61 protein-coding genes are annotated in these 50,019 nt (G+C 35.6%); 57 read left to right on the forward strand and 4 right to left on the reverse strand.

The window, feature by feature from the left end; translation table 11 throughout:
• From JZO69_RS14090 to JZO69_RS14180, 19 genes are all read left to right on the forward strand, one after another.
• On the forward strand, window positions 1–1,196 hold a 1,196-nt coding region (locus JZO69_RS14090), incomplete at its 5' end, for a relaxase/mobilization nuclease domain-containing protein (protein WP_207113472.1).
• A 19-nt stretch (window positions 1,197–1,215) separates the two neighbouring features.
• Window positions 1,216–1,950, forward strand: coding sequence for a DNA/RNA non-specific endonuclease (locus tag JZO69_RS14095; RefSeq protein WP_207113473.1), 735 nt, complete (start codon window positions 1,216–1,218; stop codon window positions 1,948–1,950).
• A gap of 15 nt (window positions 1,951–1,965) precedes the next feature.
• Window positions 1,966–2,997, forward strand: a complete 1,032-nt coding sequence (locus JZO69_RS14100; protein WP_207113474.1) for a hypothetical protein — start codon at window positions 1,966–1,968, stop codon at window positions 2,995–2,997.
• A 26-nt stretch (window positions 2,998–3,023) separates the two neighbouring features.
• Window positions 3,024–3,320, forward strand: a complete 297-nt coding sequence (locus tag JZO69_RS14105; protein ID WP_242586868.1) for a hypothetical protein — start codon at window positions 3,024–3,026, stop codon at window positions 3,318–3,320.
• A gap of 39 nt (window positions 3,321–3,359) precedes the next feature.
• Window positions 3,360–3,815: a DNA N-6-adenine-methyltransferase gene (locus JZO69_RS14110; RefSeq protein ID WP_207113475.1), complete on the forward strand. Its 456-nt coding sequence runs from the start codon at window positions 3,360–3,362 to the stop codon at window positions 3,813–3,815.
• A gap of 85 nt (window positions 3,816–3,900) precedes the next feature.
• Complete coding sequence (locus tag JZO69_RS14115; protein ID WP_242586869.1) at window positions 3,901–4,833, forward strand: DNA-methyltransferase; 933 nt, start codon at window positions 3,901–3,903, stop codon at window positions 4,831–4,833.
• 219 nt (window positions 4,834–5,052) lie between these two features.
• Complete coding sequence (locus JZO69_RS14120; RefSeq protein ID WP_207113476.1) at window positions 5,053–5,283, forward strand: hypothetical protein; 231 nt, start codon at window positions 5,053–5,055, stop codon at window positions 5,281–5,283.
• A 15-nt stretch (window positions 5,284–5,298) separates the two neighbouring features.
• Window positions 5,299–5,874 carry a helix-turn-helix domain-containing protein gene (locus tag JZO69_RS14125; RefSeq protein ID WP_207113477.1) on the forward strand — a complete coding sequence of 192 codons (576 nt, stop codon included), beginning with the start codon at window positions 5,299–5,301 and terminating at the stop codon, window positions 5,872–5,874.
• Window positions 5,875–5,890: 16 nt separating this feature from the next.
• Entirely contained in the window at window positions 5,891–6,148 is a 258-nt protein-coding gene (locus tag JZO69_RS14130; RefSeq protein WP_207113478.1) for a helix-turn-helix transcriptional regulator, read from the forward strand.
• A gap of 240 nt (window positions 6,149–6,388) precedes the next feature.
• Window positions 6,389–6,556: a hypothetical protein gene (locus JZO69_RS14135; RefSeq protein ID WP_207113479.1), complete on the forward strand. Its 168-nt coding sequence runs from the start codon at window positions 6,389–6,391 to the stop codon at window positions 6,554–6,556.
• 30 nt (window positions 6,557–6,586) lie between these two features.
• Window positions 6,587–6,835 carry a hypothetical protein gene (locus JZO69_RS14140; protein WP_207113480.1) on the forward strand — a complete coding sequence of 83 codons (249 nt, stop codon included), beginning with the start codon at window positions 6,587–6,589 and terminating at the stop codon, window positions 6,833–6,835.
• Between the two features lie 173 nt (window positions 6,836–7,008).
• A complete protein-coding gene (locus JZO69_RS14145; protein ID WP_207113481.1) occupies window positions 7,009–7,572 on the forward strand; it encodes a recombinase family protein in 564 nt (187 codons plus the stop codon).
• A gap of 312 nt (window positions 7,573–7,884) precedes the next feature.
• A complete protein-coding gene (locus JZO69_RS14150) occupies window positions 7,885–8,517 on the forward strand; it encodes a hypothetical protein (protein WP_207113482.1) in 633 nt (210 codons plus the stop codon).
• A 2-nt stretch (window positions 8,518–8,519) separates the two neighbouring features.
• Entirely contained in the window at window positions 8,520–8,738 is a 219-nt protein-coding gene (locus JZO69_RS14155; RefSeq protein WP_207113483.1) for a hypothetical protein, read from the forward strand.
• Window positions 8,739–8,749: 11 nt separating this feature from the next.
• On the forward strand, window positions 8,750–9,040 hold the full coding sequence (locus tag JZO69_RS14160; RefSeq protein ID WP_086347135.1) for a hypothetical protein: 291 nt from the start codon (window positions 8,750–8,752) through the stop codon (window positions 9,038–9,040).
• 160 nt (window positions 9,041–9,200) lie between these two features.
• Window positions 9,201–9,665, forward strand: a complete 465-nt coding sequence (locus JZO69_RS14165) for a hypothetical protein (RefSeq protein ID WP_207113484.1) — start codon at window positions 9,201–9,203, stop codon at window positions 9,663–9,665.
• Window positions 9,666–9,847: 182 nt separating this feature from the next.
• Window positions 9,848–10,285 (forward strand): helix-turn-helix domain-containing protein, encoded by a 438-nt coding sequence (locus JZO69_RS14170; protein WP_207113485.1) that lies wholly within the window; start codon window positions 9,848–9,850, stop codon window positions 10,283–10,285.
• A gap of 33 nt (window positions 10,286–10,318) precedes the next feature.
• Complete coding sequence (locus JZO69_RS14175; RefSeq protein ID WP_207113486.1) at window positions 10,319–10,579, forward strand: hypothetical protein; 261 nt, start codon at window positions 10,319–10,321, stop codon at window positions 10,577–10,579.
• Window positions 10,580–10,612: 33 nt separating this feature from the next.
• Window positions 10,613–10,789, forward strand: coding sequence for a hypothetical protein (locus tag JZO69_RS14180; RefSeq protein WP_207113487.1), 177 nt, complete (start codon window positions 10,613–10,615; stop codon window positions 10,787–10,789).
• Between the two features lie 192 nt (window positions 10,790–10,981).
• Here JZO69_RS14180 and JZO69_RS16890 read toward each other — a convergent pair whose 3' ends face one another.
• The gene (locus JZO69_RS16890) at window positions 10,982–11,077 is read right to left on the reverse strand and encodes a type I toxin-antitoxin system Fst family toxin (RefSeq protein WP_207113488.1); all 96 of its coding nucleotides are present in this window, start codon (window positions 11,075–11,077) and stop codon (window positions 10,982–10,984) included.
• Window positions 11,078–11,291: 214 nt separating this feature from the next.
• Between JZO69_RS16890 and JZO69_RS14190 the strand changes: the two genes are divergently transcribed.
• The 3 genes from JZO69_RS14190 (at window position 11,292) to JZO69_RS14200 (ending at window position 13,804) form a co-directional block, all read left to right on the forward strand.
• Window positions 11,292–11,855 carry an SOS response-associated peptidase gene (locus JZO69_RS14190; protein WP_207113489.1) on the forward strand — a complete coding sequence of 188 codons (564 nt, stop codon included), beginning with the start codon at window positions 11,292–11,294 and terminating at the stop codon, window positions 11,853–11,855.
• A 126-nt stretch (window positions 11,856–11,981) separates the two neighbouring features.
• Entirely contained in the window at window positions 11,982–13,298 is a 1,317-nt protein-coding gene (locus JZO69_RS14195) for a Y-family DNA polymerase (protein ID WP_207113490.1), read from the forward strand.
• Window positions 13,295–13,804, forward strand: a complete 510-nt coding sequence (locus JZO69_RS14200) for a hypothetical protein (RefSeq protein WP_207113491.1) — start codon at window positions 13,295–13,297, stop codon at window positions 13,802–13,804. The genes JZO69_RS14195 and JZO69_RS14200 overlap by 4 nt, the downstream gene beginning before the upstream one ends.
• A 302-nt stretch (window positions 13,805–14,106) precedes the next feature.
• Here the strand turns inward: JZO69_RS14200 and JZO69_RS14205 are convergent, their stop codons facing one another.
• Both JZO69_RS14205 and JZO69_RS14210 read right to left on the reverse strand, forming a co-directional pair.
• Window positions 14,107–14,388 (reverse strand): hypothetical protein, encoded by a 282-nt coding sequence (locus tag JZO69_RS14205; RefSeq protein WP_207113492.1) that lies wholly within the window; start codon window positions 14,386–14,388, stop codon window positions 14,107–14,109.
• Entirely contained in the window at window positions 14,372–15,340 is a 969-nt protein-coding gene (locus JZO69_RS14210) for an AAA family ATPase (protein WP_207113493.1), read from the reverse strand. Before JZO69_RS14210 ends, JZO69_RS14205 begins: the two co-directional genes overlap by 17 nt.
• An 880-nt stretch (window positions 15,341–16,220) precedes the next feature.
• On the opposite strand from JZO69_RS14210, the gene JZO69_RS14215 reads away from it, so the two are divergent.
• Window positions 16,221–17,726 carry a primase C-terminal domain-containing protein gene (locus JZO69_RS14215; RefSeq protein ID WP_207113494.1) on the forward strand — a complete coding sequence of 502 codons (1,506 nt, stop codon included), beginning with the start codon at window positions 16,221–16,223 and terminating at the stop codon, window positions 17,724–17,726.
• 504 nt (window positions 17,727–18,230) lie between these two features.
• Window positions 18,231–18,488 (forward strand): helix-turn-helix transcriptional regulator, encoded by a 258-nt coding sequence (locus JZO69_RS14220; protein ID WP_207113495.1) that lies wholly within the window; start codon window positions 18,231–18,233, stop codon window positions 18,486–18,488.
• 49 nt (window positions 18,489–18,537) lie between these two features.
• Here the strand turns inward: JZO69_RS14220 and JZO69_RS14225 are convergent, their stop codons facing one another.
• A complete protein-coding gene (locus JZO69_RS14225) occupies window positions 18,538–19,332 on the reverse strand; it encodes a helix-turn-helix domain-containing protein (protein WP_207113496.1) in 795 nt (264 codons plus the stop codon).
• A gap of 248 nt (window positions 19,333–19,580) precedes the next feature.
• On the opposite strand from JZO69_RS14225, the gene JZO69_RS14230 reads away from it, so the two are divergent.
• The 33 genes from JZO69_RS14230 to JZO69_RS14385 all read left to right on the forward strand — a co-directional run.
• Window positions 19,581–19,805: a hypothetical protein gene (locus JZO69_RS14230; RefSeq protein WP_207113497.1), complete on the forward strand. Its 225-nt coding sequence runs from the start codon at window positions 19,581–19,583 to the stop codon at window positions 19,803–19,805.
• Between the two features lie 499 nt (window positions 19,806–20,304).
• Window positions 20,305–20,439, forward strand: a complete 135-nt coding sequence (locus JZO69_RS16785; protein ID WP_277989639.1) for a hypothetical protein — start codon at window positions 20,305–20,307, stop codon at window positions 20,437–20,439.
• 34 nt (window positions 20,440–20,473) lie between these two features.
• Window positions 20,474–20,986: a hypothetical protein gene (locus tag JZO69_RS14235; RefSeq protein ID WP_207113498.1), complete on the forward strand. Its 513-nt coding sequence runs from the start codon at window positions 20,474–20,476 to the stop codon at window positions 20,984–20,986.
• A gap of 28 nt (window positions 20,987–21,014) precedes the next feature.
• Entirely contained in the window at window positions 21,015–21,476 is a 462-nt protein-coding gene (locus JZO69_RS14240) for a hypothetical protein (protein WP_207113499.1), read from the forward strand.
• A 558-nt stretch (window positions 21,477–22,034) separates the two neighbouring features.
• A complete protein-coding gene (locus JZO69_RS14245; protein WP_207113500.1) occupies window positions 22,035–22,217 on the forward strand; it encodes a hypothetical protein in 183 nt (60 codons plus the stop codon).
• 10 nt (window positions 22,218–22,227) lie between these two features.
• Entirely contained in the window at window positions 22,228–22,872 is a 645-nt protein-coding gene (locus JZO69_RS14250; protein ID WP_207113501.1) for a hypothetical protein, read from the forward strand.
• A gap of 26 nt (window positions 22,873–22,898) precedes the next feature.
• Entirely contained in the window at window positions 22,899–23,405 is a 507-nt protein-coding gene (locus tag JZO69_RS14255; RefSeq protein WP_207113502.1) for a hypothetical protein, read from the forward strand.
• Window positions 23,406–23,411: 6 nt separating this feature from the next.
• Window positions 23,412–23,654 carry a helix-turn-helix transcriptional regulator gene (locus JZO69_RS14260; protein WP_207113503.1) on the forward strand — a complete coding sequence of 81 codons (243 nt, stop codon included), beginning with the start codon at window positions 23,412–23,414 and terminating at the stop codon, window positions 23,652–23,654.
• On the forward strand, window positions 23,647–24,279 hold the full coding sequence (locus JZO69_RS14265) for a hypothetical protein (RefSeq protein WP_207113504.1): 633 nt from the start codon (window positions 23,647–23,649) through the stop codon (window positions 24,277–24,279). Before JZO69_RS14260 ends, JZO69_RS14265 begins: the two co-directional genes overlap by 8 nt.
• Window positions 24,269–24,568 carry a hypothetical protein gene (locus tag JZO69_RS14270; protein ID WP_207113505.1) on the forward strand — a complete coding sequence of 100 codons (300 nt, stop codon included), beginning with the start codon at window positions 24,269–24,271 and terminating at the stop codon, window positions 24,566–24,568. Before JZO69_RS14265 ends, JZO69_RS14270 begins: the two co-directional genes overlap by 11 nt.
• Before the next feature lie 84 nt (window positions 24,569–24,652).
• Complete coding sequence (locus JZO69_RS14275; protein WP_207113506.1) at window positions 24,653–24,964, forward strand: hypothetical protein; 312 nt, start codon at window positions 24,653–24,655, stop codon at window positions 24,962–24,964.
• Window positions 24,961–26,079, forward strand: coding sequence for a hypothetical protein (locus tag JZO69_RS14280; RefSeq protein ID WP_207113507.1), 1,119 nt, complete (start codon window positions 24,961–24,963; stop codon window positions 26,077–26,079). Before JZO69_RS14275 ends, JZO69_RS14280 begins: the two co-directional genes overlap by 4 nt.
• Before the next feature lie 158 nt (window positions 26,080–26,237).
• Window positions 26,238–30,089, forward strand: a complete 3,852-nt coding sequence (locus JZO69_RS14285; RefSeq protein ID WP_207113508.1) for an LPXTG cell wall anchor domain-containing protein — start codon at window positions 26,238–26,240, stop codon at window positions 30,087–30,089.
• Between the two features lie 35 nt (window positions 30,090–30,124).
• On the forward strand, window positions 30,125–30,463 hold the full coding sequence (locus JZO69_RS14290) for a hypothetical protein (protein WP_207113509.1): 339 nt from the start codon (window positions 30,125–30,127) through the stop codon (window positions 30,461–30,463).
• A 20-nt stretch (window positions 30,464–30,483) separates the two neighbouring features.
• On the forward strand, window positions 30,484–31,116 hold the full coding sequence (locus JZO69_RS14295) for a hypothetical protein (protein ID WP_207113510.1): 633 nt from the start codon (window positions 30,484–30,486) through the stop codon (window positions 31,114–31,116).
• 70 nt (window positions 31,117–31,186) lie between these two features.
• Window positions 31,187–31,510 (forward strand): YdbC family protein, encoded by a 324-nt coding sequence (locus tag JZO69_RS14300; protein WP_207113511.1) that lies wholly within the window; start codon window positions 31,187–31,189, stop codon window positions 31,508–31,510.
• 20 nt (window positions 31,511–31,530) lie between these two features.
• Window positions 31,531–32,247 carry a hypothetical protein gene (locus JZO69_RS14305; RefSeq protein WP_207113512.1) on the forward strand — a complete coding sequence of 239 codons (717 nt, stop codon included), beginning with the start codon at window positions 31,531–31,533 and terminating at the stop codon, window positions 32,245–32,247.
• Complete coding sequence (locus JZO69_RS14310; RefSeq protein WP_207113513.1) at window positions 32,244–34,019, forward strand: VirD4-like conjugal transfer protein, CD1115 family; 1,776 nt, start codon at window positions 32,244–32,246, stop codon at window positions 34,017–34,019. The genes JZO69_RS14305 and JZO69_RS14310 overlap by 4 nt, the downstream gene beginning before the upstream one ends.
• 43 nt (window positions 34,020–34,062) lie before the next feature.
• Window positions 34,063–34,353, forward strand: coding sequence for a hypothetical protein (locus JZO69_RS14315; protein WP_207113514.1), 291 nt, complete (start codon window positions 34,063–34,065; stop codon window positions 34,351–34,353).
• Window positions 34,354–34,385: 32 nt separating this feature from the next.
• Entirely contained in the window at window positions 34,386–35,213 is an 828-nt protein-coding gene (locus JZO69_RS14320) for a hypothetical protein (RefSeq protein ID WP_207113515.1), read from the forward strand.
• A 4-nt stretch (window positions 35,214–35,217) separates the two neighbouring features.
• The gene (locus JZO69_RS14325; protein WP_207113516.1) at window positions 35,218–35,604 is read left to right on the forward strand and encodes a PrgI family protein; all 387 of its coding nucleotides are present in this window, start codon (window positions 35,218–35,220) and stop codon (window positions 35,602–35,604) included.
• Window positions 35,528–37,909 (forward strand): VirB4-like conjugal transfer ATPase, CD1110 family, encoded by a 2,382-nt coding sequence (locus tag JZO69_RS14330; RefSeq protein ID WP_207113517.1) that lies wholly within the window; start codon window positions 35,528–35,530, stop codon window positions 37,907–37,909. The genes JZO69_RS14325 and JZO69_RS14330 overlap by 77 nt, the downstream gene beginning before the upstream one ends.
• On the forward strand, window positions 37,875–39,704 hold the full coding sequence (locus JZO69_RS14335; protein ID WP_207113518.1) for a CHAP domain-containing protein: 1,830 nt from the start codon (window positions 37,875–37,877) through the stop codon (window positions 39,702–39,704). Before JZO69_RS14330 ends, JZO69_RS14335 begins: the two co-directional genes overlap by 35 nt.
• A gap of 18 nt (window positions 39,705–39,722) precedes the next feature.
• On the forward strand, window positions 39,723–40,358 hold the full coding sequence (locus tag JZO69_RS14340; RefSeq protein WP_207113519.1) for a hypothetical protein: 636 nt from the start codon (window positions 39,723–39,725) through the stop codon (window positions 40,356–40,358).
• On the forward strand, window positions 40,333–40,638 hold the full coding sequence (locus JZO69_RS14345) for a hypothetical protein (protein WP_207113520.1): 306 nt from the start codon (window positions 40,333–40,335) through the stop codon (window positions 40,636–40,638). The genes JZO69_RS14340 and JZO69_RS14345 overlap by 26 nt, the downstream gene beginning before the upstream one ends.
• Window positions 40,625–41,941: a hypothetical protein gene (locus tag JZO69_RS14350; RefSeq protein ID WP_207113521.1), complete on the forward strand. Its 1,317-nt coding sequence runs from the start codon at window positions 40,625–40,627 to the stop codon at window positions 41,939–41,941. The genes JZO69_RS14345 and JZO69_RS14350 overlap by 14 nt, the downstream gene beginning before the upstream one ends.
• A 74-nt stretch (window positions 41,942–42,015) precedes the next feature.
• Window positions 42,016–43,218: a toprim domain-containing protein gene (locus tag JZO69_RS14355; protein WP_207113522.1), complete on the forward strand. Its 1,203-nt coding sequence runs from the start codon at window positions 42,016–42,018 to the stop codon at window positions 43,216–43,218.
• Between the two features lie 15 nt (window positions 43,219–43,233).
• Window positions 43,234–43,458: a hypothetical protein gene (locus tag JZO69_RS14360; RefSeq protein ID WP_207113523.1), complete on the forward strand. Its 225-nt coding sequence runs from the start codon at window positions 43,234–43,236 to the stop codon at window positions 43,456–43,458.
• A gap of 18 nt (window positions 43,459–43,476) precedes the next feature.
• Window positions 43,477–47,115: an LPD1 domain-containing protein gene (locus tag JZO69_RS14365; RefSeq protein ID WP_207113524.1), complete on the forward strand. Its 3,639-nt coding sequence runs from the start codon at window positions 43,477–43,479 to the stop codon at window positions 47,113–47,115.
• A 17-nt stretch (window positions 47,116–47,132) separates the two neighbouring features.
• Window positions 47,133–48,821, forward strand: coding sequence for a hypothetical protein (locus JZO69_RS14370; RefSeq protein WP_207113525.1), 1,689 nt, complete (start codon window positions 47,133–47,135; stop codon window positions 48,819–48,821).
• A complete protein-coding gene (locus JZO69_RS14375) occupies window positions 48,790–49,149 on the forward strand; it encodes a hypothetical protein (RefSeq protein WP_207113526.1) in 360 nt (119 codons plus the stop codon). Before JZO69_RS14370 ends, JZO69_RS14375 begins: the two co-directional genes overlap by 32 nt.
• Before the next feature lie 172 nt (window positions 49,150–49,321).
• A complete protein-coding gene (locus JZO69_RS14380) occupies window positions 49,322–49,711 on the forward strand; it encodes a plasmid mobilization protein (protein ID WP_207113527.1) in 390 nt (129 codons plus the stop codon).
• A gap of 1 nt (window position 49,712) precedes the next feature.
• A partial coding sequence (locus tag JZO69_RS14385; protein ID WP_207113528.1) for a relaxase/mobilization nuclease domain-containing protein occupies window positions 49,713–50,019 on the forward strand: 307 nt, incomplete at its 3' end.

Raw genomic sequence — 50,019 nt, forward strand, 5'->3', positions numbered from 1 at the left:
TAGGCGGCGATTATGAATTTGTGATTGCCACACATGTAGATAAAGATCACCTGCATAACCACATTATCTTCAATACCACGTCAAGTGTTGACTTAAAAAAATTCCGATGGCAAAGAGGAACAGCTGCACACTTAAGAAATTATTCCGATAAAGTGGCCGACTATCATGGGGCAATGATCCTGGAATCAGCAAAGCAAAACTCGCATACAAAATATCAAGAGTATCGAAGAAAGTACGCTTTTCGTTTTGAATTAAAAGAACGTCTGAACTTTTTATTGAAGCACAGTACAAGTTGGGACGACTTCTTGCTAAAAGCAAAAGCATTGAGTATTGAGGTGGATCCAAACCATAAATCAAAAGAATATGGTCAAGTGATTAATTATAAATTATTGGATATGCCACAACAACGTCCCGCTCGTGATTATACATTGAACAAAAAACACCGAATCTATAATGAAGAAAATATTCTGGAACGTACAGGGAAAAATGATCCTGATGCCGTTTTTCATGTCGGAGAAATTGCTCAAAGGTATGCGGAACAAAAAGCAGAAAAAGAAGAATTGCCGGATCTCACATTTATCATTGAACCGTGGCAAATTCAAAAAGATACAGTGACAGGAATTTATGTAGAGATTGCTTATGGCCGTTTTGAGCAAGGTGTAGTGAAGATTCCTGACTACAAATTGGATCAGCGTGAAGATGGTCGCTATGAAGCACACTTCAATTATAAAGATACCTTTTATTTTTGGAGTGAAGAGCCAGGCAAAAATAATAAATTTGTAAAAGGTGCTTCGTTGGCAAATTACTTATCCGGTGAAAGTGGTTTGATGCCTAAAAGAAAGAATTCAGCTATTCAGCAGGTTAGGGAAATGGTTACGGCATTGAATATCCTCACTGCCCGACAAGTAAGCAGTCAAAATGCACCCAAAGTATTGGGCCAAGATTTCCATGACAACTTTGAAGCAGTACAAGAAGCAAGAGCAGCGTTAAAAGACAAGCTGCTTAAAGCAAACGAAAAATTAAAATTTGATCCGAAAAATACAGAGCTGTTAGCAAAAGTTCAATCACTGCGAGAAGAAAAAAATGAGCTAGAAAAGCAAGTTAAAGTATTTGAGAAACAACTGAAAACATATGATGCTGCAATGGGCATTTTAACAAATAAAGGAATGAGCGAACCAGGTGACTTTGAAAAATAAAAACTGAAGGAGTGGAAAAATGAAGAAAACAAAAGCGAAATGGTGCTTACTATTTTTATTGTGGCCTCTTTTGATTGTTGGGGCATGTGATCAAGTGTCACATAATCCACAGTCAATAACTGAAGCTATAAATATACGGAATGAAGGAACGGAACAATCCACTACGCAAGCAGCTGCTATAGATATGCCGATAAAATATGATGGTGTGAATCAAGAAGTTGTCCTCAATGATAATCGTCCAACGTTTACTGAAGCTGATTTAAATTTGTCAAAAGGTGTGTGGCAATCCTTTTCAGATTTAGATCAGTTGAATCGTGTAGGGATCGCAAATGCACTGATAGGAAAAGAATCATTTCCAACTGAAGCAAGAGAGCCGTTAACTGTTAAGCCTACAGGCTGGAGACAAAAGAAACTTTCAGACGGTCAATGGCTCTACAATAGATGCCACCTGATTGGCTTTCAGCTTACCGGAGAAAACGACAATATGAAAAATCTTATGACAGGTACCAGGCAATTCAATACTCCGCACATGTTGAACTATGAAAATCAGATCATGGATTATATCCGTTTAACAGGAAATCATGTTCGTTATCGAGTAACGCCTCATTTTATTGGCGATGAATTGGTGGCTCATGGTGTACAAATGGAAGCAGCCAGTGTTGAAACAGATGAATTTGCCTACAACGTTTATATTTTCAACGTTCAAGACGGCTATCAGATCAATTATGCGACAGGAGCTGCAACTAAAGAATAATGGAGGGAAATATAAATGACGAAACTAATTTACTTAACAGATACGTTTGAAGGAGACTATGGCTATTGCCTGGATAAAGAAAAAAATGTGATGGCTGAAAAGAATCGTAAAGGCCTTCATTATTATGATCAAAAAATTGCTTGTTCACAAAAGGATCAACACTTTACAGAAAGTGGGCATTACTTGTTTGATTATGTCCCGATGGTTTTTTCAAGGGAAGATTGGTTTGACGATGACGTAGAAAAGAAAAATGGTACTTGCGATGTCGTGATCACAGATATGATTTCCAAAAAGAAGCTAAAGCATTCTTTACAGCTGGCGACAATGTTTCCAAACAAAAGATATCTTCACGGGATACTAAGAAATGGAAATAAACGATATGGTGGCCTAACATTTTTAGTGGACAACTGTCTACATTCTTATTCTGAATTAGAGGCAACGGCTATTCTGGATCATAAGGAATTAAAAGCAAATCATTGTACGTCTTTACCTGTGGTTGACGTGGAGTTGACTTCCCTCCAGGCAAAAAGAAAAATGAACGAATCCTTTTTCCAATCAGGATCCATTTCAGATTGGTTAACGGAAGTTGATCAACTGGAGGAGCGCCTAAATAGTCAAAATAAATATGTCTATGGTGTCTTAAAAATTGATGAATACTGGCTTATTCCATTGGCAAATGGTGGAATAAACGAACTGTATACGTCTAAGTATGTGATTGTTCAAGCCTTCTCAGAGACCTGGTTAGTTGAAAATGGACTTCCAATTAATACACCGATTTTAGCTCAATCTGGAGACAGTAAAAGTGATCGAGAGGATATGTCGTCTGGCCATTATCGAATGGGTGGACAAGTTGTAATCTCTGATGAAGAGGCGACACTTCTTGCAGCAATCGATCGAGAGCGAGACGGTTATTTCATTATTCCTAAAGGAAAGGAATGCGGAGGAAGAATATATGAATTCAACAAAAAGCCAAAATGGGGAAAGAATAATCCAAGATCGATTTGTTGTGTGAGTGGTTTTCCATTGTTTTCGAGTGATTTTAGTTGATTAAATTAAAGAGAGGATGAATAAGATTGAAAGAAACAAAAGACTTAATTTTATTCTTTGTTTATGAAGATGAGGAAGGATATTTTGAGAATAAAATTTATGAGAATATTACAGGCTTAAAGGAAATCAGAGATATTATAACTGAAGAGGAAACACTTGTTTATATTTTAGCGGATGGATCCAGCGATGAAATTAGCCTGGACGATGTTGAGTGTTATCGATATGTATCGCATAATTCACATTTATCAAATTATGTACGCTCAAATGCTAGGGCTGATTGTGAATGGGACCAAGAAGGAAATTTGATTTCTGAAAGTAAATAAGTTTCCAAAAAATATCGTTTTCAGGAGAGGTGAAATTATTTGAACACAGAGATACTTTTTAGTAGTAAAAAACAAGATTGGGAAACCCCACAATATTTATACGAACAATTAGATAGTCAATACCATTTTGATCTAGATGCAGCAGCTAGTCATAGTAATGCTAAAGCACCAAAATATTTTACAGAAGAAGATGACGCTTTACAACAAGACTGGGGACTATATAATAGTATTTTTTGTAATCCACCATACTCAACAAAAATGCAAAATGAGTTTGTAAAAAAAGCGTATGAGACATATAAAAAACACAATAATACAATTGTTTTATTAATACCAGCAAGAACAGGGACTTGGCGATGGCACAAATACATTTTTGGAAAAGCAAGAATTGATTTTTTAGAAGGACGATTACACTTTGAGACAAATGGAAATAGGCACAAGATTAATGCTCCATTTGATTCTGCTATTGTTGTATATGGCGACTTAAATAATAAATGACGGTTTTGGTGATAGATTTATTTTATAAAATCTATCCTTTAAATCGGAAATGTAGTGTCAAAAAAATGGAGGTTGTAGTGTCAAAATGTTTTTGAAAAGAAGGAAAGTAAATAATACTCTATATTGGAGTTTAGCGGAGAACTATAGAGAAGGAACCAAAGTCAAACAACGTGTGATTCTCAATTTAGGAACTACAGATCAAGCAATTCAAAAATTATCTGAAGAAAATCAGTATGGTCATTTTTTAACTAAAGTAGCAAGTGAAGAAATGAAAACAGTAGAAAGTGTTACTGAACTGTGGGATCAAGTTTTTAATGAAAATTGTTTATTAGGCATGAAACGGATTCCAGATCATACTATAGATATGATTTTTTGTGATTTACCCTATGCAACCACAAATAACCATTGGGATAGTTTAATTCCTCTTGAACCACTTTGGAAAGAGTATAAACGGATCATAAAGAATAATGGAGCAATTGTTCTTACAGCCCAAACTCCTTTTGATAAGATCCTTGCTAACAGTAATTTAGATATGTTGAGATATGAATGGATTTGGGAAAAAACAACTGCTACTGGACATTTAAACGCAAAAAAAATGCTAATGAAGGCACATGAAAATGTTCTTGTTTTTTATAAAAAGCTACCTACTTACAACCCTCAAAAAACAACAGGACATAAGCCAGTAAATAGCTATACTAAGCACCAAAATGATGGTAGTAACTACGGTAAAACCAAAGTAGGCATTTCTGGTGGTGGTTCTACAGAACGCTACCCACGTAGCGTTTTAACGTTTGCTACTGACAAACAAAAATTAGCAATACACCCAACACAAAAGCCTGAATCACTTGTTGAATATTTCATAAAGACATATTCTAACGAAGGCGATTTGATACTTGATAATGCTTGGGGGAGTGGAACAACTGGAGTTGTATGTAAAAAAAATAATAGACATTTTTTAGGATTTGAAAAGGACAAAGATATTTATCTATCTTCATTAGAACGATTGAACAGTATGTAAATTTTGAGTATAGGCAAAAGTGATCTTGTGCAGCTGCAGCGAGATCACTTTTTTGTAGTAAATTATACGTGTAAATATACAGAACTTTACATAAGCACGTTGAGTCAGATTTCCGATGAAAGAAGCTTTTTTTTTATTAAAAACTATTAAAAACTATTGAATTTAATCGAATAGTGTGGTATTATTGTATTATAGATAAGAGAGAAAGAGGGAATAAACATGACAAAACTAACAGACTTAGAAATTATCGAATTGATGAATGATGTAGACGAAAAACTAGCAGCACAATACAATGCAACTCTTGTGTTAACTGGATATGGCGAATATTTAGAAACATTTAATGGATATCCTGAAAATGTTCAAAATCTAATATTAAACCAAGATATTAGTGGTGTTTTCAAAAATGCTGAAACAAATGAAGCAGATTATTTTGATCTTATTTTTGGATAAAGAGGAGCGTTATTGATGGGTGAACTAAATTCTACAAAGATCAACCGAGTAATCGAATTGCAGAAAATGTTAAAAGAAAATAAGTTTAAGGCTAATTATGTTGCTGAAAAAAGTGGTGTTACTAATACCACTATCAGCAACTTAAAAAAAGATAAGGTGAATCCAGAAAAAATGACAGATGGAATGCTTACAAAGCTTTCAAATTTTATGACTTCTCCGGACAATACTTATAACCAAAACACTAATACTAGAGATTACTATTTTGGTCAGCTGCTTGCGATCATGGAATTGTTGCTTGCGAATTTAAGATCAGGATTCGGTGTTAAACAAAATGAACTAGAATCATACAGTAAGAAGCCAGTTTCAACTTTCCAAAAAATGCATGAAAGTATTGTTTCAGGAAACTTAGAAACCTTCTTGGATCTACAGGATGAAGTCATGAGTATAGTTAGTAAGTTTGAGCCGATTGACTTTACAGACGAACCTCTTACGCCTAGTTACTTACTAGCCTATTACAAGAAACGTGCAGAATTAAAAGCTGATAAAAACTATTACCAGCATATCAAGTATTTTGATAAAAGAGATAAGTAGCTAGGTGTGAATCAAAATGAAAAGAGAGTTAGCACCCAAACCTAAGCGAGAGAAAGAAGCCCCTTACTTGTTTAAGAACAGAATAAGAGAAATACGAGAAAGTAAGGGAATGCTGCGAACGGAATTAAGCAGCAAAGTCAACGTCTCTTATCAAACAATGTTTCGATTAGAACGAGAAGAATTTTCTCCTAGCTTGTTGCTTGCCCATGATATTGCAGATGTATTGGGTCGATCAATTGACCAGGTATTTATTTTTGAAAAGAAAGAAGAATAAATCTGACACAAACTGATTGTGTCAGATTCTCTTAAATGTATGTTTCCCAAAAACATTCGTTTTACGTATAGGTATTTTTTTAAACTAAGTAAAAATAGAACCCTCTCTTTTTTGTCACTCTAATTGATAATTTGCACATTTTTTAAGTTACAAAATACACTATTATTTTTTAGTACAAATAGTAAATTAATGTATAATGGTTTTAGGAGTAATCCAATTAAATGTAAGGAGGGATTTAGTATGGGATTTGTCGTACAAAATACAGAAACTAAGAAATTTTTGGTTGAGAAACAAGGTCCTGTTAATTTAACAGTAAAGTCCAAAGAATCAGCTACAGTTTTCAATACTGAAGTAGAAGCAAGTAAAGCTGCTTCAAACTTTGAGCCATATGAATTAATTAAAGTTTAATAGGAAAAATGAAGAGTTAGGAGTAGTGTTATGAAGGATGTAAAATTTAAGACAGAATCAGGAAAATTAGAAACTGGCGAGAATCTAAAAATTACAATAGAGGGAAAAAGCAACATGCCCTTTTGGCACCAAGATTTAGTTTTTAAAGCTGCAATCGATCTGCTGCAAGGGATCGATGAAAAAAGATTTTTTGAGAATGGTGAAAATGGATATGAGGAGTATAATAAATTTGTAAAAGAACTAGAAGAAACATTATCGGGTTTAAAAAATTTTTATTAACAAATATTAATTTATAGATTGTTTATGAGTAAAATTATTTTACTCATTTTCTTTCCAAGATAGACTATCAAAACTTAAAAGTATTGATAGTGTTTGTGTGGTGTGATAAAATAAGGCTTGTAAGACTGTCATATCTTACTATCATAAATAAGGTGAGAAATGGGGCAAAAATTGTGATTTTTGGCTATGCAAGAGTGAGTACCTGGGGACAAGATTTAGAATCTCAAATTGTCGCTTTAAAAAAAGCCGGTTGCGAAAAAATCTACACTGAAAAATTCACAGGAACAAAAATAGAACGAAAAGAATTTCAAACGCTGCTTAAAGAATTATCTGAAGGTGACACGTTAGTCGTTACAAAATTAGATCGTTTCGCTCGATCAACTGTTCAAGGACTAGAGACTGTTCAAAATCTTTTCAAAAGAGGAATCAAAGTTCATATTTTAAATATGGGTATAATCGAGAACACACCAACTGGAAGATTGACATTTACAATTTTTTCGGCATTTGCAGAATTTGAACGAGATATGATTGTAGAACGTACACAAGAAGGAAAGGCGATTGCTAAACTAAATCCTGATTTTCGAGAAGGACGGCCAAAAAAATTCAGTAAGGATCAATTGGATCTAGCTATGGAATTGCTAAAGAAAGATACTACGAAAAATGTCTCACGTAAAACTGGAATAAGTGAAGCGTCTCTTTACAGAGAAAAAAGACGAAGAAAGTACCAAAACTTATAACTAAATCTATATTCGGTAAAACTACGTTAATGGTAGAGAGATTCTAAGCTCATTTCAACTTTTAAACTGAGGTGTTACCTTGAACAAGTAATCTAGTGATTACCTAAAACGACGTTTTAGGTAAAATAAAAAAGCTATCCCAAAACTAGGACAACTTCCAGTAATGCCAGCATTTAATATTCATTGAATCATTAATTATGCAAATTATCGAAAACGCTCGTTTTTGGTATAAAAACTTGTTCCCTTACATTTAATGTTAAAGGAATGTTGCAGCGTTGTCAATTTGAAATAGGATTAATAGGAGGAAAGAAAATGGAAGGAACAAAAGACTTAGTCATTTTTTATATCTATGAAGATGAAGAAGGCTATTTTGAAAAAAGTATTTATGAGAATGTTGTTGGACTAAAAAGAATTGAGAACATGGTTACTGAAGAAGAAACACTTGTTTATACGTCAGCTGACGGATATAGTGACGAAATAGCTTTGGATGATGTTGAATTTCACCGTTATGTCTCACATGACTCACACTTATCAAATTATGTACGTAACAATGAAAAATATGATTGTGAGTGGGACGAAGAAGGAAACCTTATTTCTAAAAAGGATCAGAAAGAAGAAGATAGGATGAACATGGAAATTAAAGAATTATACTATCAAGAAATGAACTATCCTGCTAAAAATGTAGAAATAGCTGCACCAAATTATTTACTGGAGATAATTGATGAAAATACAATTATTTTATTTAGGCAGCTACAATCACAAGAAGAGATAGAAGAATATAGAAATAAAATGCTCTTTAACTATAATGGAGATTTCTATTTAAACCTTGCGACTTTTCCTTCTAAATCCGAAGCTGAAAAAGCCGTACAGAGTTACTGGAGTGGGTTTGATAGTCTGCTTAAGAATATAGGTAATATTTCCAAAAAGGATCAGAAAGGAATTTAAGTATGTACTCAAATCTAAATACTAAGAAAATTGTATTATCAGGAAGAGTTTTTCCAACAGAACAAATTGATTCAGAAAAGTGGGCTAAATTAGAGGAAGCAGGATGTATTGATAAGTATTCAGGTTTATTGAAAGAGAATCCAATAACAAAAAAGTATCTTGCTGAGATTAAAGAGCCTACTTTAGAAGGACTGTATCAATTTCTCAAAAAGGATCAGTAGGAGGAGTGTGTATGTTGTTGAGTAAGTGTTTAAACGTAATAGCAGGCATTATTATGTATGGTTGCATATTTGTTTTGACAGTTGGCTTGATGTTAAATTTTGCTTTGCATGAAGTGATTGGTACTAAGTTGTATACTTTAGAAGCAGCCATTATTTTAGTCGTATGTATGGGATTAGCTGTTCTAATATCAAATTTCTCCGATAGATATGAACTAAGTAAATTTCATGATTATTGTGATAAGAACAATATTCCGCATACTTTAGATAATTACAATGACTATCAACAGAGATCTATTAAATAAGATAGTCCCAAAAAGGATCAGTAAAAGAAGTGTGAAATACACTTCTTTTTTAGTATAAAAAGATAATAATATCAGACATAACCATTGACTTTATAAGCGATAACGTGTATTATTTAATTGTAAGCGATATAGCTTATAATTATGATGGGAGGAATTAATTATGAATGAAACAACAAGAGAATTTAAAGAAAAGCAAAAACATGAAGGGCTGATCCGAATAAACAAATGGCAGCTAATCGAAAATGTTAAAAAGGATTTTGAAAATGGAGTTTTAAATTGTTCAACCGCTATTAATATTAACATAAATACTGGATCTGGAAATAATCAGGTAAGATACATTCCAAAATTAAATTGGCTCACAGGTGAGGAAAAAGAAATTGTTAAAAAATTTGAAACTGAATCTGATGGATTAGTATATCATGTTGTTAAAACTCAAACTGATATGGGAATAATGTACTCTCTTTTATATGTATGTAAAACCGAGGAAGAGTGGGAAATAGATCACGAAGATTTAGAAGATTTGACACAAGTATGTTATGTGCATAATGTATCATGTCCTGATTTTTCAGAATTTGGATCTTGTCTGTTTGAACAACGATTTGGAGGACTATTAAGAGTATTGTAATAAAAGAATTTGAGGTGAATGAATTGAATAAAACAAATAAAAAAAGTTGTCTGATTACGGCTAATAATCAAACAACAAACTAGTAAACACCTTGCAAATGTTCGCTATACTGTGATTATATCAAGTTATAGTATGGCGAACAACTTTTATTTGTTCTTCGTCTAAAGAAGGTGGAATAATACATGACTAAAAAGTATGAATTAAGTAGTGAAGATTTGATGACAGCAAGCGAAGCAAGTGAACGATGGGGTTATGATGAAGGATATGTCAGGCAGCAATTATCTAAGTACCCTGAAAAGTTCAAAGAAGGAACTATACGAAAGTTTGGTAAAACGTACATTATTACTCGTGAAGGAATGGAACATTTAACAGGAATGACAGAAAAAGAAGCAAACAGTGGATTATGGTTAGTTAGACATGAAAAAAATTGGATAGTGGATTTTGAACAGAGGGTTGATTTGGAGTTAGAAGCAAGAAACTTGATAGTTCAAAAAATCGCTGAAGAAACTAAGGAAAAAGACATAACTATTCAATTTGAAGAGTTGGATAGCAAAAGTAAAAAATCATGTGTACGTATAGAAGGAAATAGTATTTACACTTATGAAAAAACTAAAAAATAGTATTCCCAAAAAGGATCAGAAAGGGTGAAGTGAATGGAGACTTCAAAAAAATATCCCGCTTTGTTTAAAGAGCAGGAAGTTAAAATTTTAGATTGTATTGAATATTATGAAAAACGAGGAATTGAAATAACTGGTTTTTTTAGTAGTCGAACAGATCTCATAGAATCTTTGATAAATGAAACCTTAAAAGAGATTGAAAAAAATGGTTATTATATTATTGAATGGGGAAAGTTTGAAAATGCCACAAGAAAGTTTGTATATTTTTTTAAATATGGTAAACCTGTATTTATTTAAAGACCCAAAAAGGATTGGAAAGAAGGTTGAAAAATGTTTGAATTATTACTACCAACGTTGTTGTTAACAAGTATGTTTAATCATGATTCAGAAAAATCTGAAAAATACCAATTTCCTAATTTTCCTAAAGCAGAATACAAAGTTTGTAATTTGGATGAGTTAGACAGAATACCTATTGAAAATACTAAAGATAAACCTCCATACAGTTAATAAATTTAAAAGGTTTAATAACTATAATGGTTTCTATTCCAAAAAGGATTACTAAAAATGTAACAATGTTGTTAACAAATCAAAAAAGTGCTATAATAAGCATGCAAATGAAGATCAAGTATAACACTTAACCCCTAGAGAAGTCGGATTCTCTAGGGGTTTTTCGTGGGCTAATGTCGCCGTAGTGTAGTTTTACTTCTTGTTTTTGGTATTTAGCCAATACTCAAAAAGGGCAACTAATATCCCTACAAGAAGGGGGCAAATGATTAGTTCGATCAAGTATAACACCTCCTTTAGTCGCAAGACTGTCGGATAGGCGACACTCTATTATAACTTAATTTCGTTGTTCCACAAATACTAATTTTTGACTGATCGAGTAAACTATAAATTTGAAACTAATGGCTAGAAAAGAGTTAAGTAAGTGTATGCAATCAAATTTTTCGCAAATGTTGATATCCTCTTGTAGAATTTAAGAAAATATATTCTATTAGGAGGACTTTTTATGTGCGGTAGATACTTTTTAGATCCAGGGGAATCAGAAGAAATTGACGATATCATAAAAAATATTCAGTCTAAAAATATGGATGTCAAAACAGGTGAGATTTTTCCTTCCAACAACGTTCCTTTGATTGTGGGAAGGAAAAATCATAAGGTTGATGTAGAAGGAATGATATGGGGATTTCATGGATTTAAAAAAAGTCAGCTACTTATTAATGCCAGAGCAGAGACTGTTACAGAAAAAAAGACGTTTGCTTCAGCATTTAGTAATACTCGATGTGTATTTCCCACTACCGGATTTTTTGAATGGAACAAGGATAAGCAAAAGTTCTTGTTTAATGATAGTCACTCCACAAGTCTTTATTTGGCCGGATTCTATAAAAACTTTGAGGATGGCAACAGAAGTACAATTCTTACTACTGCAGCTAATCAGTCTGTGGATCAAATTCATGAACGTATGCCACTAATTTTAAAAAAAGAAATGATTGATCAGTGGATTTTTGATGAACAGTTTGCTGAGAGCTACTTAAAAGAGCAGATGCCTATGTTGATCAGTACTCCAGTTTAAGGTAGTAAAAGACTTATGCCCCGTGCATAAGTTTTTTTTGCTTTGGGCAGACTATCTCATGCTAGACAAAAAGAACTAATGTTCGTATAATTGTAGAACAAAGTCACTTCAAAAAAGGTGAGGTAAATGAAATTTGATTATAGCAAAGAACCTAGTAGAGATATCTTGTGTATTGATTGTAAATCGTTTTACGCTAGTGTTGAGTGTGTTGATAGAGGACTTCACCCACTAAAGACAATGTTAATCGTCATGAGTGGTGCGGAGAATTCAGGAGGATTAGTGTTAGCAGCTTCTCCCCTTGCTAAAAAAGTTCTTGGAATCTCTAACGTAACTAGGTCAAATGAAGTCCCCTTTCATAAGGACCTACTGATCGTCCCTCCGAGAATGAGTTTGTACATGAAAAAAAATGTAGAAATTAATCAGATATATAAATCATTTGTTGCGGATGAGGATCATTCTGTTTTTAGTGTAGACGAATCGTTTTTAGATGCGACAAATTCTTTGAAGCTTTTTAACTGTAATAATGCTTATGAAATTGCAAAATTAATCCAGCTGAAAGTAAAGGATCAAACAGGAATCTATGTAACTGTTGGTATTGGAGACAATCCCCTGTTGTCGAAGTTAGCATTAGATAATGGTGCCAAGCACAGCAAAGATTTTATCTCAGAGTGGCGTTACGAGGATGTGCCGCAGAAGGTATGGGGAATCAATCCAATGACAGAGTTTTGTGGTATTGGACACCGGACAGTTAAACGGCTTAATTGGTTAGGAATTAGGACCATTAAAGAGATTGCTGAAGCTGATCCCTACCGCCTTAAAAGAGAATTTGGCGTAATGGGACTACAGTTATATGCTCACTCCTGGGGAATTGATCGTAGCTTTTTAGGACAAAAAAAGAAAGCTGCTAAAGTAGATAAATCGATTGGTAATAGCCAGGTACTCCCTAGAGATTATACAAGACAAAACCAGCTGGAACTCGTGCTTAGAGAGATAGCTGATCAAGTGGCTTCTCGTCTCCGTAGCAACCATTTAAAAACAGCTTGTATCTCTTTATCTGTGGGCTATTCCAAAGGGTATATCGATAAGCAGGGACGTTATGGGTGGCGGAAACAGATGAAGATACCCCATTCTAACAATACTAAAGTGTTGTCTGATTACATAATCGGATTGTTCAGGATGGAATATAATGGGCAGGATGTCCGACATGTCGGAATTTCGTATTCGAAATTAGTTCAAACAGATACGCTTCAGCTGGATCTATTTTCAGATCCAGATCAAGAATTAAATGAGCAGCGTTTGGATTTTTTGATCGATACTATTCGTAAAAAATATGGGTTTAAATCATTGATACATGCTTCTTCCTTGATGGAAGGTGCAACTGCAGTATCGAGGTCTGGACTTGTGGCCGGTCATGCTGGCGGAAATGTTGGGGTGAGTTCATGAGTAAACGGACTAAGAAAGAATTTATCGATTATAACGATTATCGGGATCGTGGTATGGCCTATAAGTGGGATACAGCCTTTGCAATCGGTGAGCTACAAGAAGGTATCAAAGAGTCCAAAAAAGAGTCTAAACGAGATCTGGAACGTTTGCCGCAACAAGATATTAACTATATCGAATACTGCTTAGAACGATCTATCAAGTATAACAAAATTTTAGAAGTACAATTAAATAGTCTTGATCAATTAGGACGTACTAAGGAGCCTATATGGGGCAATTTTAGGGGATTTATGGATCTGGATGTGTTACTGATTGGTGATCAGTATCTTGATTATACTGACATAAGGCATATCAAGATTCATGATTTTAGGAAATGGTCAGCGGATGAGAATGAAGCTCTCCCCTACCCTTTTGACAAAGATGAGTACAAAGCTATGGAACAAGAAGAACAAGCCAAACTTGAAGATGCATTCAATGAGTATTTTTCAGATGATGAATGGGTAGAATGAGAAACAATTGATTTGAAGAGACAAGAAGTAGTAATCAGCTGGAGTCGCGCTGATTTGGTAGCAGCACAATGCGCAACGGTTCGCTACGCTGGAACAGTTACACTTTGAATTGCTGAATATAATTTAATTCAACATTACAGATAATTTGTAATACCAAATAATTATTAAAGATAAGTATATCTTTTTAAAGAGAGTAAGAGAAAAAGAGAATATTCTCTTTTTCTCTTACTCTCTTTAAATGCTATTGTACGATCATAGTTAATTTGATAAGAAATAAATAAATTGAAAAAGGGATTTTTCTCTTATTCTCTTTTTGCTTCTTCCATTCTTTTTACAATTCGTTGTTCTCTTTCGTCCAAGTTATTATTGATGTAAAAATCAACAATTTCTTCTAGTAGTAAATATTCTTTTTTATCAGTAATACTTTTTAATATTTCTACCCTATTTTTTACTGGTGGGTCTACTTTAATAGTTTTTCTTTGAGATGCGGAATAACCCTTGTTCTTTTTAGGAACAACTCTTGAAGATTCTCCGATATCTTGAACGGAAGGTCGGCCTTTAGCCTGTCTATCTAACAAACCCATTTAAATTCAACTCCTTAGATAATTTTGTTAGCTTGTTACCATTAAGATACTTGTTTTGATAACTATAATCGTCAGGAACGTCCCCATTAGTTTCAATAAAGGCAATCCTTTCAAGTATTTCAGTAAATATATCAGCAAACATAGCGAATACTCTTCTGTCATGATAATCATTTACTGTAATACCATATTCGGGGTAATCCTCTAAACGCTTATTGTTAGTTACTGTTGTATTAAATACAAACTTTCTGCCAAAGGTTTCATAGGTGCTGTTCAAAATTTGTTCATGAAGATTTCTTTTCGGTTGTAATAGAAACGGTAACAGACCTAATACTTCTCCTTTAAAATCTTGTCCAAAATCTTCAACAAGAGTTTGAAGATATTCTTGAATTATATCAACCGAACCTTCATATGAATATGTTTTGGTTTCTTGGATGATGATAATGTAATCGGCACATACCATAGCGTTATCAACTTTAATATCAGTTGAGGGGCCGACGTCTATCCAAATAAAATCATAATCATAGCGAATCTTTTCTAAAAGCTTAGAGAAATGAAAAGTTCTTTTTCGCTTATAGTCATTGACAGACCGAGGGTATAATTCTTCCAATAAATCGCCAAGATTTGACATATCTCCAGATCCTGCAATCATATCGAGATTATCATTTAATGTTACGATACCAGGTTCCAAATCACCGTCTTCAATGCAGCGGTAAATAGATTTGGGAAAATTTACATTGTAAGTTTTCCCAAATAGAGACGAAGCGTTTCCTTGCTTATCCCAATCAATAAATAAGCTTTTGAAATTGAATTGTTCATTTGGGAGGGTTGCTACTGTTGATTCTGTTGAGCTGGCAGTAGTTTTTCCTACCCCACCTTTTTGATTAGCATTAATTATTACTCGGCCTTTTCTCTTGGGTAGTTCTGGAACTCTAAAAGTTCGATCTTTTTCCATATTTATACACGTCCATTCTTTAAAATGTTAAAAGGAGACTTTTCTCTTAAATACATTGTACAACTTAATAGAAAAATTGTAAAGTGTTAAAAGGAGACTTTATTCATTTTGTATCTATGTAATATAATTGTAATAAAGAGAAAAGGAGAAAAAGAGACTGTATTTTAGAAAATTACTCAAAAAATATAATAATAAGTTAAAAAGAGAAAAAGAGAAAAGGAGAAAAAGAGTAAAAGGGATATTTGCAAGTATGAAAGTATAATAGGACATATAGACTGACATGATAAGGTTTCTAAAGTTAATAAAGAGAAAAGGAGAAAAAGAGATTCATATTTTTCTGAAAGAGAAAAGGAGAAAAAGAGAGAAAAAGTATAAGAGAATAAGAGAAAAGGGGATAAGGAGAAAAGGAGACTAAAGTTGCTTTAAAGAAAATCTCATGATGAAAATTAACAGTTTACAGAATTGTTAAAATAGTTTAAGCTAAACTTGTTTTTGAAAATAAAAAAAGAGACGAAAGAAATTTTGGGTTGCAGCCCTAATTTTCTTTAGTCTTGAAGTCGTTCGTCTCGATTTTTAGATGTAAGGTATTGCAATTACACTTACAACTAACATTATTTGATTCTAACCTAAAAGTACAAAACAGCGACTAATAAAGAGTTCAAATCAATGTACCTAAAAAATACATGGTGTCTAAACTATTGTTTTACCGCTATTTGTTCCTGTCTATTATAGCAAATTTTGCGAAAAAATTCAATAGTTTAAGGCTTATTTCGTGTACCCTAAATGACTTTAGAGTAGACGAAATAAGCTTTTCTAGAAACGGACACTGTAATTTTGCGTGTTCGTTTTTTATTATCTTAGAAAAAGGGGGTGTTCAGTCATGCAAGTATCAGAGATCGTAAGCTTAGTACTAAAAAATGGTATTCGGAAGTATAAATTCAAAAACAGCAAAGTTCGTCCATTCAACCAGCAGCCAGAAGGTAATAAAGGCGCTGTTTTTGGATTTAGATCCAAAGAAAATATGATCACTTCACGTGGTGTTGTTCTTACGTCTGAAGAAGCACTAGCAGAGAATGAAGATTGCTTTACGCACTGGACACCTAACGTTTACAGTTACGGGACCTATGCAGATCCAAACAAAACGATCGTCAAAGGGCATGCTGAAGAAAATTTGAAACAGATCAATGCTTTCGTCATTGATTTCGATCGCTCTCCAGGAGAAACATTGGATGCTCAAATGATTCAAAATGCTGGTCTTGATTTAGATTTGATCCCAACACTTATATTAAAAACTCCTGGGGGATACCAGGCCTATTTCATTTTGGAAAACGCCTGGTATATCTCTTCAAAAAATAATTATCAGTCAGTGGAAGTGGCCAAACGTGTATCAGAAAATCTTAGAAAAGCTTTCGCTGAAGAGATACCTGGTGTCGATCATGGCTGCAACCATTTTGGAATTGCTCGTATTCCGAGAAATGACAATGTATCAAGCTTTTATCCGGCATTAACTTATGACATGCAGCAACTGATCACTTGGTCAATGAAGTATCAGCCGGCAGCAAAGAAACCATTCCTTCAGTTAGTTCCCCCAGCTGGAGACATGCAACAAATCAAAGAAAAATGGGTTGATATCCTTATTAAAAACCCTGAAATCATAGGAAAAAAAGGGCAATTAGGCAGAAATAACGCATTCTTTACATTGGCATTGGCTTGTTATTCTTCAGGAAAAGAACAATCAGAATGCTATGATTTTTTAGACGAACTAAACGAAAAATTGAATCGATCAATGAAGGATATGGAAGTAAAAAGAATCGTAAAAAGTGCGTACTCTGGGCGTTACAAAGGTGCTAATAAGGATTACGTCCTTAATCTGTTGGCGAACTGGACCTCAGAATCGCTCTCTGAAGCTCAACTTTTCACTCAAAAACGCACAACATGGTACAAGTTTAAGAAAGACAGAACTGAAAGAAAAAAATCGCACGTCCGTGAATGGAAAGCCGATATTTTAAAGTACTTGGAGACACAATGTTATCGTTATCGTCCGGAGATTGAAATGACAAAAGGTGAACTTCAAGCAGCTGTAAAATACCAGGATAAATCAATTCCAAAACGTTCGCTAGACAAAGCAATCAATGAATTAAAAGCGGAAGGGAAGATTTATGTACGTGTAAGAGCTGGCCGTGGTGGTGGCCTAGTAGTTGCAACAAGAAAAGCACTGATTCGCACAGTGATTGTGGTCAAGCAAGAGGTGAAATCAGCGTACAAAAGCGCTATAAGAACGTTCTTTCATGAAGCAGCTATGCTAACTAAGTTATACGAAACAGCGACAACTAAGGGGCAAATAGGCTTATTTGGTGAGCAAACAAATCTGTGGGACACTGGATAATTTTAAACATGCACACTGCCAATACATTATATCTATGATACTACTTTGCTTTTTACGTGAGTGATAGACTAGTTTAGTTGTTTATTTATTTTGATTGAGTGGCAGGGGTGTATATCGGATTTTGATTGTTGCTGTGTTTTTTGTGTGGAATATGTCAGGAGTTTTTAGAAACCTCGTATCAAAGGGATGTAATTTTACAGTATATAAGAATATGAGTGTGTGATCCTTTTCGTTTATGACGGGATTATTTACAGGTTTCTTATCAAATTCTTATTATGTTACTAAAGCTGATTAATATAACGATTGTTGGCTTTACTTGCTGTATTCTCTGGTATACAGCCCGCTTGTTCTGTTTTACACAAATGATTAAAGTTAAATAACAGAATTCGTTTATTGGGTCTATTGTATAGGCTTTCTTTCGCATGGAATAAGGAATCGTCTTTACAAATGCAAGAATGGTGCTATTATTTGCTAGTATCCTATGCGTGGAGGTGATGCAAATAGATGTTAAAACTATTCAAAAAAAGAAAACCAACTAATCAAGTAAAAACGTTAAGAGAAACTCTTGGATTAACACAAAAAGGGTTCGCAGCTAAAGTCGAAGCTATTTCTTTTGAACGTGTAGGCAAAGTTACGCCACTTTCTTGGCAGACTGTCCGTTCGATTGAAGAATTTTGTTATATCCCTACTTTTGGGCTGGCACAATTGATTGCTGAAGCTTTGGAAGAGGATTTAGAAGTGGTATTCTTTAAATTAACCTAATACATAAAAAAGCATGTCCTAATAACTTTAGGGCATGCTTTTTCGTAGTTTATACTGAGGTAACCTTGATCTCAGCTGTGCTTCTATCGGATTTTGTAAAAGCTGATAGGTCAATCATAGACTTTTTGTAGGGGAATGTAGAACCTTTTGTTTTGAGATAGTAGTCTATGGCATAGTGAATAAAATCAGGATCTAATTTGAATTGTTCAGTCATTTTTTCGATGGTAGTATTTTTTGAATCATAAGCAGCAATGAAAAAATAAACGGGAAATACTTTTTCTAAGGCGTCTCGCAGCAATGTTTTGAAGTCGTTAGAGTCTTCATTTCCGTCTGTGAGATAAATAGAAGTGTCAGTTAGAAGACGATTAACGGACTCGTCATGTATTTCCCCATAGGTATCAAGTATTCTTTGAGCGTATTTCCCTAAATTTTGTAAGACCAGATCAGAACTGGCTAAGAGCAATGCTGTTAATTGTTGTTGAGTAAGACCAGTTGTTTTTCTTTTTTGACAATTGTGCTTGATTCTAAAATTGTACATGGTTCTTAAAAGTTGTTCCCTTTCTTCAGGAGTTAGATCATGAAATATCTGCCTTGATTCTACGTTGTAATCATTGATATCGTAGTAGCTATCTACTTCAAAATCAGAACTATCTCCGTAAATAAGGGCGTCAGCAGAAACGTTGAAATAGGCAGCGATTAGCTTTATTTTATCCAAAGGGGCTTGAGCGTAATCCACTTCCCAATTTGATATGGTGGTGGCGATCACACCTATCTGGGTAGCGAAATCTTTTTGATTTAACTGCTCACGTTTCCTTAAAAATCGTAAGTTTTGGCCAAAGGTCAATGAAAGGCCTCCTTTCTGAAATTGTTTTTCTTATTTCATTCTAACATAAAAACCGTAAAAAATACCAAAAAAATGAAACTAAAAAAACGAAAAACCAATAATATTGGAAAAACACTTGTTATGAGTTGAATAATAGTTTATAATAAGTTCATGGAACAAGAAATATCAAAAACTAGGTTGTCTAGGAAAGATCAATGTGCTAAAATTTAATTAAGGGGAACAAACGTTCTCTTTTTGGAGGTGTTACTTTGACAAAGAAAATATTGGAAATAGGAATGAACGCTACAGAAATGACTGTTCAGGGAGAGATTGTTAGTGGCAAACTGGAGAAGGTTTTAGAGCGAACGGTTATTGTTCGTGATGATGAAGCGCAAGCACATTTGATTTCTAAAGAACTGTTGAAGAAACACGGGTATACGTTACCGAAAACGAATAAAAGCAACTTTCCGTTTCAGCTGCCAACACCTTCGTGAAAAAATAATTATAAAATTACTTGTGCTATTTAAATGTCTGTGTTATCGTCTAGTCATAATGAAATACGAATTAGACAGAAAGATACAATAGACGTTAAATATAAATGCTGATCGATTACGACTAAATCATTTAGGAGTGAGAGGTTAGCGGAAAACAAAAAAAAGAACCGTCTCCATAGGGCTACCAACCCTAGAGGAAGATACGACAATTCATATGCTTTAGACGGCATGAACTGTCTCGGCTCCTTTTGTTGCAGCTGTTGCTACAACGTTTGTATTATATCAATTTTTAAGGGAAAAATACAGTATTAATTCAATACTCATGATATTATCAACTCCCCCAAGAGTTCTGATAAAATTTTTTTCTTAGAATGGATGTAGACGAAGCGTGGTAAATAGCTATTTCAGGAGGGGGAGAGTACGCAGTTCAGCGTATTCTCCCCCTCCTTTTTTGTTTTCCGTTAGCCTGTCAAACTTAAATAGAAAGTGTGGGGATAGGATGGCGTTCATTTTAAGTATCTTAGGTTTATTGATTTATGGAATTGGAGTCAGAGAAGATAGTGACTATGTAAGAGGTATTGGGAATGGTATTTCGATTGGTGCCATTGTATTGAGTTTAATCGTATTTCTGTAAGGATATCATGGATGAATAAAGAAGGTGTTTAAAAATGCAGATGAACAAAAAATGGATTCCAGGATACGAAAATATATATTTTGCAACTTGGGATGGTCATATATACCGACAATTGAAGAACGGAAAAATTAAAGAGCTAAAAGGGTATGTGAAAGGGAATATGTACCAGGTTAAATTATCAATTAACGGAGTCTGTAAAGAATATCCTTTTAATCGTATTATGTGGGAAACGTTCAAGGGAGAAATACCTAAGGGTTTCTTGGTAGTAAGGAAAATAGCTGTTTTAACCGAAAATGGGATGCATAATTTAACACTACGATCAAAAAATCAGCATGGAAAAAGAACGGGGCCAAGATCACGAAGCCAGGCAGTTGAACTATTAAGTGAAACTGGAGTTGTGATTGATTCCTGGTCAAGTGCTAGGAAAGCAGCAAAAGATTTATTTGTTAGTTATCAAACAATTACGGCTATTTGTAATAAAAAAGTGAAGAAAAAGCCAATTGTAAAAGTTAGATGGGCTAGAAGAGAAGAAACGGCTGTTCATTGAAGTTACAATTTGAGAAAGGAGAGATTTCATGTCAATAATAATGACACCTGAAGAAGTATTGAAGTATGGAAAAAGAGTGGTCTTGTTTTCTAAAGGAAAGAGACGTCATAGAGAAGAATTTGTGATACAAAACAATCGGATTTTTCAGCAAACTTTTCTTTTTATGGGTGATCGAAAACATATTATCAAAACGAATCCTGTTGAGATTATGGATATTTACAATCAAATTGAACGTGTGTACTCACAACAACGGAAGGGTGTATTGATTGCTAGGCGTTCAGGGAATTACGAAAGCAACCGAAAACGGCTGTTGCCATTAAGAAAAACAGGAAAAGGTATGGGTGAGGTGATACATAGCGCTCAACTAGCAAAAGCAGCCTATCAGTTGATGGCTGAAGAGAATCAACCTGAAACAGTAAAAAAACGAGCGCAGCAACGAATTAAAAAAACTGAGAGAGAGAAAGCTGAAAAGAAAGAACAACATGTTTAAACTACAAGAAAATTAGCCTTTTCTTATTTGCTAATTTTAATGAATTAGCAATTACATGTTCCGACTATTTTTGAACTTTTTTAGAGCAGACTCGAAAGCTTATGAACTTAGGATGAGAGCCTAACTAGAGCAAGCCACGATGAGAGATTATTGTTTGTTATCTACGTTAGCTAGGGTAGAGAAAGCAGCACAACACCTATTTTTAACCGATAGGTTGGACAACTAAGAAAAAGATAAAATACGAGGAACCTATATGTCGGTCAGCAATGACTGCCCCGTTTATCAGCGTGACTACTAAGGGACGGGGGCAAGAACTACAGTAGTGAAGACGTCACATACATGGAGAGAATGTGTTGGAGTGATCCGCACATTAGCCTGCTCAAACAAACGATTAGTGAACATCGTTTGTTGCTTCCTAGAGTTTGGGGTTACGGTTGCTATAAACCCTGCGAAACAATTATTGGTTACAAAAATGAAATTGGTAAATAAGAGAAGGCTAATTATTTTTAGGTGTCACACCTATTCAAATCGGGTGTCACACCCCAAGGAGTGAACAACGTGGCTTCAAACAAGCGAAAGTACATTACGTTTACGGATCAAATGGATGAAGATTTGGCGTTTCTCCTGGATAAAAAACGGAAGGAACGAAAAAAAGCAGGAAACAATCGTCAGTATCACGAAAAGGATCTACTTGCTGAACTGCTGCATAATGCACGAGAAATCAAGGAAGCTTTTGGATAGGGGTGAGGTGTTGAAAGAGGTCACACAAGAAGATAAGGAATATAGAGACATTGAGGGAATAAAGGGAAGTTATATTCTCTATGAGAAGAGTGCAACAAAAGGAATCACAGCCGAAGTTGAATTAGTTAGTTCGGAAAAAGAAGGAACAATATTAAGCTCCCAAACCTTACATGACTCAACGGCAACGATTATTGAAGGTATGATTGATCCGATGATTAGTTTCATAGGTACAGCAGTGGGGATTTGTGTGTTATTTGTTGTTTTAGTGTGCGTTGCAGAGGTTGCAGTTGCACTTAGAAATGGTGGGACTTATAAAAAAAAATCAAGCAAACAGAGCAAAGTCAAGTCTTACGATAAAGCAGCATACAAGCAGGTCAAAGAGGTCATTCAACTGTTTTCAATGTATAACCATTTTCGATGGTCAATGCGGTGGTTTGTCTATATAAATCGAAAAGAAAATCTAAAAAGAATAGTGCCTATCTTTTCTTTAATAAGAGATAGCGGATATAAAGAAGATGTACATTATCAATACGAAATTATTCAACTATTTCCCCCAAAAAAGCATTTAGTTAAGTTATTACAAGAGGATCAAGTATCTAAGTTGATAGAGAAAATAAAACTGTTGAACGAAAATTATTGGAGTATTGATTTTTGATAGATCAATTCAGATGGAGGGGAAAAATGCATAGCGAAAATGAACTAAACAAAATTCAAGTGGCTGACAGAACAGTTGAAGAAAATATTAAAGCATTCAAAAGAGAAGAAATTATTGATGAAGTAGTTTTATTGGAGATTAATTTACTTAGAGAAGAAAAGAAGCTGGAGCTGCTAAATGCTTTAGCCAATCTGCAACAAAAAGACCGTATGAAGTATTTTTATAGACAGAAATTCGCTTTATTTATCGAAGGTATATTTTTACCAATAGTAACGATGATTGGATCAGGGGGAGTTTTTTGTTTAGCGCTATACAGTATTTTTATTACGGATGTAGCAATTGATACAAAGGATTTGTTTGTGATTTCAATCAGTGGAATCATTATTGCAGTAGCTCTTTTAAAAGAGAATACCTACTTTTGGAGTATTTTTTCAGATCAGGAACTTTCTAGAAAATTAAAACTTCAATATATAAAGACCGAAAAATTAAATAAAAAGATAAGTGTTCTCAGAGAAGCAATAGAAAAGGAGTGATTTTAAATGCCAAAAAGAAAAAATAGTAGTTTTGAATCAAGTATTCATGTATTCAGAGCTATGGAGCGTATGACACAACAAGAATTAGCCGACAAAGTAGGAGTTTCACGACAAACGATCATACAGTTAGAGCGGAATCGTTATAACCCGTCACTATTACTTGCCCACGATATAGCGGACGTTTTTGAAGTCCCGATTGAACAAATTTTTACATTCAAAAAAGTAGAACAAGATGATCTCAATGAATAATCGTATAGTAAAAATGAAGCGAAAGGTAATTGTATTGCTGTTAGTCATACTAATCTTTTTAACGGGACTATATGTAGGAACGAATCAATTACTACTAAAACATAACGAGATTAGTACCGCAACAATTTTTCCAGAACATATCCGCAAAGCAAAAGACATTGTTGATGTTGATATGATTGATATTAATGGGAAAAATGTCAAAAAGGACTACAAGATAAAAATAGAAAAACAAAAAGATGGAAAAGCCATAGTAACAATGACTAAAAAAGAAGGACTTAACAACTTTGAAGGGAATATTCGCTATATACATGAAGATTACAGTAAGTGGGAATTGATTCAAAATATTTTTGTGAATCAATACAATGATTTTGCCAATAAAATCAATAATTGGAACTACCAAAGAATTACGGGAATCAATATATCAAGTGGTTCTAGTGTGTACCCAACAATATTTGACAGTTTTGATAGTAAGTCTGTTCCACCTAACATTGGTGTACTACTTATTTTTATAGGAATTGTTCTTTTCATGATAGGACTGGTAATTATTTATCACTCAGATAAAAAAGCATTTTATGTGAATTTGAACATTAAAAATTTAGAAGGAGATACAGATCATGAGTTATAAATACTATTATTTTGAGTCACCCTACAAAGCGTGGGTGATTGCAACGGCACCTGATGAAGCTGTTGTCGCTTATCAAACAATTGTTTCAGACATTCAAGACGGTGTGTCGTTTAGTGAAGTCACTTCTTCGCAGTTTTTAGACTCTTTCGCAAGCACTGCCACAGACGACATACCAACAATTGAACGTGGTATGAAGAATGCAGCAATCACTATACGGGAGTGCTTATTTGAACTAGCTAGTGAAAACAAGACAGCCAAAATTTTAGCAGTGGACAGATTATTAGTATAGAAAGCACTTGATAAAAAGTGAGTAATAACTTACTCTTAAATTATCAACTCGTTTCTTCGTTTACTGTAGAAAAGAGGGGAAAAAATGGACTATCAAGAACAAAAAGACCTTAGATGGGACGAATTAATTCTTTTGTTGGATGTAGATCCAGAATGGTATAAAAAACCTGAAACAGAACGTTATAAGCAGATAACAACATTAGGTAGACAGATTTTTATGCAAGATCAGAAAAATAATTCGGATAAAATTGATGAAGTTAAATTTTTAACGTTAGTCCATTATGGTTATACGTTGAATGAAATAGCAGCAGAATTTGATGTATCAGAGCAAACATTATTTTGTTGGAGAAAAGAAAATGGATACATAAAAAAACGTAAAATGGAGGAAGTAAAATGAAAAAGTTAACCAAAAAACAATTAGGACTGATTGCAGCGGTAGTTGTATTGGGCGTAGGTGGTACGTATGCGTATACCCAAAATCAATCAAGTGTTAAGGCCTCAGAAGCCAAACAGGAAGTAAAAGCAACTACGAAAAAATTGGAAGACTTGAACAAAGAAGTCGCTGCTTTATATGATAAGAAAGACCCTGACTTTTTAGTAAAAGGAATCAAGGCCAAACAAATCACGGATTTACAAGAAAAATTGACAAAAGTAGCAACGATCAAAAAAGATAAGGAACTTTCTAAAAAAGAGTACGCTGCGTATGAACAAGAAGTAAAATCAGTTAAGGGAAACCTTACTAGTGCAACAAAAAAACTGGATGCTTTGGTTGATATCAATAGCTTATTCCTACAAACACAAACAGCTGTGGCAATCAATGGATCTGATGTAAAAAAAGACTTAGCGATTGCGGACGATCTAAAAAACGAAACTGTAGAAAAAGTTAGTAAAGCCTACTTCAAAGAAGGAGCAACAAAAAGCTACGATAAAACGATCAATGAATTGCTTACGAATGCAGAAAATCAACTTAATCAAATCGATAAAGCGAAATCAGAGGTCGCAAAAGTCTATAAAGACGGTAAAGTAGTCTCTACCGATAACAAGCTTTATGATGTTGCCAAAGCTGAAACAGACAAGATTAAAAATGAAAAAATGAAAAAAGTCCTACTTGAACAGTTAGCGAAAGTAAAAGCGGATATTGATAAGGAAGCTAAAGTGGAGGCTGAGAAAGCGTCTGCGGATCAAGTGATACAACAAACACAAGCACAAACTCAACAAAATACTCAAGCTGCAGCAGAACCAACTGTTCAACAAGAAGCTACTGAACGGACTTATGTACCTGCTCCTACAGCTGACGGTAGCAATGATGGGGATGTAGCGCCACCACCTGCAACTGGTGGTGGATCTACAGGTGGTGGAAGTTCTACAGGTGGCGGAAGTTCACCTGCACCACAAGCACCGTCTCAACCTGCTACAGGAGGAAATGGTCGAGGCGAAATGACACAAGATGATCTAAATCAAGCTTCTAAAGATGCTGCGAATGATGATTGGTCAGATTTCTTCCCTAAATAAAAGATAAAATAATGTAACGATAGAAGCAATCAGAAATCCTCTGGTTGCTTCTTTTTTGTTCTAAAAAGGAGAGATCAAAATGATTCGTATTCGTTCCCCTTAAAATGGACGTGATATAAGCACGTTCTTCCCCAAATTAAATAGAAGGAGAAAAATTGATGAAGAAAAAAAGAACGAAACATACACTTAAACAGCGAATGAAACAATTTGGTAGCCTATTTGGATTATCGATATTAGTAATAGGCGGACTGGCAGGACTTCCCCCTTCTAGAAGTGAAGTGGCAAATGCGTTAACTTTACCCGAAGGTGCAACACAAGTTGGGACAATTAATAATGCACCGGTTATTAAATCACCAACCGATAATATGGCTAGTCAAAAATTCCAAGATATTTTGGCAGGACTACTTGAAGGTGCTGGTAACCCCACTTATATTATTAATCAAGCATCGTGGGGATCTAGCACGAGCTTGGCTAATGGAAAACCATTATCAAGTATTAGTTCTGCGGCGACCACAATATTAGGTGCAGATGGGTTCTTACCGAATGATTCAGCAGTGGAAATTCCTGTAGGTGGAAAAGCACTCGTTCGTAACGTAGGAACAGCTATGAAGCCTTCAGATGGTTCGCTTGTTCCTATTTCATTAGGTATCACGGTAAATAGTGCGGTAGAACCTGATGGGACACCATACGAAACAGTTCTAATGGGCGCAAAATCTCAAAACAGTGTTATTACACTTGGTTGGGGATCCATTGTTCGAGGTGGTGAGAACACGGGCGGCGGCCAAACAGAAGGCGGAGGTACAGGTGGAGAGTCTTCTGATGGAACACTAATGGGATATATAGAATCAATTTCTTATACGTTAACTTTTCTCAATAGTGATACAGGGCAGCCATTACCAGAAAATGACACGTTAATGCCAATAAAAAATTCAGATATCGATGCAAATCAATTAGCCACAATGGATGGGAACAATGTTTTAGGCTATGTACTATCACCTGATACGGCACTCACACAAGTTGGCAATGGTTTCCGTTCAACTTCCAATGGTGCAATCAACGAAGATTCTTCTGATCTAACAGAAAACAGTTATGTTGTATTGAAAAAATATAATAACAATGCCGTACAATATAAATACATGGACGGTGCAGGAAATCACTTGGATATTGTGTCTGGTCACTTTGGAAATACGCCATTTAAGATTAGTGATCTAGTTGGTGGCTATTTAGAAATTGACAAATCTACCATTCAATATGGTAAGGATAACTGGAATCAATATTACTCTTTTGATAAGTTAGAATTTGATGTTATCAACAAACAAGGAAAGATTGTTGATACTTTGAAGATTGATAAAAATGGTAAATCAACTAAAAGTAAATTATTGCCGAATGGTGAATATACACTACGTGAAAAATCAACAAATTGGGCTAGTAGTGGTCAAACAATTCGCCCTGATACAACCGTTAAAGTAGAATCAGGAAAAACAAATACTGTAAAACTAAAGAATACAGCTGTTACTGGACAAATTACAATTAAGAAGTCAGGTGTTGAATCAGGGAATGACTTGTGGAATGAACGATATAGCCTAAAAGGAAATAAATTTGAGCTGAAATCTGTTACCGATGGGAAAACATATCCCCTTACAACAGATGAAACAGGAACAGCGGTTAAAAAGGATCTTCCTTTAGGTGAATATACAATAACTGAAATTAGTTCTTCCGCAGGTTTTGCCAATACGTTTAAACCACAAACGGTTAAATTGACCTATAAAGACCAAAAAACAGAAGTTGTTTTTGGTGAGGTAAAAGGAACGAACCAAGAAATTAAAGGTCAAAATTTACTACAAAAAGAAGATGTAGATACAGGACTTGATCAAAATGGGAAAGCAGTCTTAAAGTCAGCGAAATTCCAGCTGTTTTATGATGATAACTCAACAGGATCAAGCAAACACAAACAAGGTGATCCAGTAAAATGGACAGATACACCAAAACCTGAGCTATTAGCAGGCGAAAAAGTCACTAGTGCTGTTATTGGTGGGAATAAAGTTGATTTCGGTGGTCAAGTCGTAGTCGATGTAGACGACGAAAAACTGACAGCTGCGGTAGGAAACTTACCACTTGGGAAGTATTATTGGTATGAAGTCGATGCAGGAGAAGGGTATGTCACAGATTCAATCAAACATACTTTTGAAATTACGAAACAGGACGATAAAACGTTAGTTACAGTTACAACGGATACAAACAGTAAAAACCGTGCAATCGATGCAGCAATCAAACTCAATAAAATGTTTACATTACCAGAAAATGAAGGTTCTTCAGGATTCAACGATATCGAATTTGTCGCTAATCCTTTAGAAGGAACTATCGCTGAACCAGTTACGATGATCACAGGAGTTGATCCGGTGACAGGTGACGATGGATATGCGTTGGGCAATTTAGTTTATGGTGACTGGGTATTAGAAGAGAAAAGTGAACCAGAAGGTCGTAAAAAGATCAGACCAATCTATATTCACATGGAAACAGATCAAGAAAAAGACATTCTAACGATCAGTGCCAGCTACAATAAAGATTTCTCTAAGCCCTACTCTACACGTAAATTTGCGTTACAAGACAGCAGCACAGAAAAGAACCCTAATAGTAAGGGAACTGTTGGCAGCGTAACAACTGAAAAACCAACTATCAGCCTGTCTACTCTTCATTTTAACAACAATCCTGAGACACCAAATGAACCAACGCCGCCAACACCACCAACAAAAGATGTCACTAAAACGGATGGTGGGGAATCAATCAATGAAGGCAATGTTGCTTTAAATTCTGATTTCTTCTATGAATTGAATTCAAGCATTTTACAACCAAATCGTCAAGATACAACCAGCTGGACGATCAATGATGATTATGACGAAAATTTTGATCGTTATAACGGAACATTCAAATTATACGCAACCAAAGACTTTGACTCTTACAAAGCAGGCGATGAATTACCACAGGATTTCGTCAAAGCTGAAGATAAGAAAGGCAAGGTCTTATTTACTGCTCAAAAAGCGTTCTTAGACGTTGTAAATAAGCATAAGGACAAAGAAGTAGGATTTACCGTCCACGCTTCCTTCTATCGTTTTAAAGACTCTGACAAGGTTGTAAACACATTTGTAGAAACGATCAATGACGTAAAACAAGATTCAAATGAAGTTTATACAAAAACGCCGAAACCTGAACCACATAAATTCGATTTATCTGAAGAAAAGTTTGATTTAACAGGAGACAAACTTTTAGACGATGATAAAGAAATGAAGGATCGGTATGAAGAGTCAAACAAAGATCCATACAACGATAAAACGGACAATAACGAAAAAGAAAACATTAATACGACTGAAGTTAAGCCAGAACAAACGCTTGTTTATCAATTGTGGTTAGATACAACACCATTTGATGAAACCAGTGAACTAACTTATCTACGTATGGTCGATAAATACGATGCTGCTTCAGTAACAGTCAACAAAGACAAATTGAAAATCTACGATGCTAAAGGAAACGATGCAACGAAGAACTTCAAATTTGAAGACGACGGAAAAGGCACATTGACTATTTCAGCGAATGTCTTCAAAAAAGCGAAGAACTCTAAAGGGGAAGAGGTATCTATTGTAGATACTGAAAAAATTCCTTTAGGTCAGATTTATAAGATCGATGCGCCAATGACAGTGAAAAAAGAAGTGAAAGCTGGAACAGATATTATCAATACAGCAAATCAAGAGTGGGCCGATTCTGATGGCACTGAAGATAGTCATATCACTGAAAAACGAGTGAATAAAGTTCCTGAAGGGAAAGAACCTAAAAAAGAAGAATCAAAAAATCCAGTAGAGAAAGTTGCTGAAAAGGTTCTTCCACACACCGGTGATAGTCCAACTAGTATTTTTGTTAAAGTATCAGGCTGGATTATTGTTTTAGGCACCATTATTTATTTCACAGTTCGATCAAAAAGAAATCAACAGATTGTAAACGATGAAGAACCGTTCTAATGAACGGTTTTTCTTTTTTATTGGGAGGTGAATATATGGGAGCTACCATTTTTAAGGAAGGGAAAAAGAGACAAAGTTTAGCTGTTAGGAAAGACGATGTATTTTTGCAATTCAATGACAATTGGACACGTTTGAAGTATATCCAGTTAAATGCGAATAAAGTCATTGAAATGCAGGAAAATCAGCTATTAGGAAAGGATAAATTACAAGAATACAATGAAATTTGTTTGATTCACGCGAAAAAACGCTTGTGTATTCCTATTGTACAGGGAAGTTGGCGTTATTGTGGTCATAACGATGGTGGACTACGCTTCTCTATTCCTAATAATGTTAGAATCGCCAAAGCAGAAATGCATAATTGGTACTTACGATAAGTTGAAAAGGTGGTTAAAAAATGTATCAAGAATATTTAAGTGAAATAGATAAGGTTCCGTTATTTTCAGTTGGAGAGATTATTCTTTTGGTTTTGTGTGCTTCTGTTGTGCTTTTGTTGTTTGTATTTTTTCTCCATGAAGGTACGTTTTATGCAGGTCATTTCTCATTCCAAGCGTTTATCTTAGTGTTTCTTTTTTGCATAGGTATCGTTGTTCTTTCTACGCTTAAACAGAACTATGCAATCAACCATATAAAAGAATCTTATAAGAAAAAAGTACCGATTGAATGGGTAACAAAATCTGAAGAAGATTTGTATTCAATGGACGTTCAAGATAAATATGAACTACAAGGATCAGGTGGCATATTTTTGAATCAAATTTCAAGCAAAGATTTTACAGACTATCGATATGTTGTAAAAACAGAGAATGGCTATCAATTGAGAACCTTGTCTAAGCAGTATTCGGGCGTATCTGAAGAGGATATTTATATTCAAGAAAAACCTGAAACTGTTTCACCTAAAATTATTCTTGAACAACACCAATATAAAGAAAAAGAATTCAACAAAGTATTTGATGCCGATGAAAAAAGAGTGATCTTTGTCGTTCCAGAAGGTACGGTACAAACAAAATTTGAAGAAGGAGTGATCAAATGAGCAATTTTGGATTGTTAGAAACGACTAAAGCGCAAGGATACGAAGTTTCAGTAAGAGGAGGAATATGGTTATGGTACTAGATTTAAGTAATAATAAGAAAGAAGAGAAAAAGGAATTCTCTTTTGAAAAAACAGAAGAAATCGCAATTTTATCAAAAAATAGAGGTGGCTGGACAGTTGAATTGAATAAGGTCTCTTATAATGATGGGGACCCTGTCTATGACTTGCGGTCATGGTCTCCTGAAGGGAAAATGGGTAAAGGAATGACTTTGACTGATCAGACTTTAGCAAATCTTCTTACAGTTTTAAAAGCGCATTTATTAGGAGAACTGCCAACTGAAGAGACAGAAACTCCTTCAGAAGAAATTACTGCTCACTTGCCGGACGACTTTTAAAGTAGAAAGGGGGCTGTTCTATGAGCCAAACACAACAAGAAGCCTATCAGGTCATGTTTAAGAACACACCGCAAAAATTTTATCAGGCTGTTCGTATGCTTTCGATGATGAAGCAGGCAGCGAAAGCTAAAGAACAAAAAAAGCTTGATCAAACGACTCGTGAAAATGACTGGGAAAAGTTCAAAAATCTACGGAATGAGTTGGGGCTCCCTGAGCCACCAGAGCTAAAAGCTAAATTTACGGAATTACCCAGGGATCAACGCTTAGAATTGATTCGAGACTGTGAAAAAAAAGTCATGGTTCAAGCCGGTGAAAAAGAATATGAGTTTATGATCACTAACAACAAAATGTTGGCCGAACCGCAAATATTGAATAAAGATATGAACCTGGATCAATTAAAAAATATGATGACTGAATATGGTCTTCAATTCCATATAAAGGAGCTTCCTGATTTAACGAAGGAGCTTCATTTTTTTTCAAAAGATGCCAATATTGCTGCTCGTGCGATTGATCGGACGTTGGAAACGATTCTTAATGATCCTGGTACCGTCACAAAGCCTACGTTTGAAGCTTTAATGAAAAAAGCAATTGAACAAACGAAAGAAAAACAAGAAGCTGTGAAAGAAACCAAAGAAGCAGCAACACCTAACTTGACGGACAAAGCTTCAGAAACGTCCAAAGAGACAATGGAGACATTATCTCTGTTTGATGATGTGAAAGACGGGATAGAGCTATGACAAATAAGCAATCTTTTGCACCCTATGCTGTTGTAGGGGGAATTAGTGCTTTTGTGGCCAATCGAGCAGCTGAGCTTGCGATTAATGCACCTGAAGCAGAGCGGATATTAGCAGCCATACAAGCGCCAGAAGACATTGTCTATAATCCCTTTCACTTTTCAATGGAATCAACCCCACTGCTCGTATGTGGGGCTGTTTTGGGTGTTACTTCATTGGCTTACTTAATGAGAGATACACGAGAGTATCAGCCTGGACAGGAATATGGGACTGGACGATGGGGTACTCGAAAAGAAATGAAAAAGTTTAGGAACAAGAAGAAATTTTCCGATAACTTGATTCTAGGTGAAGGCTGTTTCAAAAATATTTATGAAGGAAAAAATCCTCGCTTAAATCGAAATAATAATGTGATTGTAGTCGGTGGATCCGGTGCATGGAAAACAACGTCTTATATCATGTCTAACATTGCCCAAATGAATTCTAGCTTTGTTTTGACAGATCCAAAGGGTCAAACCGTTCATAGAGTGGGGAAAATGCTTGAAAGAGACGGCTACAAAATAAAAGTGGTTGATTTTGATACGTTAACAAATACAGATCACTTTAATCCATTTGCTTATGTGAACGATGAAATCACGTTGAAGAAAGTGATCAACGCATTGATTGAAGCAACAAATGCGGACCATGAGAAAAAAGGGGAACCGTTTTGGGATCGATCGGAAGAGATGCTTATCACTGCCCTGTTCGCTTATCTATACTATCGTTATCGTGGCACAGATACGATTAAAGGTGATGGTGTCATGCCTAGCCTTGATCAGATTGGTACTTTGATTCGATTACTAAAACGTGAAAACAAAGACGTAGAGAGTCCGTTAGAGTTTATGTTCAACAACTTTGCGGAAGAATTTGGAACAGACAACTATGCGTATCTGCAATGGCAGAATTTCGTTAGAAACTTTGAAGGAAAAACACGTGACAGTGTTCTTGCTATTACGATCACACGCTTCTCGTTATTTGATCTAGCGCAAGTTCGTGACTTTATCAAGGATGATAATTTGGAAATTGAAAAATGGGTCGATGAAAAGACAGCTGTTTTCTTAAAGATTCCAGATATGGACGATACATTCAATTTCCTTCCATTATTGATTTTCTTACTAGCGTTCCGAACATTGGAACATAAAATCGATAATGAACTCGGTGGAAAAGCCACCGTTCCAGTTCAATTTTTAATGGATGAATTCGCCAACTTAGGTAAAGTACCGAATATTAAAGAAGCATTATCTGTTTTCCGTAGCCGACAAATGAGTATTACAATCATGCTTCAAAATGTCAATCAGATCATAGAAATGTACAAAGATAGCTGGAAGAACTTTTTTGGTAACTGCGATTCCTGGGTGTATTTATCCGGATCAACGGAACCAGAGACACAGAAACTTTTCTCGGAAACTGGAGGAAAGAAGACTATCTATATCAAGGAACGTGAACGAGGAGGCTTTACACGAAGTAAGCCACATGGAAGAGAAGTTATTACGGTTAGTGAAGTTGGCGAACTTGATCGACTTCATTCTTTGGTCAAAATTGCTTCTGTACCAATGTTTAAAGTACCGAAATTTAATTACATGAAACACCCGAATGCAAAGGAATTTGGCCACAAAGAAGGAGATCCAAATTGGTATGAAATCAAACGATACCGTAATAGTTTGGAAATGTTTGAAGCCAATATCAAAAAAGAGTCGTCTTCAGAACCATTAGTCCTAGATATTGATTGGGCTGCTTAAGCAGCAGAAAAAAAATAAAACAAACATGAATGGAGAATATATTATGAAAGTATTTTTAAATGGCTTAGCACTAAAAACAACGATGGTAGTCGCAGCAAGAACAAACGCAACAGATGCAGGAACAACTATTGCTAAAAGTATTCAATGGTTTATTACAGGTGGTGGATTACTGATGGCTGTTTGGGGCATTGTGCAACTGACTCAATCTGGACGATCAGGTGACTCACAAGGGAAAATGGAAGGCTCATGGTTAGTAGTCGGTGGTGTGTTACTGATGGCTATTGGGGCTGGATCAATGCTATCAGGTGTATTTTCAAATCCTCCAGGAGCATAATTCTGTGAAAGAAAACGAAAGGAGGATTTTTGATGGATTTAGTTCAAACTTTAACGCAAAGTATGGGCGATTATTCTCAAAGTACGTTGAATTGGGTCAATAATATTGTATCCAATGCAACACTAGCCGTTGGGCTTTATATGGTGGGAATCTTGTTAGTGTTAGATATCGCTAAAATGTTTGAAAAAGCCAATGCTTCAAATGGTGGAACAGTGACCTTGAAAATGTTTCAAGGTCTGGCTTTTCGAGCAGCATTGGGTGCAGGAATGGTCGGTTTGTCGAGTGTTATCTTAAAATTCATTTTATTGATGGGCATCGGTTTTGCCAATTTGATTTCACAAAATGCGAATGGCGCTTTTGATGTTCTTTCCCTTCCGACAGTTGAGATGTCTACGGATATGCTTTCAATTTTAGGAAACTTGTTAGAAGCATTTTTGAATCCTGATGCGGCTTTAAAGAAGGCAATCATGGTTCTGTTGTTAATGATCGTTGGATCATTAGTCACTTTAGGAGCGTTTGTAATGGTGTGGGTCATTGTTATGTTACGTTTTTTCCAATTATATATAATGTTAGCGTTAATGCCTATTCCAATGGCTTCGTTTTCTTCTGAAGAACATGATCATATTGGGAAGACGTATTTAAAAAAGATTTTAGCCTATGCCTTTCAACCTGCCGCCATTATGCTCGTGTTTGGGATTTATCATTTTTTGTCAAAGATTACACTAGATTTGACAGGATTAGGAAATCCGCTTGATATGGGTATGGAGGTTGTGTTTTTCAAGAACCTAATTTTAGCTATAGTCTTCATTATCGTACTATGGCAAACTCATAAAAAATCGTCAGAATTGTTTGGAGTGTGAGGAAATGGAAATTAAAGTATTTAAAGATACCTCGAAGAGAGAATCTGTCACTGGCGGATTGACAGGCCCTCAATGGCTATTAATCTTAGGCATATCAAGTTTTTTGATTCTAGATATTTTGAACGCTCTTTTTCAAGTTGTTCCAGTATGGATTGTAAGAGTGACGTTCTTTCCTATAGTGGGTTTGCTTGCTGGTATAGCCTTGTTTCGGCCACATGGCATGAGCTTTTTTACTTGGTTAAAGCTTTACTTCAAATTTAACACAACGATTCAAACGAGAACTTACCAAAAAGAAGGAGAAAGGAACATAAAATATGAGCCAAAAGATTTTAAGAAAACTAAAGCGTTCAAAGAAACAAACAGAACTAAAACCAAACATTCAAGCCGCTAGTACACAAAATTCGTTGTACTACTCAGAGTTGTTTGAAGATGGTTTAATGCATGTGGTAGAGAACACGTTCTCTAAGACCTATACATTGGGCGCTATTAACTATACAGCTGCTCATTTAGATCAACAAAAAAATATTCTTTCACAATACACGCAGGCACTTAATTTATTATCAGATAAAGATCATTTCCAACTCTCTTTATTGGTTACTAAAAATCCTAAAGGGGAATATATGAAGGAAATGGCTTATCCTTTGCAGAATGATAAAGCCGATGTATTGAGGAAGGAATTAAATCAAATCCTAGAAGATAATTATGATATGGGACGAAACAATTGGAAAGTGGAACGTTTCATTACATTATCAACACAAGCAACTACTATTCGGAACGCAAATAAGCGATTGTTGAACATTAGTGAGGATTTTGAAGATGAGCTTTCTTCAGTAAGAGCTACATTTGAGGAACAAGACGGTATGGAGCGGTTGAGAACGATAAACAAGATCCTAAGACCTGGAAAGCCGTTATACGGAAACTATCATGCAATTGAACAGACCAGACGTACAACGAAAGATTTAATCGCTCCTGGTATCTTGGAATTTAACCAGCCAGGTAAAATTGATTTCAAAATGGATGAACATTATGGGCAAGTTCTGTACTTAAGAGACTTTCCTAAGAATTTATCAGATAAAATGTGTAAAGAATTGACGGAAGCAGAGGCTCAAATGGTGATCACCATTCACGGATCACCGTATTCTGTCGCAACAACCAATAAAAAGCTTCGTGACGAAGCGACTGATCTAGAAACAGATGTAATCAAGCGTGAAATGAAAGCAAGTGAACGAGGATACTCTACGAAGCATATTGCTAGAACTGTAAAAGAATTAAAAGAAGACGTGGATGAACAAATCGAATTTGTGGAAGAAACTGGCGATAAACAGTTTTCTTCCACTTTTTTAGTCTATGTGTGGGATTCTTCAAGAGAAGAACTCTATCACCAAATTGATAAAGTGAAGGCTGTAGGCGAAAAATTCGGTGCAGTATTTGAGCCACTTTATTTAACACAAGAACAAGCACTGAACGCTAGTTTACCGTTTGGAAAGAATTACTTAGGGTTTGAACGAACCTTTCTACGTGACTTGATCACGCCAAACCTTTCAATCAATTCTCCTTTTACCAGTCAAGATGTGCAACATAAGGGTGGGATATACTATGGAATCAATCTTTTATCCAAAAATAATGTTGTGATCGATCGAATGGGTGATGCACTAAAAAATGCCAATGGTGGTATTATGGCCGTTTCTGGTGGTGGTAAATCATTTGCGGCAAAAGACGAAATTATCCCTATCCGACTGAAAAATCCAGAGACAGAGATCATTATTTTGGACATGGAACGGGAGTATATTCACTTAGCGGATGAATTGGACGGTGAGGTCGTGACAGTAGCTCCTGGTAGTGATACGTCCATTAATATTCTAGAACTTGCGGACGAGAAGTACATGGAAGCAGGGGATAATCCAGTGGCTATTAAATCCAATTTCTTAATCAGTTTGATTGCACACCTTGTTGGTCATACGTCGGCTACAGAACGAACAATTATTGATGATGTCACACAAGATACATTCAGAGAGTTCAAAAATCCAACACTTCAAGAATGGAATGAAGTGCTGAAACGTGATACGAGTGAGGAAGCGCAAAAACTTGCTAAAGCATTAGGCTTGTATATCACAGGTTCATTAAATATGTTCGCTAAAGAATCAACGATTAATGTTAATAGTAATTTTACAATCTATGATATGTACTTGTTAAAAAATGAAATGGCAACATTCGGTTATTTGGCTATCTTGGACCGTGTATGGAATAAAGTAGTAGAAAACCGTGCTAGAGGAATCGAAACACGTGTGTATATTGATGAGTTCCAGGTGATTATTAATCCGTCTCAACCAGAAGTATTGCGGACCCAAGCAGCAGAAATATATTCACGTATCCGTAAATATAATGGCTGTCCAACGTTTATGACTCAATCGGCAGAAACCATGCTTTCTACAATGGAAGGCCGGTCTATTATGTTCAACTCAGACTTTCTTATTCTACTGGAACAAAAGGGGGAAGTCCTCGATGCATTGGTAGAACGATTTAAGCTAACTGAAAAAGAAGCCAATTATCTACAAAAGAATAAAGCAGGAACAGGGTTAATTATTGCAGGCGGACAGGTGATTCCCTTCTCAAATCTGATTCCAAAACAGACGAAACTATTTAAATTGATGGATACAAGTTATGAAAGTTCACGTAAAGTCCAAAGAGCGGTTTAAACTTCCCAAAAAACAAGGATCAAGCTTTAAGGGAGAGCCGAAGTCCTTAACAATTCGTGCTGGAACCATTGCAAAGCTTAAAGAAAAAGCAGCATTTGGATCCACCAATCAAAAGAAAAATATAGTTAACGAGAAAAAAAGCAAGCAGAAAAAAGACGGTAAAAAGGATCATTCTTCTTTTAGCGAAACAAAAGCAGAGCAAAAGAAACAATCTACAAAAGACTCTACAACAGATGTGAACAACAAAAAAAAGCAGCAAAGATTCCAAAAGAAAAAAGAATCTAAAAAGGCTGAAGCATTTAAAAAGAAGCCTAAATCCCCCTCTATTTCGTCTAGTATAGCTAAAATTAGCACGAAGCAATTTTTAGATAAAAGTTTTTCAGCCTTAAATCAAGATGGGGAAAATGAAGGGCTAGATAAATTCAAAAGTACGGCAACAAACAGCAATAGGTTATTTAAGACAGCTAAGAAAACACGTGGTTTTATAACGAAAAATGAGAAGTTTTCTAAATCTGTTACGTCAGGAAAATTGAAAAACTTACGCTTTTCAACTGGAAAAGAAGGAAAAACGGCGAGAAAATTAGCCAATAGGACTCTAAAAAAATCAATGAAACAAAGAACAGCGTCTCAGATTGGTGCAACAATCAAAAAGACAGTTGTTCAAGGGATAAGTAAAGCCGTAAGTGTGGCAACAGCCAGCAGCCCTGTTGGTTGGATTGCGTTAGGTATTGGTTTACTTTTACTCCTAGTTATAGGTATTACTTTGATGGTTGGCAATCAAAGTTCCTCTGCTTCAGATAATGGATCAGTTTATGTAAAGCATTGGGATGGAAAAGATGCGTATCATTCGTCTCTTTTGGCGCAACGATATGGAATTACGGCCAAACAAATAGATGAGTTTATAAAAAATGAAGGATACACGGTCGATGAACGAGCAACAGGAAAAGAATTTATTCGTTTGCAATCTCTTTCAGGAATCGATGTACGAATGTTGGTTGCTTTTGCGCAAATGGAATCCTCTTTTGGGACAGCTGGCGTGGCCAAAGAGTTCCCGAAAGCGAATATATTTGGGTATGGGGCGTTTGATAATGATCCGAATCAAGGCGCTTCATGGGACAATACACGGGCGGTTAAAGAATTCAGGAGTACGCAAATTGATAACTTTGGGAACAAAACGATTGCGATCATGGATGATCGTGCCAGAGCCTATCATAATAATACATTAAAGCCTGGTCAGTTCGTGTATTGGACCGCTTTAGACGCAGGTAAGCCAAGAGCAGCAATCGCAGAAAAACTAGATAAGTGGATTGATGATCATGGTGGCACACCTGATCCACCAGGAGGCTTTGGGCCGACAGGTGGCGGTGGAGCTGGATTAGCTGTGCTAGATAAATTGTTAGGTCAATCTGTTTCCGGGGAGTTTGGTGGTATGTCGGGTCAATGTTACGCTGTAACAGCTTATTATGCTCATTCGATTACACCAGAAATTATCTTGAAAAATGGGATTAAAGCAAGCGAAATTGGCAACGACTACCCCTGGTCAAGTTGGAAATGGACAGTGGTGAAAAATCCTAATTATAAAGATATTCGTCCAGGAGATATCATCAATTTTCATGCCGGAGCGAATATGGGAACATGGGTTGCGGACGGAGAATATGGTCATACAGGTGTAGTAGGGAAGGTTTTGGGGAACAATCAATTCTTATTGTATGACCAAAATCCAGGACCATTGAAAACATGGACGGTCACTTACGTATCTGGCGGAATTTCTTCTGTGATCCACCCACCAAAATAAGAAAGGAGAGAATTACTTATGCAAGATAAAAAGAAAATGAATCTATTATTAGGGATAGGATTTACACTGTTTATAGCCTTCTTAGTTGGCTTATGTTTTCTGAGTATTCGAGTGATGGATTCAAAGAAACAAATTGTATTGCCAGAAACAACTCAAACAACAACAAATGAAACAGCTCAATCAGAACAGACAACCAGCAGCATGAAAGAAATCACGGAAAATAGTGAACTAGAAGAATTTTTAGAAACCTATTTCACATGGGAATTAACAGAGGAATCGGTGAGTGATCGTGCAATTAAACTTGAAAATATGATGAGTGCAACCTGTTATGATCTGACAGAAATTCAGTCAGATAGGGAACAATTGACGAAAATGATTCAAAAGTATGAAAAAACGAAGGAAATCAATACGTCTAATTCCATGCAGCTGGTATCTAGCAAATATATTTCCTCACAGATTTATCAGGATACCAAAGATTCTTCTTCCTATTATGTAAAAGTAAAGGTTGAACAAAAAGCACCGTATCAAGAATCAGCCTTTCCAATGTCAGAAGATGTTCGTATCACTTTAAAAAATGGAAAAATTACTCAAATCAAACCAATAAATTCTACTCAAAGGAGTGATCAACATGGGCAAGAAAAAGAATCAAAGTAATTTAGAGCGATTTAAAGTTCGATTAGACGAAGCTATTGTGAAAAGAGACAAACTGAATGACGATATAAAAAAGTTGCGACAACAAATCACTGAAGAGGAAAGCAAAGAGTTCCGTTCTGTTATCGAGGAAATGAAGCTATCCTTTGAAGAAGCACTGGTTCTTTTACGAAAAGGAACGAACGATTCTGTGTTAGGAACCTCTTTTTCAACGAATACTCAGTCTTCAGAAACAACTAGTTCAAATCCACTAGAGAAGGAGAATGGCCATGAGACTGTTTAATCGAAAACCAAAATTTGTATATGAATTTTCAGGGGGCGATTCTTTTCACGAAAAAGAGATTGTGGATCCACATGAGCTAGTCAAACACATGATCGATGAAGATAATCGGTTTAGGCGTGACTACCTTGAAGGCAGCATTACTGTGTCAAAAGTGAAGAATGATAAGAACGGGAAAATTTATTATGCCGAGCAGTTTGATTTACCACAAGATGAGGGTTTTGATTGGTTAGCTGCATTATCTTCTTTTTTCGTTAAAAAGCCGCAAGAGTACGATTTTAGCTTACTCTCTTCAGAAAATGAAGAAAATCCTTTGAATCCCGATAAAGAAACAACTGAAACTACGCTAGAAACCAACAAATCTCTTACATTGGAAGACTTTGAAGCAACGCTTCAATCTGATTCCTCAACTCAGAACGACGAGTTATCAGCTGTTCCTAGTGAAAAACAGGCTCATGAGGAGCCTGTTTCAACTATTCAAAGTGAAGTAGCTACTTCAGTAGAAGACGAAGCAGAGGTGGTTCAACTCACGAAAAATGATTACGAAGCCTTAAGATCAGCCATACAGGAACAAAAAAAGGAAACGGAGCGTTTGCGTGAAAAAATTAGCCAAAAAGAAACGCCTTCAGTAAAACCAGAGCCAATCCCTGTAATACCAATTGAAAAGGAAGCCCCTTCTGTGATCGAGAATCTTTTTGTACAGGAAACTGAACCGCCTAATGTGTTTGTTCCTGATGAACTTGTTCCAGGTGTTCTTCGTTCAACTCAAACAGAAATTGATCAAGTTCTTTCCCAATTTATTCAGACAGAAACAACAAAAATCGATGAAGAAATCCAACAATTGGATAAGCGTGATCAAATTTCAGGCATTATTTCAGAACGTTTGCAACTAGAAGAAAAAGAGCAGTTAAATCAGCTGAGTCAACAACAAGCAACCAAAAAAGATCAGCTGCTTCAGGAAGAAAATCAACGTCACCAACAAAAGGTGCAAGAGATTGAACGTTCCTGTGAAGAGGAATGTCAGAATAAGGCTGCTGAAATTCGGTCTATATTTGAAGAAAAAATCACTACAAGTATCAAAGAAGAGTACGACAAGCAAACAGATCAATTAGTACGTGTTTTTCAAGGGAAAATGGAAGAACTTCAGTTACGCCAACAAGCTATGAATGATGGTTTAGGTACTATTCTTAGAGAGTCGCTAGAAAAATTCAATCAGCAGCATAACCAGGTGATCCAGGAAGTAGAGAGAAAAAAGCAAGGTTCACCAATTAATTTGGAAGAGCAGCGAAAGCTGAAGCAAGCATAATGTAATGAAAGGATACAGAAATTGTGTCCTTTTTTGGTGTATTGAAGAGAATTCATGATTCGAGGTGAATATGTGTGACGGAATATAATCCAAATCGACTCGTAGAAAAAGCTAAACAAAAGAGCATTTTAGACGTTGCAAGTTCTCTTGGAATGGAATTAAAGAGAGAGGGGCGTAATTATGCATGGACCGAACACCCAAGCTTTAAAATAAACCCTGAAAAAAATTATTTCTCCTGGTTCTCAAAAGGAAATGAACTGCTAGGAAAAGACGTTATTGCAATGGTGGAAGTCGTAAACCAAATGTCTTTTAAAGAAGCGTTACATTATCTACTAGAAGCAGAAGTAGGGACATTTGATGTGACAAAGGTTCCTAAAAAAGAACCCTTTAAATATAATGTGAAAGAAGCTAAAACTTTTGATTATGCACGAAACTATTTAAAAGAAGAACGAGGTCTATCGGATGAAACGATAGACTTTTTTTTATCGAAAGGAGTGATGGTACAAGGGATCCACAAGGATTTTGAAACAGGGAAAACGGAGCCAATGATTGTATTCAAGCATTTAGACATAGACGGAAAGGTTGTTGGAGGTGCTAGGCAAGGGATTTGGGTTAACAAAGAACTGTATCCAGAGAGAGGTCGGCTGAAGAAAAATTTGTATGGTAGTGGGACGACAGGGTTTGTAGTAGATATAGGTGATCGTTCTACTTTCAAAAAAGCAACGATTGATCAACCTTTTAAAGTTTATGCCTTTGAAGCGCCTATCGATATGTTGAGTTACTACGAATTACACAAGGATACATTGAATAACTGTCGATTAGTTGCCATGAACGGTCTAAATAAAGGCGTGATCTCACGAGCAATCGTTGAGGCTTTAGCAATTGATTCTGATCATGTAAAAAGAATTGAAAAAGAGGTGAGATTAGAGCATTGGCTACAAAAAGTGGACGATGTGAATAGTAAGTTAGGAAGATCATACAGTCAATTAAAAATTATTTTAGCCGTTGATAATGATGAAACAAAATTCAATCCAAAAACAGGAAAAATTGAAACGCCTGGCAAAGATTTCTTTGAAAGCTTTGGACTGAATGACATTGAAGTAATTCCACATATGCCTAAGTGTCATGCAGGTCAGAAGAAAAATGATTGGAATGACGAGTTGAAGTATCAAAAAGGCTTGTTGAAGGAAAAAGAATCAGAAATAACCCTTCAAAGCCTTATCGCAAAAGTTCAGGTGAAATCGGATCCAGTGGAAACGTTGGGTATGGAACTGTGAGAGGAGGTGAAAAGAATGGAGGAAGAAACATTCAATACAGGTAGTTTTAACCAGTATTTATTACAGCTGATTCAAGATCACCAAAAAGGACCCATTAGTGACTACAATAAAGGCGCTGTAGCAGCCCTTTTAGAAGTGTCTGAAGAATTCCATAGACTAGTTGACGAAATGGACAGTCAAGAAGATCCGCCAGTTGTAGAGGGAACCACAAATGATCCAATAGAAACAGATAATGACTAAAAGAAGGGAGTTTAGTGCATGGAAAATCAATTAACTTCTTTGATGAAGCAAAAATACGGAATGACCAAATCTTCCAAATTGGTCTTTACAGAAAAAGATACGTTATATACGTCATTCCGAAAACTTGCGGACAATATTTACAAAAATGGTGAATGGTCACCTGAAGATGAACGAGCTGCTGTTGATACCATGATTCGGAACCAACAAAGTCTTCCAGTTGGGCAAGAAACACTGACATGGCGTTCAAAAAATACAGAAGAACCGCAACCATTAACCATTACTATTCAAGAATTGTCTGAAAAAGAAAAAAACTACTTTGAAACAAGAATTGACAGTAATCGCAGTGGTTATAAAGTAATTACTACTAAATATGATGAAATTAGTGGAGCTGAAGAAGCAAAGGAAAATTTCATTTTTTTAGATCCAACAAACAAGTCCGGAACAAAACACAATCGTAGATACTATTATAATGCTGACTCAGACATTTATTGGGATGGTGATAGAGTAGATACTCGAACTTATTTTTCTGAAGGAAACATGAATCGAGCCATTGGTTATGATAAATTACAACGTGATATCCTGAAAGTCTACGATTCTCGATCAGAAGAGTTATCTGAAGAAGGGTTAAGTAGAACCTATTTAGAGAGACTTCTAAGAGATTTAACCAATCCAACGTATTCGGGACAAAAAGGGTGGTCAATCTTTAGAAAAAATGAGTATGGGGAATTGACAGACGAATTTTTAGAAACGCTGCCTCGAGACGAAAGTGTTCAATATTGGCAAGTTCCTCCAACAAAAGAACAATTGGAGGAAGGTCGATATGATAACTTTAACTGGAGAGATATCTCTACCGCTCCAAATGATCCAAATAAGCTGAATTTAGACAAATCACCTTATATCCTTGAAAGTGCTGACGGGTTGAGTCGTAGATTTCTTTATCCAGACCGTATTAGAGAATACCGTGTTCATAATCGTGCAGTCGATTTTATTAACACCTATATTCAGGACACTTATGATGTTTTTCTTCAGAGAGAATATGAAAAGGATATTGAAAAACAAGTTCGAGCTAGTGCGTGGCAAACAAAGAAACATATCAATAAAGAGACACAAGAATTAATGGATCATACAAGCCTAAATGATCATTTTGGTTTTATTGAGGTAGATAATCACGTTGATTTGGAGCTGTTTGGTCAATTTGAGAAAGAAATGAATCGAATCAGTGCTTTATTACCCAAAACACAATCAACCGCTGATCTACGCTTAAGAAAGCTAGGAAATTATCATGCATTGGGAATCTACCACCCGTTCACACAAACAATAGCAATTGATTTTAGGGACTATGGAGATTCAATCGGAGGAATTGGAATTCAATCTTTCGTTCACGAATATGGCCACTTTCTAGATTATACAAGTGAAGAGAAGCTGTTGAGCTTACAGGAAGATTTTCAATCATTTGTGGCACGGTATAGATCGAATATAACAAAATTACCAAGTGATAGTATTGTTCGGAATAAAGCAGACTATTATGGTACACCAACAGAAGTGTGGGCCAGAGCATTTGAAATCTACGTTTCAGATACAGGACTGAAAAGTATTTTCTTGAAGTCAGCTGATGATTATAAAATACAGGATGCTTACCTGACATTTGATGAAACGATGAGAAATGAATTATCAACTTATTTTGATCAGCGGTTCCCTGAACTGAAGAAATCAATTACCCTGGTAAATAATCCTGAAATAAATGTTGAAAATGAGCTAACTGAAGAGAAACCAAAAACAGAGGAGGAAGTAAACGTGGCTGAAAAAAGAGATAAGGATTTGCTGGAGCAGGAAAATGAACAAACTGAGGCAGATATATCAGAACTTAACGAACTGAATGCACAACAAACAACTGAACAGGATCAATCAAAAGAGAATTCGACAGGTGAACAAAACCTAGAGAATTCTCTTTTTTCTGAGAATGAATCAGCTGAAAATCGTTATTTTCAAGTGGAATTTAATGAATCAAACCCTGATATTGGAATCAACCGGTATCAAGGAGAGATCGTGACACCAGAATTGATTTCAGAATTTCAATCATTGGAAAGTTTAGCAGCTGATGAGTCAAAATCTTTTAAATTCTATTTCGATGAAGTTGTTGATGGTGACGTTGTTAAACACCATAGAATGGACTTAGGAGATCAAGAAGGAATTAACAAACCGATGTATGGGTTGCTAAGCGAAGGTGCAGTGAGCAAACGAAGAGCCATGCAAATTAGACCAAATAGAGTTGTTGTTGGTGGAAGAACTACTCAAAGAAAAACTACAATGTCTGTAGACGATCAACAGATCGATCGTTATTTCCGTGTAGAGTCCAATGAAATGGATCAACGAGTATTTTCTAAGGATTATAGCGGTCAAGTTGTCACAAAAGACTTTATTACTGAAATGTATAAATTAGAGGGAAGAGCTACGTATCCAGAACCTTCAAGTAAGTTTGTATTTGCTGAAGTAACGAATGGAGAGGTTACTGATCACGCTGAAATTGAAGTTGGCCGAAGCTTTGCTGAAAATAAATTAATCTATGATCGATTATCTGAAGCAGCAGTGAGTCAAGAAAAGGCAGCAACCCTTGAACACGTGCCACCAATTCAACATTCTTCTACTGAACTGAAAGAAACAGTGGCGATTAATCCTGATTTCAACAAGATTATGCAAGCCAGCTCTTCTGAGTATCTCAGTGATTTTAAACTGGCTTTAGACGAAGTGTTTGATGTTATGGGAGAAAAAGAAGAAGGAACGAATCAATATCTCACACGTGCCGAAATCGACTCATTATTAGATGAACATTTGACTAAAATCGAAAAAATGATTTCAGGCTATACAACAGCTGCTGCTTCATTAGAAAATGCAACGAAAGAGCAAAAATCAACATTCCTACAAGAAATGTTGAAAAATATTAAAGCTGAAGTAACGCAATTCAAGGAGAACTTGCTGCGTACAATGACCACTAAAAAAGACAACGTGATTTACAATGTTCAAGATAAAACGGACACGTTGCGAATCAATGTTAAGAATTCGATCAACAGCCGTATTCTAAAAGTAAATGACTCTATTAGAAAAATTGTTGAAAAAGTAGATCAAACATTTGTATTGGAAGAGAAAGAATTGCGCTCGAAAATCGATTCTAAGACCACAGAGGAGCAAGTAAAAGAAACGACAGAACAATCTGTTGAAACTCCTGAAAGTCCGTTAGAAGAGAAGATAGAGCTACCAAAAGAAAAAGAAGAAGCAACGCAAACTCCTATTGAAAATGAACACACGTTAGAAACAAAAGAGGTAGACCAGGCACCTACTTCAAAAGTAGATGAGGAGAAAGAGATAGAGCAATCTGTTGAACCAGCTACAGAAGCTTCTATCGAGAAAATTGATTCCATTCCTGATAACAATCAGGCTACTCAGGAAATTGTTGAGAGTGGACCAGAAAAAAATAATTATGCGCAACAGATCGAACAGTTAAGTAAACAATTAAATTTGACAATTACTGATGAAGACAGAAAAGCGATTGAAGGTTTGTCTACAGAAGAAAAAGAAGGTTTGATCCAGGAATTAACTACAACTATTTCAGAAAGTTCAAAATCAGTTTCTACTGAAGAACCTGAACTTGAAGTTGGATAAAAGGAGGCGCTTAGGATATGCCCACATTATTTCCTGAAGATTATGAAAAAGCAGTGATTGCCAAAAAACGAAAGTTAACTAAGTTTTTTAAAGAAGGAAGCGAAGTAACGGCATTGGCTATTGCTCTTCATGCACATGAAATTTATGACTATCTAAGGCAACAGGGCGTTGAAAAACCTAATCGTCTATTTGTTGAGGCATTTCAATATGCCTCAACTACTTTAGATGTTCCTTATGATGTTATTGATGAAGCATTTTTAACTCAAACGAAATTAACAGAAAAAACACTTTTTGACGTTTCAAAAAAGTTTAATCCCAAAGCAACGCTTCCTCCAGTTAAAGAATTACCACTAGTCCCTATTACGATTGATTTTTATAAAATTGTTGTTGCTCTTTTCGAGAAGCTGCCTGCTTCATTTTGGGAACAGTTCCGCAAGAAGGATAATGTACTTTCTAAAAATATTAAGCAACTGTATGATTTAGAAACACTTTTACAATCATTCTTACAAGAGGTATGGTCAAAAACAAAAGCAGAAATAGAAGCTAAAAAAGAACCGACTCTTGAAGAAGCTCGCCAAATGTTTCTCGCCTATTTTTACCGAAATGATCAGAAGTATTACCGAAAAGAAACACAAGAAATGTTGTTGAATTGTTTTAATAAATGTTTGGAAGCACACTCGACAAAGAATGTTCACCTCGATGAAACGCTCAAACGTCTGCTAGAAGAAAGCGATTCGGAAGGAATTGCTGCTTATGTAGTGGATCACTTAGATGATTGGACCGAACAGGAAAACTACAAGCGATTCTTAAGAAGTATTAGTAAAACGAAAAACCTATCTTTAATGAATCAACTGCTATTGCTTTACCAACGTTCTGAAGCTGCTGAAACAAAAGAGGTACATGATTGGATTCGAGAAGTACGTTCACTGAAAGAAGGAGCAACGCCTATTTTTCTTTTTGGAGAAAATGCGCATAAAGTAAACGGCGATACGGGAGAAATTATTGAAGAAAAACGGTTATCGTTAACAGATCATGAACAACTGCCGATCATTCCCTATTTTGAAAAATCAGATACGGAAGGAAGAGGAACAAGAAACAAAAATGAAACAAGCCCCACTCAACTATTTCTGATTTTTGAAAAGATGAGTAAGCAAGAAATCATTTTTGATCGAGTGGAAAAATCTACGGTTGATGCCTATAAAATTCGGTTGAAAGCAGATCAAAGTGAGCAGCAAACGTTGCAAGATTTGCTTGTTTGTCTCATTGAAAAAGAAGAGCCTGAACGTGATAAAATCATACGTTTTGAAAATCAAAGCGTAGCTTCAGTTCTTTGTATGGTATTTGGTCTTGATCCATTGCCACTTGATTTTGAGGTGTTAGATAACCTTCGGTCACTAGAAAATGGCAAAGTAAAAATTCAACGTGTATTAACAAAAGTAATTTTTAGAAGTGAACAATTCTTACAAAGGGTTGAAACACACTTAAACGAAAAAAAACCTATAAAAATTCGTGCAACGTTAGAAGAAGAAATCAAGCAAGCCAGAGAATTACAAAGTCAAGCGATGGCTAATATTTCAACCAGTAAAGAAAACAAAGCAGAGAAAAAATCAGATACGCCGTTTAGCATGAGCGACTATTTAGAAAAATTCAAAGATGGAACAGAAGGCAATAATGATGATGGAAGCAATAAAAAAGCGGCCACTTAGTCAGTATTATTTATGGCGTGTTTGTCAAAATTATACTGAAGGTGAGAAAGAGGATTCAGAGATCCTTACAGTAAAAAAAGTGATTGGCCAATTAAAAGCAGAACGACGTAATCTTGAAAAATTAAACAATCAAACGATCAGCGTTCATATTTCAAGTTTAGCTTTTTTAGAAGAGGCGTTGAAGGAACTGTCAGAAGAATCGTTACAAACGCTCTTACTGGAAGTTCAAAAAAAGTATTTGCCTAGTGAAGCAGTAAATGAAAAGAAATGGGGTTTGGGGCATGCCCCAAAATTAAAAACAAAAAAAGGCAAACTTGAAAATCTGTGATTTTCAAGTTCTGCTTTTTTTATTTTTTTCGTAAGTGTATATACACTTGCTATGCTTGCCACAGACGAGCCTCCGCCCTAGGGCGGACGGACTTTGGCTCGATTGTGCGACAAAGCTTTGCTTTGTCAAGCGATTTTGATTGTTAGCTTTTTAAGAAAATGGGGTCTTACGTATGGTAAAAAAAGTAAACAGATATAGAGATAAACCAATTTTAGTTATGGTTACGTCGCAAGAAAAGAAACAGATCATTGCTAATATGAGAAAATCCGGATTAAGAACCATGACAAATTATATCCGAATGATGGCACTTAACGGTAGGGTCATTCAAATCGATTTCACAACGCTGAAAGAATCGCTTGCTGAAACAGGTCAGTATGTATATGAGCTAAATAAGATTGGGAATAACTTGAATCAAATTGCACATAAACTAAATCAAACAGATATTGTTGAAACTGAAGATGTTCAATTTCTTGTTTCAGAGTTTGCGAAAATACAAAAAAATTATGAACGAAGTCAAAGAATCTTACTTCAAGAAATTCAAAAAATTACTAGGAGTGAGTAAAATGCCGACAACCAAAACTCTTACTATTAAAGAAGAACGAAATTTGAAACATGCAATTGAATATATTCTTGATCCGGAAAAAACAAAAAATCAAACGTTGACTAGTGGCTATAAAATCAATGCAGTGAACAACGCTTTTTTTGAAATGAATTTAACGAGACAACTAGCTGAAAATGTCTTAGGACAATCAAACAAAAAATCCAATGAGGAAGTTATCGCTAGGCACATTGTTCAATCATTTGATCCCAATGATAATTTAACACCTGAAGAAGTTCATGAGATTGGCCGACAAACAGCACTTGAATTTT

Origin of the sequence: Candidatus Enterococcus ikei, assembly GCF_017316105.1 — a bacterium.
In the GTDB taxonomy this organism is placed as follows: domain Bacteria; phylum Bacillota; class Bacilli; order Lactobacillales; family Enterococcaceae; genus Enterococcus_L; species Enterococcus_L ikei.

What these genes read in the sequence shown, in the direction of transcription:
- JZO69_RS14095 (WP_207113473.1), top strand. Translation starts at nt 1,216, where the DNA reads ATGAAGAAAACAAAAGCGAAATGGTGCTTACTATTTTTATTGTGGCCT.
- JZO69_RS14100 (WP_207113474.1), top strand. Translation starts at nt 1,966, where the DNA reads ATGACGAAACTAATTTACTTAACAGATACGTTTGAAGGAGACTATGGC.
- JZO69_RS14115 (WP_242586869.1), top strand. Translation starts at nt 3,901, where the DNA reads ATGTTTTTGAAAAGAAGGAAAGTAAATAATACTCTATATTGGAGTTTA.
- JZO69_RS14120 (WP_207113476.1), top strand. Translation starts at nt 5,053, where the DNA reads ATGACAAAACTAACAGACTTAGAAATTATCGAATTGATGAATGATGTA.
- JZO69_RS14125 (WP_207113477.1), top strand. Translation starts at nt 5,299, where the DNA reads ATGGGTGAACTAAATTCTACAAAGATCAACCGAGTAATCGAATTGCAG.
- JZO69_RS14130 (WP_207113478.1), top strand. Translation starts at nt 5,891, where the DNA reads ATGAAAAGAGAGTTAGCACCCAAACCTAAGCGAGAGAAAGAAGCCCCT.
- JZO69_RS14135 (WP_207113479.1), top strand. Translation starts at nt 6,389, where the DNA reads ATGGGATTTGTCGTACAAAATACAGAAACTAAGAAATTTTTGGTTGAG.
- JZO69_RS14140 (WP_207113480.1), top strand. Translation starts at nt 6,587, where the DNA reads ATGAAGGATGTAAAATTTAAGACAGAATCAGGAAAATTAGAAACTGGC.
- JZO69_RS14150 (WP_207113482.1), top strand. Translation starts at nt 7,885, where the DNA reads ATGGAAGGAACAAAAGACTTAGTCATTTTTTATATCTATGAAGATGAA.
- JZO69_RS14155 (WP_207113483.1), top strand. Translation starts at nt 8,520, where the DNA reads ATGTACTCAAATCTAAATACTAAGAAAATTGTATTATCAGGAAGAGTT.
- JZO69_RS14160 (WP_086347135.1), top strand. Translation starts at nt 8,750, where the DNA reads ATGTTGTTGAGTAAGTGTTTAAACGTAATAGCAGGCATTATTATGTAT.
- JZO69_RS14165 (WP_207113484.1), top strand. Translation starts at nt 9,201, where the DNA reads ATGAATGAAACAACAAGAGAATTTAAAGAAAAGCAAAAACATGAAGGG.
- JZO69_RS14170 (WP_207113485.1), top strand. Translation starts at nt 9,848, where the DNA reads ATGACTAAAAAGTATGAATTAAGTAGTGAAGATTTGATGACAGCAAGC.
- JZO69_RS14175 (WP_207113486.1), top strand. Translation starts at nt 10,319, where the DNA reads ATGGAGACTTCAAAAAAATATCCCGCTTTGTTTAAAGAGCAGGAAGTT.
- JZO69_RS14180 (WP_207113487.1), top strand. Translation starts at nt 10,613, where the DNA reads ATGTTTGAATTATTACTACCAACGTTGTTGTTAACAAGTATGTTTAAT.
- JZO69_RS14190 (WP_207113489.1), top strand. Translation starts at nt 11,292, where the DNA reads ATGTGCGGTAGATACTTTTTAGATCCAGGGGAATCAGAAGAAATTGAC.
- JZO69_RS14195 (WP_207113490.1), top strand. Translation starts at nt 11,982, where the DNA reads ATGAAATTTGATTATAGCAAAGAACCTAGTAGAGATATCTTGTGTATT.
- JZO69_RS14200 (WP_207113491.1), top strand. Translation starts at nt 13,295, where the DNA reads ATGAGTAAACGGACTAAGAAAGAATTTATCGATTATAACGATTATCGG.
- JZO69_RS14205 (WP_207113492.1), bottom strand. Translation starts at nt 14,388, where the DNA reads ATGGGTTTGTTAGATAGACAGGCTAAAGGCCGACCTTCCGTTCAAGAT.
- JZO69_RS14210 (WP_207113493.1), bottom strand. Translation starts at nt 15,340, where the DNA reads ATGGAAAAAGATCGAACTTTTAGAGTTCCAGAACTACCCAAGAGAAAA.
- JZO69_RS14215 (WP_207113494.1), top strand. Translation starts at nt 16,221, where the DNA reads ATGCAAGTATCAGAGATCGTAAGCTTAGTACTAAAAAATGGTATTCGG.
- JZO69_RS14220 (WP_207113495.1), top strand. Translation starts at nt 18,231, where the DNA reads ATGTTAAAACTATTCAAAAAAAGAAAACCAACTAATCAAGTAAAAACG.
- JZO69_RS16785 (WP_277989639.1), top strand. Translation starts at nt 20,305, where the DNA reads ATGGCGTTCATTTTAAGTATCTTAGGTTTATTGATTTATGGAATTGGA.
- JZO69_RS14235 (WP_207113498.1), top strand. Translation starts at nt 20,474, where the DNA reads ATGCAGATGAACAAAAAATGGATTCCAGGATACGAAAATATATATTTT.
- JZO69_RS14240 (WP_207113499.1), top strand. Translation starts at nt 21,015, where the DNA reads ATGTCAATAATAATGACACCTGAAGAAGTATTGAAGTATGGAAAAAGA.
- JZO69_RS14255 (WP_207113502.1), top strand. Translation starts at nt 22,899, where the DNA reads ATGCATAGCGAAAATGAACTAAACAAAATTCAAGTGGCTGACAGAACA.
- JZO69_RS14260 (WP_207113503.1), top strand. Translation starts at nt 23,412, where the DNA reads ATGCCAAAAAGAAAAAATAGTAGTTTTGAATCAAGTATTCATGTATTC.
- JZO69_RS14265 (WP_207113504.1), top strand. Translation starts at nt 23,647, where the DNA reads ATGAATAATCGTATAGTAAAAATGAAGCGAAAGGTAATTGTATTGCTG.
- JZO69_RS14270 (WP_207113505.1), top strand. Translation starts at nt 24,269, where the DNA reads ATGAGTTATAAATACTATTATTTTGAGTCACCCTACAAAGCGTGGGTG.
- JZO69_RS14275 (WP_207113506.1), top strand. Translation starts at nt 24,653, where the DNA reads ATGGACTATCAAGAACAAAAAGACCTTAGATGGGACGAATTAATTCTT.
- JZO69_RS14280 (WP_207113507.1), top strand. Translation starts at nt 24,961, where the DNA reads ATGAAAAAGTTAACCAAAAAACAATTAGGACTGATTGCAGCGGTAGTT.
- JZO69_RS14285 (WP_207113508.1), top strand. Translation starts at nt 26,238, where the DNA reads ATGAAGAAAAAAAGAACGAAACATACACTTAAACAGCGAATGAAACAA.
- JZO69_RS14290 (WP_207113509.1), top strand. Translation starts at nt 30,125, where the DNA reads ATGGGAGCTACCATTTTTAAGGAAGGGAAAAAGAGACAAAGTTTAGCT.
- JZO69_RS14295 (WP_207113510.1), top strand. Translation starts at nt 30,484, where the DNA reads ATGTATCAAGAATATTTAAGTGAAATAGATAAGGTTCCGTTATTTTCA.
- JZO69_RS14300 (WP_207113511.1), top strand. Translation starts at nt 31,187, where the DNA reads ATGGTACTAGATTTAAGTAATAATAAGAAAGAAGAGAAAAAGGAATTC.
- JZO69_RS14305 (WP_207113512.1), top strand. Translation starts at nt 31,531, where the DNA reads ATGAGCCAAACACAACAAGAAGCCTATCAGGTCATGTTTAAGAACACA.
- JZO69_RS14310 (WP_207113513.1), top strand. Translation starts at nt 32,244, where the DNA reads ATGACAAATAAGCAATCTTTTGCACCCTATGCTGTTGTAGGGGGAATT.
- JZO69_RS14315 (WP_207113514.1), top strand. Translation starts at nt 34,063, where the DNA reads ATGAAAGTATTTTTAAATGGCTTAGCACTAAAAACAACGATGGTAGTC.
- JZO69_RS14320 (WP_207113515.1), top strand. Translation starts at nt 34,386, where the DNA reads ATGGATTTAGTTCAAACTTTAACGCAAAGTATGGGCGATTATTCTCAA.
- JZO69_RS14325 (WP_207113516.1), top strand. Translation starts at nt 35,218, where the DNA reads ATGGAAATTAAAGTATTTAAAGATACCTCGAAGAGAGAATCTGTCACT.
- JZO69_RS14330 (WP_207113517.1), top strand. Translation starts at nt 35,528, where the DNA reads ATGAGCCAAAAGATTTTAAGAAAACTAAAGCGTTCAAAGAAACAAACA.
- JZO69_RS14335 (WP_207113518.1), top strand. Translation starts at nt 37,875, where the DNA reads ATGAAAGTTCACGTAAAGTCCAAAGAGCGGTTTAAACTTCCCAAAAAA.
- JZO69_RS14340 (WP_207113519.1), top strand. Translation starts at nt 39,723, where the DNA reads ATGCAAGATAAAAAGAAAATGAATCTATTATTAGGGATAGGATTTACA.
- JZO69_RS14345 (WP_207113520.1), top strand. Translation starts at nt 40,333, where the DNA reads ATGGGCAAGAAAAAGAATCAAAGTAATTTAGAGCGATTTAAAGTTCGA.
- JZO69_RS14350 (WP_207113521.1), top strand. Translation starts at nt 40,625, where the DNA reads ATGAGACTGTTTAATCGAAAACCAAAATTTGTATATGAATTTTCAGGG.
- JZO69_RS14360 (WP_207113523.1), top strand. Translation starts at nt 43,234, where the DNA reads ATGGAGGAAGAAACATTCAATACAGGTAGTTTTAACCAGTATTTATTA.
- JZO69_RS14365 (WP_207113524.1), top strand. Translation starts at nt 43,477, where the DNA reads ATGGAAAATCAATTAACTTCTTTGATGAAGCAAAAATACGGAATGACC.
- JZO69_RS14370 (WP_207113525.1), top strand. Translation starts at nt 47,133, where the DNA reads ATGCCCACATTATTTCCTGAAGATTATGAAAAAGCAGTGATTGCCAAA.
- JZO69_RS14375 (WP_207113526.1), top strand. Translation starts at nt 48,790, where the DNA reads ATGATGGAAGCAATAAAAAAGCGGCCACTTAGTCAGTATTATTTATGG.
- JZO69_RS14380 (WP_207113527.1), top strand. Translation starts at nt 49,322, where the DNA reads ATGGTAAAAAAAGTAAACAGATATAGAGATAAACCAATTTTAGTTATG.